The organism is Gordonia sp. NPDC003376 (assembly GCF_053589235.1).
Genome location: NZ_JBSFRM010000035.1, coordinates 1 through 48176 on the forward strand (window position 1 = coordinate 1; position 48176 = coordinate 48176).

Annotated in this window: 26 protein-coding genes; 6 read left to right on the forward strand and 20 right to left on the reverse strand. The window is 68.1% G+C overall.

Translation table 11 applies throughout. The annotated features are described in order from the left end of the window. Window positions 1–481 precede the first annotated feature (481 nt). The 3 genes from ACWDUA_RS23035 to aroQ form a co-directional block, all read right to left on the reverse strand. Complete coding sequence (locus ACWDUA_RS23035) at window positions 482–844, reverse strand: HNH endonuclease (RefSeq protein WP_449753343.1); 363 nt, start codon at window positions 842–844, stop codon at window positions 482–484. A 128-nt stretch (window positions 845–972) separates the two neighbouring features. Further along, window positions 973–1728 (reverse strand): DUF222 domain-containing protein, encoded by a 756-nt coding sequence (locus tag ACWDUA_RS23040; protein ID WP_449753344.1) that lies wholly within the window; start codon window positions 1726–1728, stop codon window positions 973–975. Window positions 1729–1987: 259 nt separating this feature from the next. After that, window positions 1988–2452, reverse strand: a complete 465-nt coding sequence (gene aroQ, locus ACWDUA_RS23045) for a type II 3-dehydroquinate dehydratase (protein WP_449753345.1) — start codon at window positions 2450–2452, stop codon at window positions 1988–1990. Between the two features lie 124 nt (window positions 2453–2576). Between aroQ and ACWDUA_RS23050 the strand changes: the two genes are divergently transcribed. Continuing rightward, complete coding sequence (locus tag ACWDUA_RS23050) at window positions 2577–5903, forward strand: arabinosyltransferase domain-containing protein (protein WP_449753346.1); 3327 nt, start codon at window positions 2577–2579, stop codon at window positions 5901–5903. 619 nt (window positions 5904–6522) lie between these two features. On the opposite strand, the gene ACWDUA_RS23055 is transcribed toward ACWDUA_RS23050, so the two are convergent. Together ACWDUA_RS23055 and ACWDUA_RS23060 are read right to left on the reverse strand one after the other, a co-directional pair. Beyond that, entirely contained in the window at window positions 6523–9840 is a 3318-nt protein-coding gene (locus tag ACWDUA_RS23055; RefSeq protein ID WP_449753347.1) for an arabinosyltransferase domain-containing protein, read from the reverse strand. Next, window positions 9837–13229, reverse strand: a complete 3393-nt coding sequence (locus ACWDUA_RS23060) for an arabinosyltransferase domain-containing protein (RefSeq protein ID WP_449753348.1) — start codon at window positions 13227–13229, stop codon at window positions 9837–9839. Before ACWDUA_RS23060 ends, ACWDUA_RS23055 begins: the two co-directional genes overlap by 4 nt. A 116-nt stretch (window positions 13230–13345) precedes the next feature. On the opposite strand from ACWDUA_RS23060, the gene ACWDUA_RS23065 reads away from it, so the two are divergent. From ACWDUA_RS23065 to ACWDUA_RS23075, 3 genes are all read left to right on the forward strand, one after another. Further along, on the forward strand, window positions 13346–16744 hold the full coding sequence (locus ACWDUA_RS23065; RefSeq protein WP_449753349.1) for an arabinosyltransferase domain-containing protein: 3399 nt from the start codon (window positions 13346–13348) through the stop codon (window positions 16742–16744). Between the two features lie 109 nt (window positions 16745–16853). Continuing rightward, window positions 16854–20141: an arabinosyltransferase domain-containing protein gene (locus ACWDUA_RS23070; protein ID WP_449753365.1), complete on the forward strand. Its 3288-nt coding sequence runs from the start codon at window positions 16854–16856 to the stop codon at window positions 20139–20141. A gap of 63 nt (window positions 20142–20204) precedes the next feature. Continuing rightward, a complete protein-coding gene (locus ACWDUA_RS23075) occupies window positions 20205–20954 on the forward strand; it encodes a VIT1/CCC1 transporter family protein (protein WP_449753350.1) in 750 nt (249 codons plus the stop codon). Window positions 20955–21329: 375 nt separating this feature from the next. On the opposite strand, the gene ACWDUA_RS23080 is transcribed toward ACWDUA_RS23075, so the two are convergent. From ACWDUA_RS23080 to ACWDUA_RS23145, 14 genes are all read right to left on the reverse strand, one after another. Continuing rightward, window positions 21330–22880 (reverse strand): acyl-CoA carboxylase subunit beta, encoded by a 1551-nt coding sequence (locus ACWDUA_RS23080; protein ID WP_449753351.1) that lies wholly within the window; start codon window positions 22878–22880, stop codon window positions 21330–21332. Window positions 22881–22915: 35 nt separating this feature from the next. Then, window positions 22916–28204, reverse strand: a complete 5289-nt coding sequence (gene pks13, locus ACWDUA_RS23085; RefSeq protein WP_449753352.1) for a polyketide synthase Pks13 — start codon at window positions 28202–28204, stop codon at window positions 22916–22918. A 94-nt stretch (window positions 28205–28298) separates the two neighbouring features. Further along, window positions 28299–30203 carry a long-chain-fatty-acid--AMP ligase FadD32 gene (gene fadD32, locus ACWDUA_RS23090; RefSeq protein WP_449753353.1) on the reverse strand — a complete coding sequence of 635 codons (1905 nt, stop codon included), beginning with the start codon at window positions 30201–30203 and terminating at the stop codon, window positions 28299–28301. Between the two features lie 319 nt (window positions 30204–30522). Beyond that, window positions 30523–31533 (reverse strand): LLM class F420-dependent oxidoreductase, encoded by a 1011-nt coding sequence (locus ACWDUA_RS23095; protein ID WP_449753354.1) that lies wholly within the window; start codon window positions 31531–31533, stop codon window positions 30523–30525. Window positions 31534–31716: 183 nt separating this feature from the next. Beyond that, complete coding sequence (locus ACWDUA_RS23100; protein WP_449753355.1) at window positions 31717–32715, reverse strand: cutinase family protein; 999 nt, start codon at window positions 32713–32715, stop codon at window positions 31717–31719. A gap of 16 nt (window positions 32716–32731) precedes the next feature. Next, on the reverse strand, window positions 32732–33295 hold the full coding sequence (locus ACWDUA_RS23105; RefSeq protein ID WP_449753356.1) for a DUF732 domain-containing protein: 564 nt from the start codon (window positions 33293–33295) through the stop codon (window positions 32732–32734). 188 nt (window positions 33296–33483) lie between these two features. Continuing rightward, complete coding sequence (locus ACWDUA_RS23110; RefSeq protein WP_449753357.1) at window positions 33484–34956, reverse strand: alpha/beta hydrolase-fold protein; 1473 nt, start codon at window positions 34954–34956, stop codon at window positions 33484–33486. 293 nt (window positions 34957–35249) lie between these two features. Further along, complete coding sequence (locus ACWDUA_RS23115) at window positions 35250–36281, reverse strand: alpha/beta hydrolase (protein WP_449753358.1); 1032 nt, start codon at window positions 36279–36281, stop codon at window positions 35250–35252. A 379-nt stretch (window positions 36282–36660) separates the two neighbouring features. Next, entirely contained in the window at window positions 36661–39213 is a 2553-nt protein-coding gene (locus ACWDUA_RS23120; protein WP_449753359.1) for a hypothetical protein, read from the reverse strand. 24 nt (window positions 39214–39237) lie between these two features. After that, window positions 39238–40167: a decaprenyl-phosphate phosphoribosyltransferase gene (locus tag ACWDUA_RS23125; protein WP_449753360.1), complete on the reverse strand. Its 930-nt coding sequence runs from the start codon at window positions 40165–40167 to the stop codon at window positions 39238–39240. Next, the gene (locus ACWDUA_RS23130; protein WP_449753361.1) at window positions 40167–40808 is read right to left on the reverse strand and encodes a phosphatase PAP2 family protein; all 642 of its coding nucleotides are present in this window, start codon (window positions 40806–40808) and stop codon (window positions 40167–40169) included. Before ACWDUA_RS23130 ends, ACWDUA_RS23125 begins: the two co-directional genes overlap by 1 nt. Continuing rightward, a complete protein-coding gene (locus ACWDUA_RS23135; protein WP_449753362.1) occupies window positions 40789–42750 on the reverse strand; it encodes a glycosyltransferase in 1962 nt (653 codons plus the stop codon). Before ACWDUA_RS23135 ends, ACWDUA_RS23130 begins: the two co-directional genes overlap by 20 nt. Continuing rightward, complete coding sequence (gene glf, locus ACWDUA_RS23140; protein WP_449753363.1) at window positions 42751–43953, reverse strand: UDP-galactopyranose mutase; 1203 nt, start codon at window positions 43951–43953, stop codon at window positions 42751–42753. It lies immediately after the preceding gene. Between the two features lie 122 nt (window positions 43954–44075). Beyond that, complete coding sequence (locus tag ACWDUA_RS23145) at window positions 44076–45560, reverse strand: SpoIID/LytB domain-containing protein (protein WP_449753366.1); 1485 nt, start codon at window positions 45558–45560, stop codon at window positions 44076–44078. 332 nt (window positions 45561–45892) lie between these two features. Here ACWDUA_RS23145 and ACWDUA_RS23150 point away from each other — a divergent pair, with 332 nt between their 5' ends. Continuing rightward, complete coding sequence (locus ACWDUA_RS23150) at window positions 45893–47365, forward strand: peptidoglycan recognition protein family protein (RefSeq protein ID WP_449753364.1); 1473 nt, start codon at window positions 45893–45895, stop codon at window positions 47363–47365. 397 nt (window positions 47366–47762) lie between these two features. Here ACWDUA_RS23150 and ACWDUA_RS23155 read toward each other — a convergent pair whose 3' ends face one another. Then, window positions 47763–48071, reverse strand: coding sequence for an HNH endonuclease (locus tag ACWDUA_RS23155; RefSeq protein ID WP_449753367.1), 309 nt, complete (start codon window positions 48069–48071; stop codon window positions 47763–47765). Here ACWDUA_RS23155 and ACWDUA_RS23160 point away from each other — a divergent pair. Continuing rightward, a partial coding sequence (locus ACWDUA_RS23160) for a hypothetical protein (RefSeq protein ID WP_449753368.1) occupies window positions 47970–48176 on the forward strand: 207 nt, incomplete at its 3' end. The two genes, ACWDUA_RS23155 and ACWDUA_RS23160, sit on opposite strands and share 102 nt — an antisense overlap.

Here is a 48176-nt window from a genome sequence, read left to right on the forward strand (position 1 = left end):
CGCCAACACACCCACCTCCGAGGTGGTCACGCTCCCACCGCCGGCTACAGAGATTTCGACACGGGTCCTCGCGATGCTCGGTCCCGGCTCAATCAACAAAGAACGCGTGACTCAATCATGGAAGACGGATCGGCTCAATCATCGTGTGGCCATTGCTGGTTGAGCCGACGAGGAGCGAAGCGACAAGTCGAGTCGAAACCTCCGCCGGCCGGCCTCGCCAACGTGACCCCCACCGAGGCGGCCACCACCCAACACAAGCTACGGAGATTTCGACACGGGTCCTCGCGATGCTCGGTCCCGGCTCAATCAGCAAAGAACGCGTGACTCAATCATGGAAGACGGATCGGCTCAATCAGCAACGGGCCGTCGACAAGACGTGTCGAAACCCCCGCCGGCCGACCCCGCCAACGCCACCAACGGAGGTCCCGACACACACCACTATCTCTCTGGAATTCTCAAAGAACACAAGCTCCATCGACAGTCAGGCAGCATTCGGCAGTTCATCAGCAAACCGCCGGTTGTAGGCGGGAATCGGACGGCGACGCGGATCGACCGTCTCGGGTGGGAGCAACCACGGATGAGAGTCGGGTCCCATATACACATCCCATCCGTTGTGATGCACATCGGCATGACACGAGGTGCACAACAGGCAACCGTTGGCCAGGTCGGTGGCACCACCATCCGACCAATGCTCGATGTGATGGGCCTGAGTCCGCGACGCCGGGGCACCACACTTGATGCAACACCGATCCCGCTCGAACAGGGCGCGCCGCTGACCGGCGGTGAACAACCGTTTCGACCGCGCCATATCCAACGGAACCCGTTCGCCATCGACGATCGTCATCACCACCACACCATCACAGCTGGTTTCCAACAGCGTGCTACGGGTGATCGACCCACCGAACGCCAACACCGACCCGTCAGGTGCATCCGCAGGAACCGACAGATTGATCAACACCGACGGTAGAGCAGTCACCGACCGATCCCCCACACACCCGCGGCCACATCAAGCACCATCTCCAACGCATCCGCGCGACGTCGAGGTGCCTCGCGCGGATCTTTCGAACCATCCGGTTGCGGAACCGGGGCCGACAGCTTCTCGATCGCCGTCGCCAACTTCTCCCCGACAACAACATCCAGCGAACCGGACACCGATACCCGTCCATCATCGGTCCGCCCGATATCCAGGGCGTTCAGGTTGCGGTCTTCTTTGGCCGGTCGTCCACCGTCGGTATCCGACGAGTGATGGTCACCGAGCTGATGTGCTCGTGCCATCACCTCGGCCGGTGTCGCGCCGGACAGGACTTGGGCGAGCAGGTCGCCTTCGAAGGTCGCCCAGGTGTCGGTGTCGGGTGGTTCCCCGGCACGCATCCCGATCTGGTTGAGTCCGCGCACGATGGCGTCGACGTGTTCACCGGAGATCGCCCCGTCGGCAGCATGGTTCACAGTGCGCTCCACCACCGCCGAGGTTCCGATCCGCTGCATCCGCGCAGCGACGGCGGGCGCGAACCCCATCTCGATCAACAAGGCGATCGGTTTGTGTCCATGCTTCTGCGCCACCCGGAGCCGATCCAAGTGCCCGGCCCCGGCAGCAGCCAGCGCATCGATCACATTCCTGATGGTGACCAGTGTCTGCATGTCCGCGAAGACGACCGGCCCGGTCGGATCGTCGTCGTCGAAACGACAATCGATGAGTGCGTCGAGAATGGTGTCCAGCTCCCCCTGCATGTGTTCCATTGTAGCGAATACATGTGCGAGACGCAGACGAATTGTCAAGTGGAACAGTACTTGTGGATAAGTTGTGAAAGCTGTTCACCCTGGGGGTTCGGGTTCACCTGTGGGGTTGTTGGGGGTGGTTGCGGCATAGTCGGCCCACGGGATCGGTGTGGACGGCCGCGTCGGCGCTCACGCTCCCCACTGCTCAACCAGCAACTGCCGAATGACTGTTGAGTGGGACGACCCATCGGTCGCCGGTGCCGCGCTCGCGTCAGTCCGCGATCAGTTCCACGAGGCGTCGGATGGCGAACTCGTAGCCGCGGACGCCGTAGCCGACGATGATCCCGGCGGCGATCGGCGACACATACGAGTGATGCCGGAACGTCTCCCGCTTGTGGACGTTGGAGATGTGCACCTCCATGACCGGGACCTCCGGGATGACCAGCGCATCAGCCAAGGCCACCGACGTGTGGGTCCAGCCTGCCGGGTTGATCACGATCCCTGACACCTGGCCGCGGGCCTCGTGAATCCAGTCGATCATCTCGCCCTCGTGATTGGTCTGCGCGGCGCGCAGCCCGTAACCCAGCTCGGACGCGGTGCGTTCGGCGAGATCGACGACGCCGGCGAGGGTGTCCGATCCGTAGATCTCCGGCTGCCGCAAACCCAGGGTGTTCAGGTTGGGGCCGTTGAGCAGAAGGATCGGCAGCGGGGTGGACTCGGCGGCGTCGGTCGACATGGGGTCAGCCTACAAGCCCTCCGCGGCCCCCGGCCGGGTCAAGTACGGCCGAGGTCACGCCCTGTGGGACCCGCCCGCCGCCACGGCGCGGCCCGCTCAGACGCACCCACTACGATCACTCTTTGTGCCAGCAACGTCGAGGGTGGGGAGAGCAAAGCTCCTCGCGATCATCACCGGACTGGCGGGTCTGATCCTCGCCCTCGCCACCCCGCTGATGCCGGTCAACCAGACCACCGCGGAGATCAGCTGGCCCCAGAACGGCCAGGTCAACTCGGTCTCGGCGCCGCTGACCGCCTACGTTCCGATCGACCTCGACATCGCCATCCCCTGTTCTGCTGTCGACGACCTGCGCGACGGTGAGTCGGTGCTGCTGTCCACACTGCCCAAGCAGGCGGACAAGAGTTCCGAACGCGGCCTGTTCATCCGCCGCACCGGTCAGACCGGGGACGCCCCCGACCGCCAGACCGTCGAGGTGGTCAACCGCAATCTGCCGCTGGTGTCGGCGACAGTCGCCCAGATGAAGTCACAGGACTGCCGCGAGATCGTCGTCCACGCCGACTCCTCCGAGGTCACCGCCGAGTTCGTCGGCATGCACAACGACTCCGGCGAAACACTCACCGGAGTCGACACCAACCAGTTCAGCTCCGACCAGCGACCACAGGTCACCGGCCTGTTCACCGACCTGTCCGGCGCCGCCGCCGACCTGCCGGGCCTGCGCGCCCACATCACCATCGACTCCCGCTACACCTCCACCCCCACCGTGCTGAAGTGGCTGGTCCTGGCGGTCGGGATCGTGTGCACCCTGATCTCCCTCGCCTCCCTGGCGGTACTCGACTCCACCGACGGCCGCGGTCATCGTCGGATCTTCCCGGCACGGTGGTGGCGACTCAACGCCCGCGACTATGTCGTCATCGGCGGCCTGCTGCTCTGGCATTTCATCGGCCCCAACACCTCCGACGACGGCTACCTGATGACCATGTCGCGGGTCGCCCAGAACAGCGAGTACACGGCCAACTACTTCCGCTGGTACGGCGCACCCGAGGCACCGTTCGGGTGGTACTACCAGGTCTTCGGCATGCTCAGCCACATCTCGGTGGCCAGCCCGTGGATGCGGCTGCCCGCCCTCCTGTGCGGGATCGCGTCGTGGCTGATCATCAGCCACGAAGTGCTGCCTCGCCTCGGCCGCGCCGCGCTCATCCGTCCGGCCGTCGGCTGGACGGCGGCCTTCGTGTTCCTGGCGTCGTGGTTCCCGTTCAACAACGGCCTGCGGCCAGAGCCGATCATCTGCCTCGGCGCGCTGCTGACCTGGTGCTCGGTGGAACGGTCGATCGCCACCGGTCGACTGCTGCCGGCCGCCGTCGCCTGCATCTTCGGGGCGTTCAGTTTGGCCGCCGGCCCCACCGGGCTGCTCGCCGTCGCCGCACTGATCGCCGGTGCACGGCCGATGATCCTCGCCCTGATCAAACGAGCCCGGGTGATCGGCGCCGGGTGGGCCTCGTATCTGGCATTGATCGCCCCGATCCTCGCCGCGGGGACTCTGGTGATCTTCGCCGTGTTCTCCAATCTGACGCTGCGGTCCTTCATGGAGGCGTCGAGCATGAAGTCGGCGCTCGGCCCGTCGCTTCACTGGTACAACGAGATCGACCGCTACTCTTCGCTGTTCGCGTTCTCCGCCGACGGGTCCATCGCCCGCCGCTTCGCCGTGCTCGCGATGATCCTCGGTCTGGTGGTGTCGGCGGCGGTCCTGATCCGCAAGTCCCGGATCCCCGGCACGGCGCTCGGCCCGTCGCGACGCATCGTCGGGATCACCTTCGCGTCGTTGGTGTTCCTGATGTTCACGCCCACCAAGTGGACCCACCACTTCGGTGTGTTCGCCGGACTCGCCGCGGCCCTGGCTGCCATCGCGGCGATCGCGGCGAGCCAGAGCGCGATGCACTCACGCCGCAACCGGACCCTGTACGCGGCGCTCGTCTTCTTCATCACCGGGCTCTCCTTCACCGCGCCCAACTCGTACTACTACTCGTCGGCGTGGGGGATGCCGTGGGGCGTCGGACAGGTCACCATCGTCTTCCGCGTGGGAACGGTCCTGCTGGCGATCGCCCTGCTGCTGTTGCTGCTCGCGCTGTGGTTCCACTTCCGGGAACCGTTCTCCGGCACCGACCCCGTCGCCGAGCCCGACGAACGATGGAAGCAGGAACACCACCGCTGGTATCGGCGACTCTGGCATTCGATGGCAGGGTCACCACTCGCCTGGATCGCCGCAGTCGTCGTCCTGTTCGAGCTGGTGACCGCAGCCTTTGCCGGTATCCACCAGAGCAATTCGTATTCGGTGCCACGTTCCAACCTCGAGGCCCTCGCCGGTAAACAGTGCGGCATGGCCGACAAGGTGTGGGTCGAGGAGAACCCCAGCAGCTTCGAGCTGAAGCCGGTCGACGGCACCCTCACCGACCCGCTCGCCGGACCGGCCACACAACCGGAATCGTCGCGGTCGGCCACCAGCGGTTTCTCCCCCGACGGGATCCCTGACGACATCGACACCAAGGCGCCCGCCGGATCGCTCGGCGTACTCGCCGGTGACGCCTTCGCCGACCCGGACGTCCTCATCGCCAACTCCGGTGGCACCGGCGGCGGCACCGACACCACCGCCGGGGTCAACGGCAGCCATGCCGCGCTGCCGTTCGGACTCGATCCGGCGACCACACCGGTGCTGGGCAGCTACTCGAAGAACGATCAGGTGCCTGCCCGGCTGACGTCGGGCTGGTATGCACTGCCCTCGGACTATCGGTCCCGGCCCGTGCTGAGCTTCTCGGTGGCAGGCCAGTTCGACAATCCGCGAGATCTGTTGCTGGAGTACACCGATGACCCGATCACGTCGTCGACCCGCGATGCCGACCTGAAAGCCACCGGCGACGTCGCGATGATCGATCCCGGCCCCCGGCCGTCGTGGCGCAATGTCCGTATCCCGACGACGGATCTGCCGGAGGGGCTCACCGCGGTACGGATCGCCGCCACCGACGAGAACCTCGCCACCGACCGCTACATCGTCGTCACCCCGCCGCGTGTGCCCGGGATGCGGACGCTGCAAGAGGTTGTCGGCAGCGACGATCCGGTGCACGTCGACTGGACGTCGGGGCTGGTGTTCCCCTGCCAGCGGCCGTTCACCCACCACGACGGCGTCGCCGAGATCCCGGAATGGCGGATCGAACCCGGCGCCGATCTGAAAGCCGCTGTCGCCGCATGGCAGGGTTCGTTCGGCGGTGGGCCGCTCGGCTGGGAGCAGGTGTTGCTGGACCCGACGGCGCTGGCCACATATCTCCAGGGCGACCTGGGCCGCGACTGGGGTTCACTGGAACGTCTTGTCCCCTACGGTGATACGACGGTCCCGGCGGTGATCACAACCGGCACCGAAACCCGCAGCGGGTTGTGGAGTCCCGCTCCGATCCGGTACTGACACCGCGCGTGACGGCGACGTCGGGTCTGGTTGCGGACATGTGTGTCCCACCGGATTCCGACGGCCGGTCGGCTCGCCGCGCGAGGACGTCCTGCTCAATCATCGACGGCTCGTTGCTGATCGAGCTGACGAGGAACGATGTGGTCACCACCCGACGTCGGCTGCGGAGATTTCGACACGGGTCCTCGCGATGCTCGGTCCCGGCTCAATCACCGAAGAAAGCCCCCGCCCGCTCCCAGCTCAATCACCAACCCAGCATCGATGGTTGAGCCGACGAGGAGCGATGTGGTCACCACCCAACGCCGACTACCGAGATTTCGACACGGGTCCTCGCGATGCTCGGTCCCGGCTCAATCACCGAAGACAGCCCCCGCCCGCTCCCGACTCAATCACCGAAGAAAGCCCCCGCCCGCTCCCGACTCAATCACCGAAGACAGCCTCGCCCGCTCCCAACTCAATCACCAACCAAGCATCGATGGTTGAGCCGACGAGGAGCGATGTGGTCGCCATCCAACGCCGACTACCGAGATTTCGACACGGGTCCTCGCGATGCTCGGTCCCGGCTCAATCACCGAACGAGGCCCTGGCTCGATCACCAAGGCCCCGCAGGCAGTTGATGCTAGTTCTTGATCGCGCGCATCGGACCGGGGGTCCAGAGTCCGGTGTGGACGTCCTGGGTGATCTCGATGTGTGCCGGAGCCTGATCCACCAGCGGCGTCAGGCGCTGCAGGCTGCCCCAGTCCTTGGCCCACGCATTGCGCAGGTAGGACGGGAGCACCGTGGGCCTCAGGTCGTTCTCCACGATGCCGAGCGGGCCACCGTAGTCGCCTGCCATCCAGCGGCGCGAGTTCACGCGCTCGCCGTCGGCGTCGGGGGTGACCCGCCACTGCGGGACCTCGAGGATGCCGTTGCGCACCGTCGCCGGACGCTGGCAGGGGAAGGCGAAGGCGACCTCCCAGTCGAGCAGCACCGGATCCTCGCTGCCGACAAGGTCGTTCAACGTCGTCAGGGTGGTCACACGCGGGGGTGTGAGGGCGAGCCACTGGGCCGGATCGGAACTGGTGTCGGCGGCCACCACCCGCACGACGGAGGCGCGCGGCGGCGCCTGGTCGAGCGGGAAGCGCAGATTGCGCCACTCCGGGGCGGTGTCGATCCCGAGTGGCACCATCGACGCCACCGTGGTGACGCTGCCGTCGGGCTCCACCCGGCCGAACTCGAGGCGCAGCTTCTGGCCGGTGTGGGTGACGGCGAGCTCGTCGACGTACTCCACGGCACCGGCCACCGACATCGTCACCAGCGGCGCACCGGCACTGCGCGCCGGCAGCTGGTACCAGTCGGAGGTCAACTGCGCGCGGCCGTTCGGCGCGCCGTAACTGCCCAGCACCGGAACCGTCGACTGATCCAGACCGAACGGCAGCTTGACCGACGACCCGTTGACACCCGTCCGGCCGGTGGTGCCACCACCGGTGTCTGCCGATCCCGACGATCCGGTCGGCTCCTCCTGCGCGGCATTCGGATCGGTCTGGGTGCGATCGACCTCGGACGGATCACCGTCGGCGATGGCCTCCAGGTCGGATCCCACACCGCCCGGGGTGAACCCGGTCATCCCCGCACCTGCGAGCGCGGCACCTGGCGACGGATTGCGTTGTCCGGCAACAGTCGCCGGAGCGAGCAGACCGGTGTTGGGGTCGGCTTCCACCAGCACCGCATCGGCCAGCGCACACGTCTGCCCGCGCAATGCGTTGACGTTGGAGCTGGCCCAGGTCCACGAGCCGCGCTGGGTCTGGACCGCCTTGGCGAACGAGATCATGTTGAACACCAGGACGATCGCCAGGATGATCGCCAGCGAATAGGTCGGCATCCCGCGGAACGCGGTCCGCACGCGACCGGCCGGCTTCGGCTCGAGCGACTGCCCCGCCTGTGCGAGACGATCGTCGCGGTAGTACTGCCAGGCACCGAGCAGGGTCAGCAGGACGGCGACCACCAGGATCGGGACGTACAGGTTGATCCCGGCGACGTTCGGGGTGTCGTCGGCCCACGGGATGCCGTAACTGCCGACGTACCACCACTGGTTGCGTCCCGCGAAGGTCACCGCCAGCACGTAGGCGGCCGCCGCGGCGACAAAGGTGCGGTTACTGCGCCGTCGCATCACCGCCGGTGAGATGAACACCGTCGCCGCGGCCACGAGCACACCGGCAAGGGTGGCGAACGCACCGAGCTGGTGGGTCGCCTTGGTAGGCGAGAAGGCCAGCACCGCAACCGCTCCGGCGAGAATCGCGACCAGACGCCACAGCGGGGCGGTGGCCACCCGCGGCACCCGGCGCCGGCTGAGCAGGGTGAGCACGATGATCAGCACCGCGAAGAACGTCACGAAGATGCCGATGCGGCGCGCGATCGAACCGTCGGTGGTGGGGTTCTGCAGGATGTAGTACCGCATGGCCTCGGTCCACCACTTGTTGGTGGGCCCGACGATGCCCTGCACCTTGACGCCCTCGAGGATCGACGCGAGCGGCTGATCGGCGAAGATCTCGTACACCACCAGCAGACCCGACGCCAGGATCGGCACCAGCACCGGCAGCCATCCGTCGCGGCGGATGCGGATCCGCAGCCGTTTGACGATCGGACGCAGCGCGGCCACCAACGCCAGCGCCGCGATCGCACCGGCCGGGTGCACCGTCAGGGTGAAGGCGGCGGCCACGATGCCCAGCGTCAGCGGGAACAACCGGCCGGTCGCGATGAACCGCTCCACCAGCAGCCAGGTGAGCAGAATGCCCACGGCCAGGAACGGTTCCACCCGGATGCCGTTGTTGAACGCCAACCACACCGCGAGGAAGGCGAAGGCACCCGCCCAGCGGGCCGCAGGTGAGGTACGCACCGCCGCACCGATCCGCCCGAATGCGGCACGCGACAGCATGAACCAGGCGGCCAGGGCGAACAGCAACGGCAACAGGCGAAGCCACGGGGTCGCGGTGGAGACCTGCATCCACAGCGCCAGGTATTGGTAGTGCCAGCCGAACGGGTCCTGGGGCACACCGAAATAGCGGTAGTAGTTGTCGAGATATCCGGCGTCCGGGGCGACCCGGCCGACCGTCACCTGATAGCCGTCGTCGGCGGTGTTGCCACCGACGAACAACCAGATCACCAGGACCACCACGACCACGGTGTCGAGCAGTGTCGGACGCCACCAGGGGCGTTGCGGTGCACCGGGTTCTCCGTGACGGGTCTTACCGGGCAACCAGCGGCGAGACCGGCGGCCGTCCTGGCGGTCGAGGACGGCGAGGGCGATCATCGACGCGATCGTCATCAGCACGCCGACGAGGGCGGCGACGAACTTCAGCGTGGTCGGGCTCGACACGAACCGGGTGTCGACGGTCGACGAGAACGAGAGCCCGTCGGCGTTCGCGGTCTTCGGCAGGTCGGTGTAGACACCGATGATCTGCGGCCGGGCGTTGGGGTCGTCGACGGCGAAACTCGGCGGCGCACCACCATCGGTGGACAGTCCGCGGATCTCACCGCGAATGCCGCTGGTGTCGGCGGAGATCGCCACCACGCATCCGGGCGCGCGTTGCGCATCGGCGCGGGGAACGCTGAGCAGCACCACATTCCGCTGCGTGACCAGCAGACGATCGGAGGTGGCGCGGACGAACAGTCCCACCTTGCCCGCGTCCACACCGCCTTCCGGCACGGTCGACAACAGCACGCCACCCCCGGCCGGCAGATCGGCGGCCAGGGCACACGGCACGGCGATGTCCATCGCGACCGGCGTGTAGGAGACGTTGGGCGCCACCACGTTCTGGACCTGCCCGGCCTGCGGCCAGGTGATGGTTGCCTTGGTGTAGCTGACCGGCAGCAACGGCATGGCGACGGCCAGCACGATGCCGATCAGACCGGTCACCACGGCGACGATCTTGGCGATGCGGAGGGTCCGGTCGGTCATTTCTGCGCCACCACTCTGATCGATCCGTCCCGGGTCCAACCCCACACGCGCTGCTCACCGACCCTCACCCCGGCCGGCGCCGCGTCGGGCACCAGCGGTGTGAGTCGTTGCAGCCCACCCCAGTTGCGGTACCAGTCGTTCTCCAGGTAGGTCGCCATCGTGGACGCCGAGGTGAGCGCGTCGACGGTGGTGAGGATGCCGCCGTTGACGCTCGCCTGCCAGGTCTTCGACTTGGAGTTGGTGGTCACCTGGTCGGGCACGATCCGCCACTGCGGGACCTCGGAGATCCCGTCGGACACCGACATCGGATGCTGACACGGGAACTGGCCGCCCACCGACAGATCGAGCAGCACCGGGTCGGTGGTGCCCACGGCGGACTGCAGCGTGGTGAGCTTCGGGGCGCGCGGCGGGGTGATGGCGAGCCACTGATCGTTGGCGAGATTGTCGTCGAGGGCGTGGATCCGCAGGGCGGTGGCCTCGGCCGGCACCGCCGACATCGGGATCCGCAGGTTGCGCCACGACCGGTTCGGGCGATCGGGGCCCGGATCGATCGGGGTGAACGGCTCGCCGACCTGCTCGAAGGCGCCGGTGCCGGACATCCGACCGAACTGCACCTGCAGCACCCGGCCCGGGGTGTACACACCGTCCTGGTCGATCGAGGCGACCGGCCCGGCGGCGGTGATCACGATCAGCGGAGAGGCATCCCGCGCGGGCAGCGCATACGGCAGCGTGGTGAGTTCGGCGGTGCCGTTGTCGTGGCCGTGGCTGCCCATCACCGGGGTGGTGGCCGGGTCGAGCCCGAACGGCAGCGCAGCGTGCGAACCGTTGACACCGGGGTCGGTGATCGCGCCCCCGGTGGTGCCGGGCGCACCGCCGGACACGACGAACGGCTGCGCGAGGTTTCCGGAGGTGTTGATGGTGCCCGCACCCAGCGACGTCGCATCCGGGGTGAGGTCGCCGGCCACCCCGTCGGGGGTGAAGCCACTGTTGTCACCGGTCAGGGCGCGGGAGATGTCGGTGGTGCCGATCGGTTGCAGCGCACCGACATTCGGGTCGTCCTCGACGAGTACCCGGTCGGCCATGCCGCAGCTGTTGCCGGTCAGGGCCCGCAGGTTGGACCCGAGGGTGGAGTAGGTGTCGGAGCGGGCGACGGCGGCCTTGGCGAACAGCACCAGCTCGATGAGCACCACCAGCGTCGCGATCACCAGCATCGGCGACGACGCGATCGCGGTCTGCGTCCTGGTCGGTGCGCCACCGACGTCACGGATGCGGTGATGCTCGGCGTCGACGTCGATACGCAGGTGGAACCACATCGCCACCGCGAGGGCCACGACGGTCAGGATCAGGAAGATCGTCGACAACGGATGCCCGCCGATCACCGGCGCCTTGTCGAACCAGGAGATACCGAAGTCATACGACCAGCCCCACGCGTTCTGCCCGGCCACCGACACCGCACAGGCGAACAGCAGCACCGCCACATACATCGCCACGTTGCGCGGGGACCGGCGCGCCGACTGGGCGACCGCGACGGTCGCGACGGCGGCCAGGGCCGCGGCGAGACCGGCGTAGACACCGAACTGGACGGTCCATTTGGTGGGGGTGAACGACAGCAGCAGCACGGTCAGCAGCACCGCACCGATCAGGCGCCACACCGGGGACGGGTCGACACCACGGATACGCTTGCGCCGCAACATCACCGCCAGCGTGACGAACAGTCCGGCGGCCAGCAGGGTGACCGGCACGCGACGCACCAGCGACCCGTCCTGGGTGCTCAGCGTCAGGTAGTAGTAGCGCAGGAACTCCTGGTTCCAGGCCAGGGTGGGGCCGACGGTGTAGCGGATCCGGATGGCCTCGAGGACGTTCATCAGGGTCTGATCGCGGAACACCACGATCACGACCACCGCGACGGCAGCACCGATCGGGGCCAGCAGCGCACCGAGTCCGGTGCCCGGCAGCGGGCGTCCGCGCCAGGTGATCCGCAGTTCGCGGTCGCGACGTCGGAGGTTGCGCAGCATCGGCCGGGACCCGGCGAGCAGCAAGGCCACCGCGATCACACCGTGCGGACCCAACGCCAGGGTCAGACATGCGGCCAGGGTGGCACCGGCGGCCGGCAGCATCCGCCGGGTGGCCACCGCCTGTTCCACACCCCACCAGGTGAGCAACGATCCGAGCACGATGATCGGCTCGGCGCGCAGACCGCTGCAGAACGGCATCCAGAACGCCACGAAGACCGCGGCGGCGGTGAACATCGCCCACTGCGAGCGGCGCACCGCCCCGCCCAGCCGCGGCAGCAGCACACGGCTGAGCACGAACCACGCGAGCAGACCGGCGATCAGCGCGGGCAGCCGCATCCAGATGCCTGCGGTCGACACCGACGACCAGTGCGCCAGGAACGAGTAGTACCAGTCGAACGGCGCCTCGGGGGCCCCGTAGAAGCGGTAGTAGTTGGCCAGGTAGCCGGCGTCGGAGCTGTTGCGGCCCATCTCCAGGATGTAGCCGTCGTCGGAGCTGCCCGCCCCCAGGAAATGCCAGATCACCAGGATCGCGGTGACCGCGATGTCGGCGGCGCGCGGCATCAGCAGCCGGCGCAGGTCCACCCGGCCGATCCGACGGTGATGTCCGCCGATCACGTCGAGGGCGGCGATCGCGATGAACGCGATGATCGCGGCGAGGATGCCGATGATCATCACGGTGAGTTTGAGTGCCGTGGGGCTGGTGTCGAAGCGGTTGTCGACGTCGATCTGCACGGCCATGCCATCGCCGGCGCGGACCTGCTCGGCGCCGAGTGCGGTGAACACCCCGGCGACCTGCGGCTGCGCAGCCGGGTCGGCGATCCCGGCGGCATCGGGTCCGGGGACGCCGTCGAAGCGGGCGCCCACCCCGGTCGACGACGACCAGACATGCAGCCGCGTGCACTGCCGCAGCTGGTCGGCGGTGGCGGTGACCAGGGGCTTGCCGCGGGTGGTGACGGTCACGCCCGACGGTCCCGACGTGACGATCAACGCATTGTCGCCGGCCTTCTGTGATGCACGGGGCATGGTCGAGAGCACCGTGACCGCGCTGGTGGCGCCGGCATCGGCAGGCCGCTCGGTGAGAACCCGACAATCGATGGTGGCGTCGAGGCCCGCCGCGGTCTGCGCGACCAGCGGTGCGGTCACCGACGGTGTCGCGGCACCGCCCGCCTGGGGCCAGGTGATGGTGGCGGTGTGGGCTGTGACCGGCAGAAACGGGGTCAGAACGGCAGCGAGGACGGCGATCGACCCGGCCACCGCGGAGACCACGGCCCAGGTCCGCGGCGACGACGGCAGGGTGCGGGAACCGAGGTGCAGCACACGCTGACCACCACGCCGATCGGGCGTGGGGGACGTCGGCGTCGAGGAGGCAGTCATCAGTCCGCAACACTAGTGGAATGAATCTGTGAGCTTTCTGGGGATCACGGGATGACCGCTCCTGTGACGCTCGTCCGCTTAGGACCTGGTGGGCAGGTCACATACGATCAGTCTTCGTGTCTGCGACAGCCCCGTCTCCTGCCCCCGGAGCCGCCCCGTCGGCCTCACCGGCGAGTGACGACGGACGATCGTCCCAGCTCGGTGCCCGATCCGGGCTGATCCGGTTGATCGCGATCGTCTCCGGTGCGCTGGGCGCCATCCTGTGTGCCGTGGTGCCGTTGTTGCCGGTGCAGTCCACCCAGGCGTCGTTCGACTGGCCGCAGGGCCAACCGCTGGTGAATTCGGCGAATGTGACCGCACCGCTGATCGCGCAGGTGCCGCGCTCCCTCGACATCTCCATCCCGTGCCGCACGCTGGCCGATCTGCCTGCGCAGGGCGGCCTGGTGCTGGCGACCATGCCGACGTCGGCGCCGGGCAGCAAGGGCAAGGCCCTGTACGTGTCGGCGGGCCGTGACACCGTCTCGGTGACCTTCCGCAACACCCTGGCCGCGAGCGCGCCCCGCGCCGATCTGGGCACGTGCTCGACGCTGCACATCTGGTCGTCGGGGACGTCGACCGGCGCCCGGTTCGTGGGCCTCGGCCCGGCGTCGGATCTCGACCCCGGCAAGCGCCCGCAGATCGACGGGGTGTTCACCTCACTGGGTGCCGGGCAGGTGCGCGCCGCCGACGGGCTGCGGGTGCACATCGAGATCGACAACCGCTACGCGTCGTCGCCGACCCTGCTCAAGCGGATCGTGATGATCCTGGCCGTGCTGTGCGTCGTCGTCGCGCTGATCACGCTGGCACTGCTCGACCGCATCCACGGCCATCATCGTCGGATCGGTCCGCGGCCGGGGCTGTGGGCGGCGTTGCGGCCGCGCGGTACCGACCTGGTGGTGACCGGGGTGCTGCTGGTGTGGCTGTTCCTGGGCGCCGGCTCCCCCGACGACGGCTACGTCCTCACCATGGGACGCACCGCCGACTCCTTCGGGTACCTGGCGAACTATTACCGCTTCTACGGCATCCCCGAGGCACCGTTCGACTGGTACTACGCCTTCCTGGCGCACTGGGCGAGTGTGTCGCCGTCGATCCTGTGGATGCACCTCCCGCCGATGATCGCCGGGCTGGCGTCGTGGTTCATCCTGGCGCGAGTGCTGCTGCCGCGGCTCGGTGCCGCGGTGCGCGGCGGGACGTCTCGGGTCGCCCGGCTGCTCGGCGGGGGCTGGCCGATGTGGGCGGCCGCGCTGACCTTCCTGGCGTTCTGGATGCCGTTCTGCAGCGGGCTGCGCAGCGAACCCATCATCGTGCTCGGTTCCCTCCTCACCTGGTGGGCGGCCGAACGGTCCATCGCCACCCGCCGGATGCTGCCCGCCGCGCTGGGCGCCGTCGCCGCCGGATTCACCCTGGCGCTCGCCCCACACGGCGTGATCGGGGTGGCGATCCTGATCGTCGCCGCCCGTCCGCTGCTGCGCATCCTGGTGGCCCGCCGCCGCGAGGCCGGACTCGCCGCGCTGCTCGCGCCGCTGGCCGCCGCCGGGCTGCTGGTGCTGGTGGTGGTGTTCCGCGATCAGACGCTGGCCACGGTGCTCGAGGCCATCAAGACCCGCTACGTCACCGGGCCGATCATCGGCTGGCATCAGGAGTACCTGCGCTACTACTTCCTGACGGTGTCCACCAAGGACGGCGCCCTGACCCGCCGCGTCCCGCTGTTGCTGTTGTTCGCGGGCCTGATGGTGGCCGTCGCGGTGATGTTGCGGCAGGGCCGGATTCGCGGTGTCGACGGCGGCCCCACCTGGCGGTTGATCGGTGCCACCGGTGTCACCCTGCTGTTGTTCGCCTTCACCCCCACCAAGTGGACCATCCAGTTCGGTGTGTTCACCGGTCTCGGTGCGGCGATCGCCGCGGTCGCCACCGTCGCGGTGGTGCAGTCGGCGGCACGGTCGGGACGCAATCTCACGGTGTTCGTCGCGGGCCTGCTGTTCGCCCTGGCCGCGGCGATGGCGGGCAAGAATGCGTGGCCGTTCGCCTACGAGTACGGCATCTCCTGGTTCGACCGGGCCCCGGTGCTGGCCGGTATCCCGATCTCGACGATCTTCCTGGCGTTGGCCGTGCTGGCCGTCGCGGTCGCGGTGTGGCAGCACCTACGTCTGGACTATGTGGCCAATCGCGGTCTGGCACACAGCAGTTCCGGGAAGGCCGACTCGGCCGCCGATCGTCGTCGACTGTTCCTGGCGTCGTCGCCGATCGCGGTGATCGCCGGCCTGATGGTGGCCTCGCAGCTGCTGGTGTTCGCCAAGGCCGCGGTGGTGCGGTATCCGGCGACGACGGTGCTCACCGAGAACCTGAACACGCTGCGCGGCAACACCTGTGGCATGGCCGACGCGGTGCTGGTGGAATCCGATCCGAATACCGGCCTGTTGACCCCGGCGAACGGACAATCGCAGACAGCCGCGTTGTCGGGGACCGGAAGCGGCACCACTGCAGTCGGTTTCACGCCCGACGGAGTGCCCGACGATCTGTCGCCGGAGCCGGGCAGCGCCCGGCCCGGCCAGATGAACGTGGCCAACCCGTTCTCCCGTCCGTTCGTGGTGTCGGGCGGGCTCGGCGCCGGCACCACCGGCGGCCGCGGCCCCACCACGGTGAACGGTTCGACCGTCGCACTGCCGTACGGACTCGATCCGGCCACCACCCCGGTGCTGGGCAGCTACGGTGCCACCGGTGAGGCGCGCCTGACCACCGGGTGGTATGACCTGCCCGACCGCACCGCCTCACCGCTGCTGGTGGTCGCGGCCGCCGGTGCCGTCGCCACCGTGGACGTCTTCGGCGTGCACGTCTTCGGGCAGAAGCTGACCGTGCAGTTCGGCAGACCCGGCGCCGACGGCTCATTCGAGCAGATCGGACCCGATGTGGCGCCGATCGACCCGGGACCGATCATCACCAATCGTCCGTGGCGCAATCTGCGGGTGCCGATGTCGGCGGTGCCGCCCGCGGCGACGGTGATGCGACTGTCGTTGCTGGACAACAACCTCGGTGAGAAGCAGTTCCTGGCGATCACGCCGCCGCGCGCGCCGCGCCTGCAGACCCTGCAGCAGGTCGTCGGCAGCACCGCACCCACGCTCGTCGACTTCATGGTGGCCGCACATTTCCCGTGCCAGCAGCCGCTGCAGGTGCACCACGGGGTCGCCGAGATCCCGCAATGGCGCATCCTGCCCGACTATGCGAGCGCCAACTCGCAGTCGAAGACCTGGCAGGACGCCGACGACGGTGGCCTGCTGGCGATCTCGGAGGCCACGACGTCGGCGCTCGCGGTGCCGACCTATCTGGAGGACGACTGGACTCAGGACTGGGGCGCGCTCGAACGGCTCACCCCGCTGGTCCCCGACGCCGCCCCGGCCCGGGTGGCGACATCACCGCAGACCCGCTGGGGATGGTCGCGGAACGGTTCGATCAGGGTGGAGACGTCCGATGACGAGTGACGCACGCAACCACGACACCCCCGGGGCCGGTGGTCCACCCGACGCGCCGGTACCCGAGGGTTCGGCATCCACGACCGCCCGACCGGCGAGGTGGCGGCCGAGCCCGCGGATGGTCAAGATCCTCGCCGCGGTCACCGGCCTGCTCGGCGCCCTGCTCGCCGTGGCCACCCCGCTGCTGCCGGTGAATCAGACGACCGCCGAGCTGAACTGGCCGCAGGATGACACGGTCGCCGCCGTCACCGCACCGCTGGTGTCGTTCGTGCCGATCGACATGGACCTGTCGGTGCCGTGCTCGCTGGCCACCCGTCTGCCGGCATCCGGCGGGGTGTTGTTGTCGACGCTGCCCGCCGCCGGTCAGGAAGCCAGTGCCCGGGCGTTGTTCATCCGGGCCACCGCCGACACCCTGACCGTCACCGACCGTGACGTCGTCATCCTCACCACGCCCCGCGCGGCCGCACAGCAGAACCCGAACTGCCGCATCCTGTTCCACGCCGACGGCACCGGCGTCTCGGCCCGCTTCGCCGACGGCCCCGGTGACGCGGCCACCGCGCCGGCCCTGAGCGGTGACGGGCTGCACACGTTCTCCGTCTCCGATCACCAGATGCGCCCGCAGATCGTGGGGATCTACACCGATCTTCCGGAATCGGCTCCGCGCGAGGGCTTGTCGCTGCACGCCACGATCGACACCCGCTACGTCAGCTCGCCGTCGCCCCTGAAGGTGACCGCGATCGTCGTCGGCATCCTGATGACCATCGTGTCGCTGGTCATGCTGGGCATCCTGGACCACCGGGACGGGCGTGGGCGCAAGCGTTTCCTGCCGTCGGGCTGGTGGACCATCCGCGGCTCGGACGTCGCGGTGTTCGCGATCCTGGCGTTCTGGTGGATCGCCGGCGCCAACACCTCCGACGACGGCTACAACTTCACCGTCGGCCGGATCACCGGAGATGCCGGCTACGCCGACAACTACTTCCGCTATTTCGGGGTGCCACAGGACCCGTTCGGCTGGCACTTCCAGGTCATCTCGTGGATGACGCAGGTCAGCGTCGCCACGCCGTGGATGCGGCTGCCCGCCTTCCTGCTCGGGCTGCTCGGCTGGTGGCTGATCTCGCGTGAGGTGATCCCGCGCCTGGGCCGGGCGGTGCGCAACAGCACCCCCGCGGTGTGGTCGGCGGCCTTCGTGTTCCTCGCGATCTGGTTGCCGTACAACAACGGTCTGCGCCCGGAACCGGCCGAGGCCGTCGGTGCGCTGCTGACCTGGTGCTGCGTCGAGCGGGCCATCGCCACCCGGCGACTGCTCCCGTATGCGATCGCGGTGGTCACCGCGGCGTTCACCCTCGCCCTCGCACCCGGTGGCCTGATGGCCGTCGCCGCGCTGCTGGCCGGCATCCGGCCGGTCGTGCGGGCGCTGGTGACGCGGCGGACGCGGGACGGCCTGCTGCCGATGCTGGCACCGATCCTGGCGGCGGGCACCGCGGTGCTGTTCCAGATCTTCGCCGACCAGCCCCTGGCACCGCTGCTCGAGGGCAACAAGGTCGCCACCGACGTAGGGCCCACCCTGGAGTGGTGGGAGGAGCCGGTCCGGTACTACTACCTGATCCTCCCGACCGCCGACGGCACACTCGCCCGTCGCTACGGCATCCTGATGATGATCCTGTGCCTGATCGTGGTGCTGCTGCGACTGCTCCGGCGCGAACATCCCAACGGGATTGCGCGCGCACCGATCTGGCGGCTGATCGCGGTGACCCTGGGCACCATGTTCTTCATCTCCTTCACGCCCACCAAATGGACGCACCACTTCGGTGTGTACGCGGGCATCGCCGCCGGTCTGGCGGCGGCCGCGGGCGCGATGATGGCACCGGCGATCCTCCGATCCCGGCGCAACCGCACGTTCTTCGCCGCCGCCGTCCTGGCCGTCACCGGCATCTCGTTCACCGGAACCAACGGCTGGTGGTACATCGGCAGTTACGGCATTCCGTGGTGGGATCGGCCACCGGCCGTCGCCGGGATCAGGTTGGGCTGGTTGTTCCTCGCCCTGGCGGTGATCACCGCACTGGTCGGCCTGTGGTTCCACTTCCGGGACGACTACGTCGACGATGCGACACGCACCGGCCATGGGCCGCACTGGTATTCACGCCTGAGGTTCTCACCGCTGCCGGTGATCTCGGCGTTCGTGGTGATCTTCATGGTGGCATCGTTCGCCAAGGCCGCCTATGTGCAACGCGACTCGTGGTCGTGGCTGAACTCCAATCTGCGTGCGCTGAGCGGTAATTCGTGTGGCCTGGCCAACGACGTGCTGGTGGAGGCCGACCCCACCGCAGGGTTGCTGCGGCCGGCCGCTGTCGGCGGAGCACCCGCGCCGAGTGTCTCCGCGGCACTCGCCGGCACCGCCGATGGTGCGCCCCCGGCCGGCTTCTCCCCCAACGGTGTCCCGAACAAGCTGTCGGTGGATTCGACGGTCGACGAGAGCGCCGCCAGCTCGGCCACCAACAGCGCCCAGTCCGGCGCGGGCGCCGAGGACGCCACCGCCGACACGTCGTCGGCGGCCGGGGGTACCGAGGGTGGCCAGGGCGCCACCGGCGTCAACGGGTCGACGGTGAAGCTGCCGTTCGGCCTCGATCCGCTCGCCACACCGGTCCTCGGGTCGTACGGTTCGCCCACCGGCACCGGCGATCTCACCACGTCGTGGTACTCCCTGCCGGAACGGTCCGACGACGCACCACTGCTGACCGTCGCGGTGGCCGGATCGGTGGAGGCCGTGGACGGGATCGGAGTGGTGCACTCCGGCCAGAAGCTGGTGGCCCGGTTCGGCCGTACCGGCGTGGACGGAAAGGTCACCCCCGTGGGCGTGCTCGGCCCGATCGACATCGGCGAGGCGCCCAGCTGGCGCAACCTGAGGTTCCCGCTCGCCGATGCCCCGGCCCGCGCGAACGTGGTGCGGATCGAGGTGTCCGACACCGCAGGCGCCCCCAACGAGTGGGTTGCGCTCACCCCGCCGCGGGTGAGCACACTCGGCACGCTCAACGACGTCGTCGGCACCACCGATCCGGTGTTCATCGACTGGATGCCCGGACTGGTGTTCCCGTGCCAGCAGCCGATGAAGGTCCGCAACGGCGTACTCGAGGTGCCGCAGTGGCGGATCATGCCCGACGCCGACGCCACCCGGAAGAACAGTCAGACATGGATGGCCGGAACCGCCGGTGGGCCGCTCGGCATCACCGAGGCCATGCTCACCCCCACCCTGCTGCCGACCTACCTGCGCAACAACTGGGGACGCGACTGGGGTGGGCTGCAACGCTTCACGCAGATCGATCCGGCGCCGCCCGCACATCTCGACGTGGGTACCGCAACGCGATCGGGACTCTACGACCCGGCGCCGATGCGGTCGAGCGGCTACTGATCGGACGACCAGGGTCGGCTCACCTTGCTTGCGGGTGAGCCGATCTCGCGGTTGGCTGGTCCCATGAGCGATGAGAGTGTCGACACCCGTGCGGACGGTGCGCCCCATCAGCACGCAGGCGAGCCACATTCCGGTGGCACACTCGCCAACCGCCTGAACTGGCTGCGGGCGGGGGTCCTCGGCGCCAACGACGGGATCGTGTCGACGGCGGGCATCGTCGTGGGTGTGGCCGCCGCCACCGCCGAGCGCGGCCCGGTGTTCACCGCCGGTGTCGCCGCCCTGGCCGCGGGTGCGGTGTCGATGGCGCTCGGCGAGTACGTATCGGTGAGCGCGCAACGCGACACCGAGAGGGCCCTGCTCCACAAAGAGAGCCGTGAACTCGCCGAACAACCAGAGGCCGAATTCGATGAACTCGTCGGCCTCTACGAGGCCAAAGGCCTCTCCCACGACACCGCCTGCCAGGTCGCCCGGGAGCTGACCGCCCACGATGCGTTCTCCGCGCACGTCGACGTGGAACTCGGGATCGACCCGGACGAACTGACCAATCCGTGGTTGGCCGCGTTCTCGTCGGCGGTCGCCTTCACCGTCGGCGCACTGTTGCCGTTGATCGCCATCCTGGTCCCACCGGCAGGCGTACGGATTCCGATCGCCTTTGTCGCCGTCATCCTCGCGCTGGCACTGACCGGCGCGATCGGCGCCGTCCTGGGCGGCTCCAAGCCGTGGCGTCCGATGGCCCGGGTGGTGATCGGCGGCGCAATCGCGATGGCCGTCACCTATGCGATCGGCAGCCTCGTCGGGCATGCGGTGGGCTGAGGTCACCCCCTCCGATCGAGCGGGGACCAAACGCCGGATGAACTCACCAACACCTCACCAGGCTTCGACACGGGTCCTCGCCCCACAGGGCTCGGTCCCGCAGCGAACCCTACGATGATTGAGCCCGAACCGACCGCAGCGAACCCTACGATGATTGAGCCCGAACCGACCGCAGCGAACCCTACGATGATTGAGCCGGGACCGAGCGCAGCGAGGACCCGAGTCGAAATCCCCGCCGGACAAACCCACCAAGCGACCGCCCCCGGTCACCGACACCGCCAGCCCACCAGGTTTCGACACGGGTCCTCGCCCCACAGGGCTCGGTCCCGGCTCAACCACCAGGCGGTCAGTGGTGCAATCGCTCACGAAGGCCGGTCAGATGGGCATCAGGTAGTGCTTGCGCGGTGTGCGCAGCACGTTCTTGTCCTGCAGCTGGGCCAACGCCTTTCGGAGCTGCAGGCGGGTGTCGGCGGGTTCGATCACGGCGTCGATGTAACCCCGCTCGGCGGCCAGGTACGGCGTCGCCATCATGACGTTGTAGAAGTCGATGAAGTCGCGACGGACCTTGTCGGCGTCGGCGGCCGACATGCCCTCGGTCTGACGTCGTGTCAGCACCGCTGCGGCCGACTCGGCACCCATCACCGCGATCTTGGCCGTCGGCCACGCGAAGTTGATGTCGGCGCCGAGCTGCTTACAGCCCATCACCGCGTACGCACCGCCGTAGGCCTTGCGCAACACCACGGTCACCTTGGGGACGTCGGCCTCGACATAGGCGAACAGGAACTTGCCCGACCGCCGGATGGTGCCCTTCTGCTCCTCGGCCAGACCCGGCAGGATTCCGGGGGTGTCGACCAGGAAGACCAGCGGGATGTTGAAGGCGTTGCAGATGCGGACGAATCGCGTCGCCTTCTCCGACGAATCGGTGTCGAGCACACCCGACATCACGTTCGGCTGATTCGCCACCACGCCCACCGGCTTGCCGTCGACGCGCGCATAACCGGTGATCAGGTTGGGCGCGAACAGCTCTCCCACCTCGAGGAAGTTGCCGTCGTCGAACACCTTGACGAGGATGTCGTGCATGTCGTAGCCGGCGTTGTCGTTGTCCGGCATGAAGTCGTTGAGCGACAGGTCGCTCTCGGTGACCTCTGGCTCCATACCCGGGTTGATCACCGGCGGCTTCTCGTAGCAGCTCGACGGCATGTACTGCAGGTACTCACGCACCCACTCGAATGCTGACGCCTCGTCGTCGGCCACGTGATGGATGTTGCCCCAGCGTGCCTGGTTGTGTGCGGAGCCGAGGTCCTCGGCCGAGATGTCCTCGCCGTTGACCTGCTTCAGCACGTCCGGGCCGGTGACGAACATGTACGACTGGTCCTTCACGCCGACGAGGATGTCGGTGTTCGCCGGGGTGTACACCGCACCACCGGCGCACTTGCCGAGGATCACCGAGATCTGGGGCGCCAGACCCGACAACAGGTCGTTGCGGCGGCCCATCTCGGCATACCAGGCCAGCGAGGTCACCGCGTCCTGGATGCGGGCACCGGCCGAGTCGTTGATGCCGACCATCGGGCAGCCGAGCTTGCCCGCCCACTCCATCAGCGCAGACACCTTGCGGCCGAACATCTCTCCGACGCTGCCACCGAGCACGGTCTGATCGTGCGAGAACGCCGCGACCGGACGGCCGTGGACCAGTCCGTGACCGGTCACCACGCCGTCGCCGTAACCCGTCTCCGCGGCACCCGGCATCTTGGCCAGCGCACCGGTCTCGATGAAGGTGCCCGGGTCGAACAGCATCGCCAATCGCTCACGCGGGGAACAGATCCCCTTTGCGGCTCGCTTGGCAATTGCCTTCTCCCCGCCGGGTTCCCTGGCCAGTTCGAGCTTCTGGCGCAGGTCGGCGAGCTTGGCAGCAGTCGTATCGGTCACGGTCGGTCTCTTTCGGTTCGGAAACAGGTGCGCGGTCAGCGGGCGTCCGGCCGGATGCGACCGACACGCTCGGTGAGATCGGCACCGATCTTCGCGATGTAGGGCTCGTCGACGATCGACAGGTGATCGCCACCGATGTGGATGATCTCCAGGTCGTCGACCACCTCACCCCATCGCCCGTCCTCGTCGATCTCGGCCCACTGGGGTTCGAGTTCGATCGCGCCGGCATGCATCTTGTCGGCACGGTAGAGCACCACCTTGCCGTCATACGGCGAAGGCGAGATGTTGCTCAGCACACGGTTTTCGATGAACGAGGTGCGCTGGTGCTCGATGATGCCGCCGGGGATCTTGGTCCCCGACATCGACATCATCTCCATGATGATCGCGAACTGCCCCTCGTCGTCGGCGTCGACGAGACGATCCATCGGGATCGGGATGTCGGCGTCGAGATCGTAGTTGCGGATCGCGAAGTCCTTCCAGCGTTCGAGGCGGGCACGTTTGGTGTCCGGCGTCTCGGTCATGTCCTCACGCGGACGGACCACATCGATCAGACCGACGAAGGCGACGCTCTCGCCCTGCTCACGCAGGACCTGCGCGACGCCGTAGGCCAGGGCACCGCCGAACGACCATCCCACCAGCACGTACGGCCCGTTCGGCTGCACCTCGCGCAGACGCGGGAGGTACTCGCGCACACGCTCTTCGATCGACCCCTCGACGCCGCGGTCGAAGCCGATCACCGGCTGGTCGGCAGGCAGCCGCTTCAGCAGTGCCTCGTAGGCGGCGGTGTTGCCGCCGGCCGGGTGGAACAGCAGGACCGGCACCGGGTCACCGGCAGCGGGGTCGTAGGACTTCTTGCCCTCCGGCGACAACCGCAGGTACCGCAGGAAGCCGTCGGTGTCGGCGGACGCGTCGAGGTAGTCGCGAACGTAGTTCGACATCTCCTCGACGGTCTCGGCGTCCAGGATGTCCTCGACGTCGATGTCCCCACCGGTGCGCTCGTTGAGCTTGTCGGTGAGCGCCTGCGCCACATCCTCTTCGAGCACGGGGAGCTTGTTGAAGATGCCGCCCGGCGAGCGCTTGGTGACCACCGCGTACACGCCGAACGTCAGACGCTCGGCCGCGTCGCGCGGCGGGACGTCCGATCCGGCCGCCTCGGCGACGGCCCGCTGATCGGTGATGTCGGTGGCCGGCGCAGCCGCAACCGGCTCCACGGCCGGGGCCGGTTCTGCCACAGCCGGTTCGGGCTCTGCGGCAGCGGGTGCCGGTTCGGGTACCGGTTCGATGGCAATGGTCGCGTCGTTCGTACCGGTCTCCGCACCGGCGGCCCGCCTGGCGTTCTGCTCGTCGATGTAGGCGTTGAGTGCCGCGGTGTCGAGTTCGCCACCGCCGGCGGCGTTCTCGGTCAGCGAGTCCAGCTCGTCACGGTGGGTGACGGCGTACTCGACGAACTTGGTGACGTCGTCGAGGTCGGCCTGCCGCATCGCCTGCAGTTGCAGTTGCGGGATGTCGAACTCGAACTCGACTCGGTTCTTGATCCGTACGGCCATCAGCGAATCCAGGCCCAGCTCGATCAGCGCGATCTCGCGCGGCAGATCCTGGGGGTCGTAACCCATCGCCTCACCGACGATGATCGCGAGCCGATCACCCACCGTCTCACCGGATTCGGGGTCCCATTTGGCGCCGATGTCGTCGACGATCTCGTCCTCGACGACCACCTTGTCGTCGGCGAACACCGCAGCACCCGACGGTGCCGCGGCCGTGGCGGACTCGACGGCAGCAGGTGCCGCCGTGGCCGCGACATCCGGATCACCGGTGACGACGGCCTCGAACAACAGCCGGAAGTTCTTGTCCTGCTTGACGTGCACCGTCACCGACGCACCGCCCGGATGCGGGCTGAGCGTGGTGGTGAGGGTGCCCTCGGCGGGGAACTCGCCGTGGGCGACGGCCGCACCGACCGCGGCACCGGAGAGTACCTGCGCCGCAGCCGAACGGACGAGCTCACGCGGGTCGGCGACCGCAGCCGCGGCCACCTCCCAGGCGTGCCGGCCGTCGGGCAGGGCGACGTGCGTACCCGGCACCGATCCGGCACCTCCGCCGGAGCTGATGCGGGCCTTGAGCCAGTACGGCTTCCGGTCGAAACGGGTCCGCGGGATCGCGGCGAACCCGCCGGCGCCGAACAGCGATGCGACGTCCACCGGATGTCCGTGCACGTACAGCTTCATCAGCGCGTTGACGAGGCCGTGGCTCTCGTCCTCCTTGCGCTTGAGTGTCTCGACGAGTTCCGCATCGTGCAGGCCCGCGGTGAAGGTGACCGCGGCCACCGAGATCAGTACCGCCGGATTCGGCGAGAGCTCGATGAAGGTGCGGTGTCCGTTCTCGACCGTCTTGGCGACGGCCTGGGAGAACCACACGCTGTGCCGCAGGCCCTTCAGGAAGTACTCCACGGTGTGCACCGGTGCGGCGTGCGGACGGTAGTAGGCCTCGCGGTCGACCGAGCTGTAGATGCCGTAATCCAGTGGCAGCGGCTCGATCCCGGTGAGCTCGTAGGCGAGTTCACCGAGGATCGGTTCCACCTGCGAGGTATGGCTGGCACCCTTGGTCTGCAGTTTGCGACCGAGCTTGCCCTCTGCCTCGGCGCGCGCGACGATCGCGTCGACCTGCGGCTCCGGACCACCGATCACGGTGTGCGTGGGAGCGGCGTAGACACAGATCTCGAGATCGGGGTAGTCGGCGAGCACATCGGTGATGTCGGTGGCGCTGTACTCGACCAGGGCCATCAGCCGGATGTCGTCACCGCTCAGGGTGGCCTCACCCTCGGCCATCAGCCGGGACCGCTGGCAGATCACACGGGTCGCGTCCTCCAGCGACAGACCGCCGGAGATGTAGGCGGCCGACGCCTCACCCATCGAATGGGGAACCAGCACACCGGGTTGCGCGCCGAAGTGCCGCAGCGTGTCGGCAAGGGCCACCTGGATGGTGTAGATGCCCACCTGGCTGGTCTCGATGCCGTAGGTCTGCTCGTCGTCGACGAACATCGCGGCGATCGAGTAGCCGAGCTCGTTCTCCACCAGCGCATCGACGCGGTCGACGTACTTCGCGAACACCGGGTTCTCGGTGTAGAGCTGCTTGGCCATCTTGCGGTGCTGGGAACCGAAGCCCGACAGCAGCCACACCGCCGACGCGGCATCCGGCGAATCGCATGAGTACACGGCCGGATTGGCCTTGCCCTCGGCGACGGCCCGGACACCGGCGATCGCGTCGTCGTGGGTGCGTGCCATCACCACGGCGCGCGAGCGACCGTGGTTGCGGTGCGACAGTGCCCGGCCGATGTCGGCGAGCGGGGTGGCCCGGCCCTCCGCGGATTCCAGCCACTCGGCCAGGTCTTCGGCGGTCTTCCGCCGGCGCGACGGCAGGAACCCGGAGATCACCAGCGGCACCACCGATCCCTCGACGGCGGCGGGGGCGAACCCGGCGGTGGGATCGGTCTCGGCGACGGTGGCCTGCGCGTCCGGCCGGGTGGCCTGCGCGACGAGGATCGCGCGCTCGGCCTCGGTGAGGAAGTCCTCGTCGTCGGGGTCGTCGACGACCGCCGCGGACTCGGCGATGGCCCGGACGTCCTCGGCCGCGCCCGGGTCGGCGAGATCCGACGGCAGCACCTCGCGCACGACGACGTGCGCGTTGGTGCCGCCGAAGCCGAACCCGGAGACACCGGCGACGGCATGCCCGGAGTACCGCGGCCATTCGGTGGCCTCGGCGGTCACCTTGAGTCCGGTGGCGTCGAACTGGATGTAGGGGTTGGGTCCGGAGTAGTTCAGCGACGCCGGGATGGTGTCGTGCTGCAGCGAGAGCAGCACCTTGGCCAGCGCACCGGCGCCGGCCGCGGACTCCATGTGGCCGAAGTTCGTCTTGGCCGAACCCAACAGGGCCGGGGCGCCCACGACGCGGCCGCGACCGACCACCCGGCCGAGCGCGTCGGCCTCGATCGGGTCACCCAGGATGGTGCCGGTACCGTGCGCCTCGACATAGTCCACCTGGCGGGGATCGAGTGCGGCGTCGGCGTAGGCTGCGCGCAACACCTCGACCTGGGCCTCCGGGTTGGGCGCGAAGATCCCGTTGGAGCGACCGTCGGAGTTGACCGCCGACCCGGCGACCACCGCGAGGACGGTGTCGCCGTCGCGGCGGGCATCCGAGAGACGCTTGAGGACGAACATGCCGCCGCCCTCCGAGCGCACCATGCCGTCGGCATCGGCGGAGAACGCCTTGATGTGCCCGTCCTTGGCGACCGCTCCGATGGTGTCGAAGCCCACCGTTGCAGCCGGGGTGAGGATCAGGTTGACGCCACCGGCGAGGGCGACCTCGGACTCCCCCGACCGCAGGCTGCGCACCGCCTGGTGCACGGCGACCAGCGACGACGAGCAGGCGGTGTCGATCGCGACCGACGGGCCGTGGAAGTCGAAGAAGTACGAGACACGGTTGGCGATGATCGAGGTCGCGGTACCGGTCAGGGCGTATGCGGCGGTCTCGTCCGATCCCTCGCCGAGGCCGAGCGCGGCCATCAGCTGGTAGTCGTTGGTAGAGGTGCCGACGAAGACCCCGACCTGGCCGCCCTTGAGGTCGCTGGCCGGGATGCGGGCGTGCTCGAGCGCCTCCCAGGTCAGTTCCATCGCCAGGCGCTGCTGCGGGTCGACCATCTCGACCTCGCGCGGGCTCATCTGGAAGAAGTCGGCGTCGAATCCCTTGACGTCGTCGAGGTATCCGCCGCGCAGGTTGCGCTGCGCGAGCACCTCGGCCATCTGCGGGTCGGACCGGAACTCGGCCCACCGGTCGTCGGGCAGCTCCGAGATGCCGTCACGACCTTCCAGCAGCGCCTCCCACGTCGACTCCGGGGTGTGCCCGGCCTTCGGGAAGCGGGTGGAGAAGCCGACGATCGCGATGTCGTCGGCGGCGGCGCGCTCGCGCTCCCAGAAGCGGTCGGCGTCGGCGTCGAGACCCTCGTCGGGATCTCCCTCGACGATCCGCTTCGCCAGCATGGCGATGGTCGGATGGTTGTAGGCGACCGTCGCGGTGAGGATGACACCGGTCTTGTCCTCGACGTCGGCGGCCAGGGCCACCGCGTCGCGGGAGGACAGACCGAGCTCTTCCATCGGGCGGTCGTCGGAGATCTGATCGGCGGGCACACCGGTGGCCGCGGACACCCAGTCGCGCAGCCAGTCCTGCAATTCGGGAACGGTCAGACCGCCGGCGGTCTCCCCGTCGGCTGCGTGGTTCGCAATGCTGGCGCCCGGATCGACACCCTCTGGCTGTTCGCTATTCAGTTCAGACATCGCTTCCAGACTAATTGGCGCAGGGCCCACGATGTCGCGGGCCCTGCGGATGGGTGAAGCTCTCGTCCGTAGATCGAGCGCACGGACCGGTGCGTTACTCGCCGCTGTCGGGGAACGCGGTCTGCTTGTAGCCGCCCCGCAGGCTGCCGTCGATGTAGGCGGCCTTGGTGGCACGGCGGGCGATCTTGCCGCTGGAGGTGCGCGGGATGGACCCGGCCGGGACCAGCAGGATGTCGCGGGCCATCACGCCGTGGCGCTGGGCGATCGACGCACGGACGGTGTCGGCGATCTCCTGCGGGTCGGTCTTCTTGCCCGGACCGCGCTCGGCCACGATCACCAGCTGCTCGGATGCGTCGTCGGCGTCGAAGGTCAGGCCGCTGGTGGACTGCTCGAAGACCTCGGGCGGCAGCTGGTTGGTCGGCACCGCGAAGGCGGCGACGAAGCCCGGACGCAGGGCGGTGCTCGCCTCCTGCGCGCTGAACTCGATGTCCTGCGGGTAGTGGTTGCGACCGTCGACGATCACCAGGTCCTTGACGCGGCCGGTGATGTAGAGCTCCCCGTCGAACCACACGCCGTAGTCGCCGGTGCGCATCCACTGGGCGTCGGCCGGGGCACCGGCGGTGTGGCTGCCCGCGGGCAGGACCTTGCTGATGGTGTTCTGGAAGGTGTCCTTGGTCTCTTCCGGCTTGTTCCAGTAGCCGGCGCCGATGTTGAGCCCGTGCAGCCAGATCTCGCCGACATGGCCGTCGGGGCGTTCCTCGCCGGTCTCGGCGTCGACGATCGCGGCCCACTGGCTCAGCGCGACCTGACCACACGCCACCTGGGCGACGGCATTGGCCGCGTCGGCGTCGACGACCACCATGCGCCCGGCGTTGAGCTCCTCGCGGTCGACGTAGACGATCTTGGCCTCGTTGTCGCGCTGGGTCGCCGAGACGAACAGCGTCGCCTCGGCCATGCCGTAGCACGGCTTGATGGCGGTCTTCGGCAGGCCGTACGGCTCGAAGGCCTCGTTGAACTTCTTCATCGAGCTGACGGTGACCGGCTCGGACCCGTTGATCAGGCCGATCACGTTCGACAGGTCGAGGCTCTCGCCCGGCTTCGGCAGGCCGCGCGCGGCGGCGTGCTCGTAGGCGAAGTTCGGCGCGGCGGCGTAGGTGGGGGCGTTGTCGTCGTCGGCGGCGAGCTCACGGATCCACCGGCCCGGGCGACGCACGAACGCCTGCGGACTCATGATGGTGATGTACTTGCCGCCGAGGGCGGGCAGGATCACCGTCAGCAGACCCATGTCGTGGAACATCGGCAGCCAGGTGACGCCGCGCGCGTTGCGGTCGATCTCGATGCAGTCGTAGATCTGCAGGCAGTTCGCGGCGACCGCCTGATAGGTGATCTCCACACCGGCCGGGACGCGGGTCGACCCGGAGGTGTACTGCAGGTAGGCGACGGTGTCGCGGTTGTGGTCCTTGCCGGCGACCGGCGCCACCCAGCTCGACCCCACCGAATCCGGCACGGCGTCGACGGCGATGACGCGCGGACGCTGCTTGGCCGGACGGTCGGAGAAGAAGTCGCGCACGGCCTCGGCGGACTTCGTGGAGGTGAGGATTGCGGTGGGTTCGCAGTCGGCGAGGACCGCGGTGAGCCGGTCGGTGTGGCCGGGCTCGTCGGGGCTGAACAGCGGCACCGCGACATTGCTCGCGTAGAGGGCGGCGAAGAAGCCGATCACGTACTCGAGCGACTGCGGGGCGAGGATCGCCACCCGGTCGCCCGGCTTGGTGACCTGCTGCAGCCGGGCCGCGACGGCGCGTAGGCGCTTGCCGAACTGCGCCCAGGTCAGGTCCTGACGTTCGCCGTCGCGTTCGCGGCTGTAGTCGATGAACCGATAGGCGAGCGTGTCGGCCTGCTCACGCACGTTGCGTTCGACGTAGTCGACCAGCGTCGCATCCTCGTTGAAGTGGAGCTGGCCGTTCTCGTCGAGGAACTGCTCAAATTCAGTGTTCAGCATTCATAACTCCTGTGCCCCCGGCATGGACCACCGGACCGGGGCGCGTTGTCCGCGCCACGCGGTGCTCCCCGTTGCACCACGTCGACCGACCCTGCTCAGCCGGTCTCGGCCGGCGGGCGGGTGGTCGGCTCGGCACCCACTCCGGGCTACCGCGTGACACGGTAGCGCAGTCCTGTTTACCCATTCGAATCGGACGTGATCGTTGTCTCTTACTCGCTTGTCTCGTGATCGGCGGGCTGCGGAACGATCACTGTCCGCAGCCGCCTACGCCTACTCGGTCAGCGTCTCTTCGCAGTTCGCCCCAGACCAAACCGACATCCTACTCCCCCTTGAGCAGCGGGATGATCGGCGCGAACGCGTCCATCTGTGTGGGGAACACACCGACGTAGGACATCGACGTGCGGCGCCGCACCTCCCGGATCTGGTCGGCGATCTGCTCGAACGACCCGATCGCGATGTACGGCGAATCGAGCACGTCGTCGACGGTGAACTCGGTGTCGCGCTCGATGTTCGGCGGGTAGCCCTGGTCGAGGGCCTTCAGCGCCATCTCGGCCGTCGCGGTGCGGTCATCGGTGATGACGATGACGGCGATGGTCCAGTTGAGTTCGATCTCACCGAACCGATCCCCGGCCGCCTCACGGATCCGGTCGACGCGTGCCGCGGTCTTCTCGATGGTCATGTCCGACAGCTTCATCTTGCCGTCGGGGGTGGTGCCGGGGGCCACCGAGATGATGTCGGCGTGCTTGGCGGCGAGTGCCAGCATCTTGGGTCCGCCACCACCGACGGCGATCGGCGGGCGCGGGCCCTGCCGGGGGCGCGGGCTGCCCTCGAGGCCGGAGATCTGGTAGAACTCGCCGTCGAAGTCGACGGTCTCCCCGCGCATCAGCCGGTCGAGGATGGTGAGCGACTCGTCGAGGCGACGGATTCGGGTACCGGGCGACTCGAACTCGATGCCCGCCTTGTCGAACTCTTCCTTCATCCACCCGGCGCCGATACCCAGCTCCAGACGCCCCTTGGACAGCACGTCGATGGTGTTGGCCTCTTTGGCCAGGATCGCGGGGTGACGGAAGCCGTTGGCGAGCACCGAGGTACCCAGGCGGATTGTGCTGGTGGCCTGGGACAGTGCGCCGAGCGCGGCGAGCGGACCGACCTGGTTGCCGAGGTGGTCGGGCACCGCGAAGGTGTCGTAGCCGTACTCCTCGGCGGCCTGGGCGAGCTTGACGAACTTGCGGGCACCACCCTCGTCCTTGTTGCCCTCACCGCCGGCGCCGAACCGGAACTTACGCAGCCCGGTCGGCTCGTCCGGCCGTTCGGCCTCGACCTGCGTCATCGATGTCTCCTCGTTCGGTGTGCCCGCTGCCGTCGTGGCGTTGGTGTCGTGGTCTCCGCGGGTTACCCCGAAGGGACGACATCCGCGAACCAGCAGCCCACGTTAGTGCAGCATGCGGGCCTGACCAAACGGTTCGTGACGGTGATCAGCGAGTTCCCACCGACCTGCCAGGCGCGGCGGGGCTCAGTTGTGGGCCGGGCGGGGTGCCTCGTCGATCACGCCGGTGGCCCATCCGTACATCCACTGGGTCGCCGAGGAGCCGCCCAGGGACCAGTACTTCTTGGTCGCGTACATCGCATGGACCGGATTGTTGATCGCACCCATCAACTGGTTCAGGGCACCGAGAGGATTGGTGACCGTCGGGGCGTCGCAGATGAGATCGCCTGGCGCACAGATGGTCACGACCTGATCCTGCAAGCTGCCGAAGCCGCCGGTGCGGGGGCCGGTCATGGTGATCCCCGGGACCAGGCTGCCCATCCCACCCAACGAGACCTCGGCGCCGACCCCCGGCGGGTTCGGTCCGATGTGGCGGCCCTCGGCAGGTACACGGCGGCCGTCGGCGATCAGTCCGACACCGCGCACGAGATCCGCCTCACCCTCCGGGAGAACGCCGCGCCCGTTTCCGATCGCACTCGCGAGGTCACCGGCGATCACCGCCCCCTGGGAGAAACCGAGGATCAGGTAGGTGGTCAGCGGACACTTCTCGTGGGTGGCGATGATCTTGCCGGCGGCCCGCTTGTACCCCTGGGTGCGGGAGTCGTTGTAGTCGGTCTGGTGGTCGCTCAGGTTGGTCGGATTCCGGAACTCCGCGACATAGGGGACCGTGTACACCTCGGTGCGCGACGACGGGTACTCGTTCTGCAGCGCCTTGGAGACACGCAGCAGCAACGACGCCGGTTTGGACGTCGGATTCAGCGGATCGTCGCCGGTGGTGGACTCCCAGGTGCCCGGCACGACCAGGGTCACCATGTCCGGGCACGACGCCGGTTGCGCCTCCGGGCGCGTGGTGGGGGTGGAGCTGCCCGGCGGGCGTCCGCCCGGTTGTTCGGGCGGCGCGGTGAACAGGCCCTTCACCCAGATCAGGATCAGGACCAGTGCGATCACCGCGATCAGGGCGATGAACGAGATGAACAGGGCCAGGCCGCGCCGCCGTCGGCGCGGCGCTGTGCGTCGGGAGTTCACAGGTCGAATCCGCGCCTCAGCAGTAGTTCTGCTCGGCGGCCTTGATCACCTTGTCGGCCTTGGCATTCGCCTCCTGGGCACTGTTGGTGCCGGGCGACACCAGAGCGGTGACATAGCCCTTCACGGTGACCGGATCGGTGTTCTTCTGCTCGGCGGTGCAGACGTAGTTCGCGAGGGTCAGCGCGACGCCGTTGTCGGTGTCGCCGAGCATCGACACCTTCTGATCACGCAACGCCTGGAGGTACTTGCGATCCTTGTCGGTCAGCGTATGTCCCTGCGGTGCGGCGAAATCTCCGTCGGCAGCGGTGGTGGTGGTCGCACCGGACGGTGCCGTCGCCGGCAGGCTCGAACCGGCCCGCGGGGCCGACGAGGCGGATCGCGACGCACTTCCCGAACCTGCGGGCGCCGCCGAACTCGCGGCGACCGACGTACTCGGCGACGACGAGTAGACCGACGTGGTGGTCACCGGGGCGCTGGTGATCGGCGCGCTCGCCGTCGAGTCGTCGGCACATGCCGCGACCGAGCCGAGCGCACACACCGCACCGGCCATCAGCAGCCCCAGCCGCAGGTACTTCGTCATCATCACTTCCTCGCTCAACCGCCCGGCGACCTTCGAATCGCCCGACGCCGGGGTCTCCCCGACCGCCAGCGCTAGGCTACCCGCCGTCGCCGACCGTCTCGGCCACCCAGAGCAGCCCACCTGCGAAAACCCTGCCAACTCTCACAGTGATCTCAGGGGAGCCACACCTGACGCCCACACTTGCCGCCTCAGCGGGTGATCTGCGCCCCACCGCGCGGGGTCCAGTTGATCCGCCCGTGCTCGAAGGTCTGGAACGCTCCCTTGTCCCGCCAGGGCTGCTCGTCACTGGTCGGCAGGCCGAGCTTGCCACCGGGGCCACCCTGCCCGGCGTAGGCACCCCCGATCGCACCGGTGACCACCTTGGGGCCCTTCGGCCCGGTGATGATGCGACCGTTGACGAAGTCCTGGGCCTTGCCGCCGGTGACGCCGTACTCGGGGGTGAGACAGACGCCGAGTTTGGCACGGTCGGCGACCTTCTTGAACGCTGCACCGACCCGGCAGGCCACCTTGTCACCGGACAGCCCGAGTGCGGCCGCGGCCTGCGGCCACGCCTGCTGCATCTCGAACTCCCAGTACGGCCACGTGTGGGTACCCGACGGCCGGTAGACGGCCTGGCCGGGGACGCCGAGCTCGTTGAGCTTGATCGCGAACTGCTGGGAGGTGACGCGGCTGAGCAGTTCGAGTCCCACACCGGAGTAGTTGGTGGCCAGCATCGGGATGTCGGACGGGCTGTCGTGCGGGCCGACCATCCCGTTGCCGGAGGAGATGTAGAGACTCGTGCCACGCAGCTTGTCGGCCAGCAGATACGGGTCGTGTTCCTTCCAGGCCGGATCGCTGGGCGGGCCGAACATCTTCATCGCGTCGTAGCCGCCACCGTCACGCAGTGCGAACTGGATGGCCTGCGGCATGCCGTAGGAGGTCATCTGCAGAATGCCCGAGAACGACGCCGCGAACTTGTAGAAGCCGGGGTTGCGGGCGGCGAGCATCATCGCCGCCGAACCGCCCATGGACAGTCCCTCGATACCGCGGACGTCGGTGGACCGCCAGTCACCCTGGATGATCGGCGGCAGTTCGCGGATCAGGAAGGTCTCCCACTGGTAGTTCTTGCCGCGGTCGGGTTCCTTCCAGTCGGTGTAGAAGCTCGACTCCCCGCCGATCGGCAGGATCACGTTGACGTTCTTGTCCTTGTAGAAGTCGACGACGTCGGTGTTGATCACCCAGCCACTCTGGTCGTCCTGCGCGCGCAGGCCGTCGAGCATCGTCAATTGCGGGAATCTCGCCTGTGGGTTGGCCCACCAGTCCCGGGCCAGCAACAGCTGCACCTGGATCTCGGTGTTCATCGACGGCGAGAACACCCACAGCGCCACACGTCGGTCGGTGTACCAGAACACCTTGGTGACCCGGGCCGGTTGCGCCGGGGCGGCGGCCGGGGTCGCGGGGGTGGCCGCGGGGCTCGCCGGGGCCGCCGGACCCGGAGCGGGTGCGGCGGACGTCGCGGGCGCGGCCGGGGCGGGGGCGGCCGGCGCGGGGGCTGGGTCGGCGGCCGCGGGACGCTGCCCGAGCAACGCCACCACGGCCACGAGCACCGCGATCACGCTGATCGTGATCGCCCCACGGATGGGCCTGCGGCGTCCGTCTCTCCCCACACTGACGTGTTGCATACCCTCGAGCTCCTTCACACCCCATGACGGTCGGCGCGTCTGCACCTTTCGAAGCATGACACCAGCAGCCTCCCAAGTCACTTTGATCCCACTGGTGTCATTTCGCCTCAGGTGTTTCTTACACGGCCGAGGAGTGGTTGGGGAAGTGCCACGCTGTGACTGATGAGATTTTTGTGATTTCTGTGACCTGGAGTGGACGTCCGGGCCGTCCGGTGCACCACGACCTGACGAGACGACCCCGCCCGGGACCGTGATGGTCCCGGGCGGGGTCGTCTGATGTGTCGGTCAGCAGGTCAGCGGAAGAAGCCTCGTGCGTAGGCGTTCCAGACCATGTCCTGCCAGTAGCCCCAGGCATGGGTGCCGTTGGCGTAGTAGGTCATGACCGGCAGGCCGTTCAGGGCGGCGAGTCCCTCGAAGGCCTTGGCCTGGGTGAACGCGAGGATCTCCAGCGTCGAACCCTTGAACAGGTCGTCGAACACGTTCGGCAGGGCGTTGTACTGCCCGAACAGGCCGTTACCCGAACCGATGAAGATCTTCATGCCGTGCATCTGGTTGATCCGCAGCGACGGGTCGTTGTCGTACCAGCGGCCGTCCCACGGCGGACCCCACATGGCATCGACGTTCCACGGCTTGGGATCGACGTCGAGCATGGCCAGCCGCAGCATGGTGTGCATGCCGGGGGCGCTCAGGAAGTTGTAGCCGGACAGCGATCCGGCGGCGTAGTACAGGTCGCGACGCTTGGTGGCCAGGGTCAGTGCGGCGTTACCGCCCGACGACAGACCCATGATGGCGAACTTGCCGCCCTTGGTGCCGAAGTTGCCGAATCGGCCCGACTTCAGTGCTGCGGGAAGCGTGTTGTTGATGACACATTCCCACATGTAGCGGCGCTGCTGGCCGTTGAAGTTACTCGGCGCGTTCCAGTTGGTGTAGAAGCTGGCCGGGCCACCGATCGGCTCGACGACGTTGACGCCGCGCTTGACCAGTTCCTGGATGTTGGTGTTGATCTCCCAGCCCGAGAAGTCGTACTGGGCGCGCATGCCGTCGAGCATGATGACGGTGCGGGTGTTGCCCGGCCGCTGCCAGGCACGGACCTTGACCTTGCCCGGGGCCATCGACTTGTTGCCGAAGGCGCCGTTGGTCGGCATTCCGCAGGCATCGATCCAGAATTCCTTGACGCCGGCGGTGCCGTTGACCCGCGCATCCGCCTGGCCGACTCCCGCGACCGTGCCGACGAGTCCCGCGACGGTCAGCGCCGTGACGATCACCGCCACCACGCGACTACGGAGTCGTAGCCTGCCCTTCGGTTTCATTCCACCTGCACCCATCGACTGAAAATCTCCCTTTGTCACCGGCGATCAGCGTCACACCACGACACCGATACCGGATTGTCACTCCGATGTCCGGATTCCCCCACCCGACCCGGCCCGGTGTCTCGACGGGCACCTGGGACGACTGGGGAGCCTATTTCAATTACCAACCCTCGACAAACTCTGTGACTCCTATCACACAATTCTCAGGTTGGTGAACGCGATGCCTCCCGGACATGTTGTTCACGGTCGTTCTATCGATATCGCCGCGGCGCACGTTACCGATCCGAGACAAACCCCCGCAAGTCGTAGGGCGGTACACACCAATCGTCCGAGTTCGTTCGGGCATCCGGCCTCGCGGATGCGACACAACGGTGACCGGCACGTATCCCGGTTCCTATCGCGGGTTGATCCGCTGCGGCATGGTCAATCCACACCGCTGGATCTCGTACTCGGGGTTGCGCTCGATCCGGTAGTTGTTGAAGCCGAAGGACTGCTTCAGGTTGCTCTTGAACCGTTGCCAGGTCCACATGCCCTCGAACGAGGCGAACCGGTCACGGGTGTCCGGACAGGTCAGGGCCACCTGTGCCTGGCGGACGGTGTCCTCGTCGAGGAATCCGGGCAGCACCGGGCGGCGTGGGACGGCTCCCGACTCGGCGACGACCCACTCGGTGGGCAGCACCTTGTCATGGCCGATCCGGCCGTCCTCGAGTCGCTCGGTGTGCGCGGCGAGCGGATAGGCCAGTCCCATCTGGTCCACCACGCGCACGTCCAGTGGGGCGTTCATACTGGTCATGCCGAGATTGAGGAAGTACACGGTCAGGGTGCGCTTGTCCGGCGGCGTCGATTGCGGCAGCGGGATGTAGTACCACTCGTCGTAGTTGAACGACGCCACCAACACCCCACCCTCCTTCTCGTGCTCGGCGATGTTGTCGACCATCGCCTGCATCCGCGGGTAGTCGAGGTAGTCGGCGGCGGTGACCGGGTTCTCGTTGCCCATGTTGGTCACATAGAAGCGGCGCTCGTCGACGATGCCGCTACGCCCGATGTCGATGCCGGCATTGGGCAGGACGGTCTCATGGACCATCGCCGCCCAGACGACGGTGGTGACCCACAACCCGGCCATGATCACCGAACCGGCCAGCTGCAGCCGAGTACGACGGTTGCGGGTCGCGGGGTCGGGAATCGCGGGGTCGGGAATCAGGCCGTTCGGCTCCGCGTCGTCGGGAGCATGGTCGCCGGTCGCGTCGCCGGTGGTCGCGTGATCGCCGGTCGCGTCGTCGGTGGTCGCGTGATCGGCGGTCGCGTCGTCGGCGGTCGCGTGATCGCCGGTCGCGTCGTCGGCGGTCGCGTCGCCGGCGGTCGTACTGTTCGTGGTCGGTTCGTCGCCGGTCGCACCGGCGGCGGTGTCCGTCGGGGACGTGCGTTCGGCGGGCGTGCGGCGGAAGGCCGCGACGACGCCGTGCACCGGGATGGTGACCGGGATGACCATCAACGGCAGCAGCAGGACGAACAGCGGCGTCAGCAGCACCCGGCCGTGCATGAAGTCACCGCCTTGGCGCAGCCAGTAGACGAAGACGATCGCCCCGGCCGCCAGGATGGCGACGGTGACCGCGGTCGGGGTCTGCAGTGCGCGGGACCAGCCGACCAGGCGATCCCGACGAGACGCCGGCGCGGCGTCGGAGATCGTGGTCGAGTCGGAGATCGTGGTCGAGCCGGCGGTCGTGCTCGAGTCGGCGGTCGTGCTCGAGTCGGCGGTCGTGCTCGAGTCAGGCGAGAGGCGACGCAACCGCACGCCGATCACCATCAGCACACCGGCCACCACGGCGAGGATCACCGGCAGCAGCAAGGAGTACGGGCCGAACAGATTGGCCAGATAGGTGAAGCCCTGCCCCCACTTGGAGCCCGAGGCGTCCTTGGCGACAGCCGGGTTGGGCACCAGCAGTGCGTAGTAGCCCATCCGGAAGATCTGGTAGCCCACCGGCAGGACCGCGGCGACGACGACCACGCCGACGCGCATCTTCCAGGACAGCGGGGCCAGGAACACCAGCACCAGCGCGATACCGCCGACGACGGTCAGCTCGGGGCGCACCAGCGGGGCCAGACCCGCCCAGAACGCGAGGAACAGCGTGGCGGCCGATCCACTGCGCGTGGCGTCGGGCCCGTTCGCGCGACGGCTCCACGCCACCAGCAGGCACCACAGCACGGCGGCCCAGAAGATGCAGAGGCCGTTCTCCAGACCGCTGGTGGCGAAGTCCCGCGCCGGCGGCAAGGCGATGTAGACGATCGCCCCCAGCGGCAGCAGCACGGTGTACCCGTCGCCGGTGACCCCGCCGATACGGGTACGTAGCAGGCGTGCGGTGCCGTACATGGCGATCGGGATCGCGGCCACCGACAGCACCAACGCGACCCACAGTGCCACGTATTCGAGCTGTCCGTCGGTCACCCAGGCCCAGAACCACAGCAGATAGGTCCAGGCGGTGGAGGTGTTGGCCTCGACCCGCTCCCCGGCGTTGAACACCGGGCCGTTGCCGGCGAACAGGTTGCGCAGCGTGCGCAGGACGATCAGGCCGTCGTCGGCGATCCACCGACGCTGCCAGGCACCGATCGCGAAGAAGGTGGCGACGGTGACCGCACCGACGACGAAGCTGCCGATCGCGATCCACTCACGCGGACCCCGGCCACGCCACGCTGCGACCGCGGAACGCCTGCCGCGGTCCGGGCGCGTGGCGGCGTCGGCCGGGGGCTTGGTCTCGTCCGCCGCACGCTCGCCGGCGTCCACCCGGCCCTGGTCGGCCGCACCGGCAGTGTGTTCGTCGGCGGGGCGCTCGTCGGCGGGGTCGTCGAGGTTCAGCCGCAGCCAGCGGGTCGGTGCGTCATCCCCGGGATGGTCACCGGTATCAGGGCCGGACCGATCGGAACCACCCAGCCGGGTGGCATCGTCGGTCATGGGCCCACCGGTGCCGGGGACTCATCACGACACTGCATAGACGGCGACACCCACGCATACTATCCAGGCCACCGCGAGGAACTGCAGCACCCGGTCACCGAGTGCGATCTCCTCCGGCTCACCGGCCGCGCCGCCGTCGACGTCGACCGCGTACCGCAGGATGGCGACGGTGAACGGGACGATCGAGATGGCATAGAACACGTTGTCGCTGTGAATGGTGTCGTCGAGCGCCCACAGTCCGTAGCAGAGCACCACCGACGTCGCCGCGAGCGTCCACACGAACCGCAGGTAGGTGGTGGTGTAGTACTCCAGCGACTTGCGGATCTTGGCACCGGTGCGCTCGGCGAGTTGCAGTTCGGCGTAGCGCTTGCCCGCCGCCATGAACAACGAGCCGAACGCCATCACCAGCAGGAACCAGCGGGACAGGCCGTTGGGCAGTTCGGCGGCCACGCCACCGGCGATCGCGCGCAGCAGGAAGCCCGACGACACGATGCAGATGTCGACGACGGCCTGGTGCTTGAGCCCGAAGCAGTAGCCGAGCTGGATCACCAGATAGACGGCGATGGTGACGGCGGTCTGCCAGTTCGCGAGGAACGCGACGCCGATCGATGCGGCGGCGAAGATCACCGAGAGCACATACGCCAGGTTCACCGGCACCACGCCGGCGGCGATCGGACGGAACCGCTTGGTGGGGTGGTTGCGGTCGGCCTCGACGTCGAGTGCGTCGTTGACCAGGTAGATCGACGATGCGACCAGGCAGAACGACACGAATGCGATCGCCACCCGGATCATCATGTCGCCGTTGGTGAGGACCTCGGTGCCCGCGGCGAGTGGGGCGGCCAGAACCAGGACGTTCTTGACCCACTGCCGCGGACGCACGGCCTTGATCAGCCCGGCGGCCAGGCTCTTCGGCGGACCCTGCACCTTTCCGTGCTCGATCGGCTCCTCGCTCATCACTTCTCCCTGTTCCTGCCGACGCAGGTGGTCATGGCACGGTCGATGTACCGGTCAGCGTCATACCGGTCAGCGTCATACCGGTCAGCGGCGATCACCGCACCCGCACTGAGGGCGCCGATCGCCGCACCGGCCGCGACGTCGCTCGGGTAGTGCACACCCAGAACCAGTCGCGAGGTGAGCATAGGCGGCACCAGCAGCGCCGGGAGCAGGGAGGGCGGCAAACCGGCGGCGCGGCCGATCAGGATCGCCGCGGCGGTGGTCGACGTGGCGTGCGACGACGGGAAGCTCAGCTTGCTCGGGGTGGACACCCCCACCTCGATCCGCGGGTCGTGCGGACGCTTGCGCCGCACGATGCGCTTGATCACCACCGACGCCGCATGCGCACCGAACGCACCCACGCCCGCCTCGATCCAACGGCGCTGCGCGGCGGCGTCGTCGCGCCGGGTCGCCAGCGCCCACCCGGCGGCGCTGATCGCCAGCCACCCCAGGGAGTGCTCCCCGAAGTGTGACAGCCCACGGGCTGCCGCGGTGATCGGCGGCGTGGCGATCGCCGATTGGATGTCCACCAGGACCTTGACCTCGCCGGTGGGCTCGTCCACCGGTGCGGTCATGGTCGGTTCAGTCGATTCCGAAGACACCCGCCCAGCTCTCCTTACTGGTCAGCTCCTGATGCTTGGCCCGGTAGGCCGCCTGCAGCTCAGGGAATTTCTCGTTGAGTTCACGAACCAGGGCCGCCGATTCGCGGGCCAGCGCGATCATCTTGTCCCGGTCGCGCTGGCGATACACCACACCACGGCCGTCGGCGGTGGTCACGGTGACCCCGTCGACGCGGCCGAGAGAGAACCAGCGGGCCTCGATCGGCGGGTAATTGGCCTGCGGCACTTCGTGATGCCGCGGATCGGCGGGGCGCAGGTTGTTGACCACCGCACCGGCCAGCGCCTTGAGCTTGCTGACCGGATTTGCCGGGATCGCGGTACCGAGATGCGTTGCCTCGCCGCTGGTCCGGGGAAGTTCGGTCGCCGACGGCAGCACCACGGCGTCGGGGAACTCCTTGCGCATCGCGGCGATCTTGGGCAGCGCGGTGGGCAGCAGGCTCCGGATGTGATCCGGGCCGGCCAGGAAGTCGCGGATCGCCTCGTTCTGGATGGCGACCGTCGAGTACTCAAGGCAGAGAAGATGTTTCGCGGTGGCTTTGACCATCGACTGCAGGATGCCCTTGATCGGGCCGTCGTGGTGGATGGATGCGACGACGAGCCGGTTGCGCAGGTGGAAGTAGGCCTGCCAGTCGATCGCGTCGTCCTTGTCGCTCCAGGCCATGTGCCAGATCGCGATTCCCGGGACGGTCGCGGTCGGGTATCCGGCCTTGGCGGCGCGCAGCGCGAATTCCCAGTCGTCCCACTTGATGAACAGCGGCATGGGCAGGCCGATCCGCTCCGCGCACTCGCGCGGGATCATGCACATCCACCAGCCGTTGCCCTCGACGTCGATGCGTCGGTGCAGGTTCTTGGAGTTCTCGCGGTCACGCAGCGGGTGCATCGCGAAGTTGTGGTCGTACTCGACGAACGGTGCCGCGGTCCACATGAAGGTGTGGTGATTGATCACCTCGCCCATGCAGTGCAGGTGGCTGCGGTCCTGCAGATTGAGCATCTGACCGCCGACCAGCATGGGGGACTTGGCGAATCGCGACATCGCCAGCGCCCGCAGGATGGAGTCGGGCTCGATCGCGATGTCGTCGTCCATGTACAGCACGTACGGGCTGTCGGTGAGGCGCAACGCCTCGTACATGATCCGGGCGTATCCGCCGGACCCACCGAGGTTGCCCTGGTCGAAGATGCGCAGGCGCTCGCCGAGCGCGGCGGCGGCGTCGTCGTAGCCGGGCTCGTCGACCACCTTGCGGGTGCCCTGGTCGGGCATCAGCACGGCGTCGATCACGCCGTCCACCAACGGATCCGAGGTGAGCGCGGCGAGTGCGGCGACGGCGTCGGTGGGCCGGTTGAAGGTGGGGATGCCCACGGTGATCCGCTTGGTCTCCGAGCCGGTGGGGCTGGCGACCGCGGAATACCAACCGGCCGAGACGATCTGGGTCTCGGTGTCGGTGGTGACGTCGAACCAGATCCAGCCGCCGTCCTCGAACGGACCGAGGTCGAGCTCGAATTCGATGACCCCCCGGCCGTTCTCGTCGGTCGGGATGAGGTCGCCGCCGATCCCGATGCGGGAACCGTCGACCTTGGACCGGTACAGATCCACGCGGCAATTGCCGATCACCTCGACCCGCAGCACCACCGACTCCAGGATGCTCCACCGGCGCCAGTAGGCGGCGGCGAAGGCGTTGAAGTAGGTCTCGAAGCTCACCTCGGAATCGGTGCCGAGCACCACCGAGGTCCGGCTCGGCGAGTGGGCGCGCTGGTTGTTGCCCCAGGACTCGACGAGGTAGAGCGAGCGGACGTCGACCGGCTCGCCGGGACGCGGGAAGATCACGCGCTGCAGCAGCTCGACGGCCTTGGACGACGACGCGGTACCCGCGGTGTCGTCGGCCCGGTTCTCGGTGTTCTGTTCTGTGGTGACTCCGGTGACGCTCATCTACTCCGCCTCGGCCAGCGGCGATCCGTCGCGCAGATGCGGCGCCAGCGTGTTGTCGAACATGGTGAGCGCACTCGCGATCGCCATGTGCATGTCCAGGTACTGGTAGGTGCCCAGCCGGCCACCGAAGAGCACCTTGCGCTCGACGGTCTCGGCCTTGGCCAGATCCCGGTACGCCGCGAGCATCTCACGGTCCTCCGGGGTGTTGATCGGGTAGTACGGCTCGTCGTCGTCGGAGGCGAACCGGCTGTACTCCCGCATGATCACCGTTTTGTCGGTCGGGTAGGTGTCCCGCTCGGGATGAAAGTGCCGGAACTCGTGGATCCGGGTGTACGGCACGTCGGCGTCGTTGTAGTTCATCACCGGGGTGCCCTGGAAGTCGCCGGTCGGCAGCACCTCGGTCTCGAAGTCCAGGGTGCGCCAGCCCAGGCGGCCGGCGGAGTAGTCGAAGTAGCGGTCCAGCGGGCCGGTGTAGACGATCGGCGCATCGGGGTTGGCGGCGGTGATCTGCTCGCGCACCTCGAACCAGTCGGTGTTCAGGCGCACCTCGATCCGCTCGTTGGCGGCCATGTTCTCCAGCCACGCCGTGTATCCCTCGACCGGCAGTCCCTCGTGGGTGTCGTTGAAGTAGCGGTTGTCGAAGGTGTAGCGGACAGGCAGGCGGGTGATGTTGCCTGCCGGCAGGTTGGTGGGATCGGTCTGCCACTGCTTGGCGGTGTAGGCCTTGACGAACGCCTCGTAGAGGGGGCGACCGATCAGGCTGATCGCCTTCTCCTCCAGGTTGGTCGCGTCCTTGGTGTCGATCTCGGCGGCCTGCTCGGCGATCAGGGCCCGCGCCTCGTCGGGGCTGAAGTACCGGCCGAAGAACTGCGAGACCAGGCCCAGGCCCATCGGGAACTGGTAGGCCTGCCCCTTGTGCATCGCGAAGACACGGTGCTGGTAGCCGGTGAAGTCGGTGAAGCGGTTGACGTACTCCCACACGCGCTCGTTGGAGGTGTGGAACAGGTGCGCGCCGTACTTGTGGATCTCGATGCCCGTGCTCGGCTCGGGCTCGGAATAGGCGTTGCCACCGAGGTGATGGCGGCGCTCGACGACGAGGACTCGTTTGCCCAACTCGGCGGCGGCCCGTTCGGCGATGGTGAGGCCGAAGAATCCCGAACCCACCACGATCAGGTCAAAACCGGCGTTGGTATTGGATGCCACGGGAGTTCAGGGTAACGGACCGAACCTGAGGATTCTCCGTGCCACGGCGGCGTCGGGGCCATCACCTGCGATGACCCGTCCAGAGTGCCTGAATCCTCACACCCCGGCGGACACTCGACGCCTCAGCGCAGCACGTTCCGCTTGGGGAAGCCGAGCACCGGGATGCCGCCGCGAGCCTGATAGTCCTTCAATCCCTGTCCGGCCAGGGCGTGCGCCCCGGTCTGCTTGCTGAAGAACAGCATCCCCTTCTCGAACACCTGGGTGACCCCGGCCGCATCGGGGGTCAGCGTGGGCAGGCCGACCGCCGCGCCGAGCGCGCCGGTGTTGCCGCCGAGTGCGCCGAGCAGGCCCTCGAAGGCCGAGGTGGCCGTGCCGAGCAGGTCACCGGCGCCGGGCAGCAGCTGGTCGGCGATCCCGTTCAGCGAGCCGAGGTCCACCGACCCGGTCGAACCGGGGCCGGTCGGCGGGGTGACGATGCGCGGCGGGGTGCGCTGCCCCTGCACCGAGAACCACGACGACTTGAGCCCCAGTTTGGTGCGGGCCTCCTCGCCGGTGGCCTCCACGCTGCGGCCGCCGCCGGTGGCGCGCACCTTGAGGGCGCGGCCCTGTTCGGCGCCGAGACCGTTGGCCTCGATCACCTCGAAGCTGTCGAGGGACGGCAGCCCGAAGGCCGACGCGATACTGCCCGGGCTGACGGTGGCGGTCCAGTTGTGGTTCGGCGAGGCGGAGTCGCCCTCGTCGGCGACGGCGGGGAAGCGACCGCCGGCCGTGTAGCCGCCGGTGGACGCGGAGAACTCGGTGAACGCCGGCGCCCCGTTCTGCAGACGGATCTGTCCGGCGGTGGCGTCGGCGGCGGTGTTGGTGCGCGGGTCCTCACCGGCGACACCGCCGTAGACCTGCGAGTTCTGCGTGTCGTCGATCTTCTTGCCACCCGCGATCGCCGACAACGCGTACGTGCGTGCGGCGACGGCCTGCGCCTTGAGTGCCTCAAGTCCACCGGAATCGGCCCAGCCCGGGACGCTCTCGCGGGCGATGACGCCCTTGACGTAGTCGTCGACGTGCAGTTTGTTGACCACGTTCCCGCCGTCGAGGCCCAGCGACCCACGGAACGCCTCGTTGGAGCCGCAGAAACGCAGGAACTCGTTGGCCGGGCGGTTCGGCGCGGTGTTGACCGGGTCGACGAACGGTTGCGCGAGGGGCACCGTTCGGACCGCGCCGCCTCCGCATCCGCTGGTGATGGTGGCACTGTTGCCACTGAGGCTGACCGCCTGGCCGGCCTCGACACGCTGACCACCGACCATCATCGGGGCGTCGGAGCGGACATTGACGGCGCTCTTGCCGCTCAGGGTCACCTGCACCTCGGGCGTGGGGGCGCGACCGGGGGTGGTGTTGCCGTAGTAATGCTGCAGGATCTGGCTCGCCGACCAGCCACGCTTGGCGTATCCGTAGGCGCCCCACTGCCCCATACCGCGGCCATGTCCGAGGCCATGCCCGGTCAGGGTGACCTCCGAGCCTGCGGTCAGGCCGATGTCGTGGGCGCGGTCGGAGGCGGTCACGCCGAAGATCAGGCCGCCGGCCAGCAGCGCCGACATGGTGCCGCCGACCATCACCGATGTGGTGCGCCGGCGCGCAAGGCGCGGTCGGGTCCGCGAGGCCAATAGGCCGGTCAGACGAGCGTTCACGAGTGCATCTCCCCCACGGTCGATCAGCCCTTCCGGCCGGTTGGTAGCACACAGCATCTGTTACAAATGTGACTACTGGGACTCAAGTGACCATAATCAAGTCTCTTAAGAATCACCAACCACAGGAGATAACAACCGCATCACGAGTTATACGTCCCCGGCGTGGACTGCCCGTGATGACGACGACTCCCCGACACGATCGGTGGCGTCGCCGGTGCACACGCATCGGCCGCGTATCCCGTTAGGAGCAGAGATCGGTGCGATACCCACGACGTACGCCCTCGGTGCTGGTCGCGGCGGTGGCCCTCGCGCTCGGCGCGGGGATGCTGATCGATCTCGGCCCCGACCGCTCGGCGCGAGACGTGCGCCCGGTGGACAACCATCGTCCGATCGACCACACCGCCATCGAGGAGGTCGCCCTGCGTGAACTGCCGTCGGTGGCACTGGACCTCGCGTCGTCGGGGCTCGAGGCCGCCGGGATCACACTGCCCGAACTCGACATCACCACACTGCCGCCCTCCGGTCGCACCCCCGTCTCCGACGACGGGGAGGTCGCGCAGCCTGCGGTCGGCGCGTCGGTCAAGCATCTCGTCCGGGACACTCCGTTCAAGATGGTCGGATTCACGTGGAACAAGCCGGTCTGGGGTGATCCCGACGACGCCACCCTGCTGTTGCGCGCGAAGGAGGCGGGTGGTCGCTGGGGTGAGTGGGTAGAACTCGAGCCGATCCAGACCGCGGCCGCCCCGTCGGCGAAGCAACCAGGTGGTACCGAGCCGGTGTGGGTGGGCGATGCCACCGAGATCCAGGTGGCCGTCGCCGAGGAGGGGCTCGCCATCCCCGCACTGCGGTCCACCCGGGCCGCGGGTACTCCCGCCGAGGGCGCCGGCACCGATCTGCTCACCCAGGTGCTCGGGGCGGGAGCGGAGATCCTCAAGAATCTGGCCGGGACGGTGATGCCGGAGTTGTCGGCGACGCTGCTCAGTCCGGACAGCCTGCTCTCGTTCGGGTCGTCGATGTTGACGACGTTGTCGGGGGGCCCGCAGGTGATCTCGCGGGCGGCGTGGGGTGCCGACGAGTCGATCCGCTGTTCGCAACCGAGCATCTCGCCGACGCTCAACGGCGCGATCGTCCACCACACCGCCGGATCCAATGACTACACACCACAGCAGTCGGTGGAGATCGTGCGCGGCATCTACGCCTATCACGCCCGCACCCTGAACTGGTGCGACATCGGCTACAACGTGCTGGTCGACAAGTACGGCCAGATCTTCGAGGGCGCCTTCGGTGGGCTCGACCGCAACGTCGAGGGCACCCACACCGGCGGGTTCAACCGCAACACCGTCGGGGTGTCGATGATCGGTAACCTCGAGGAGGTCACCCCGAGCGGCGCGATGCTCGCCTCGGTGGGCCGCTTCCTCAAGTGGCGGCTGAGCAAGGCGGGCCTGAACCCGGCCGGTACCGCACACCTCACGTCGGAGTACTTTTCCGACAGCAAGTTCCCGGCCGGCACACAGACGCAGTTGCCGGTGATCGCCGGGCATCGCGACTACAACAACACCAGTTGCCCTGGAGCATACGGATATCCGGCACTCACCCAGATCCGCAGCCTCGCCGGGGCGATCACCCCACCCGTGACGACGGCCCCGAGCCCGGAACCGGGTGCACCGACCGAGTCGACGCCTGCGGTTCCCCCGACCACCACCGCTCCGCCAGTACAGATGGCGCAGTAGATAGACGCGAACATCGTTCCTGCTCATCGCCATCCGATATCACCTGCGGAGAATTCGACACGGGTCCTCGCGATGCTCGGTCCCGGCTCAATCAGCAAGAGACTGTTGGCGGTTGCGCCGACGAGGAGCACTGAAGGCTCAATCAGTCACCCGCCGTTGATGGTTGAGCCGACGAGGAGCACCGAAGGCTCAATCAGTCACCCGCCGTTGATGGTTGAGCCGACGAGGAGCGCAGCGACAAGTCGTGTCGAAACCTCCGCCGGCTGAGCTCGCCGGCGCAACAGGCGGAGGTCCCGACACTCGTCATCTCTATGGAATTCTCAAGGTACCGACGCGGTCCCGACACCGTCGGGTGCAAGTCTCAGACACGGATGAGGGTCAGGTCACAACAGACAGTTCAAGCGGCGTTCGGTAGTTCATCAGCGAACCGCCGGTTATACGCAGGGATCGGGCGTCGCCGTGGATCGACCGTCTCCGGTGGGATCAGCCACGGATGGGAGTCGGGTCCCATATAGACATCCCACCCATTGTGATGCACATCGGCATGACACGAGGTGCACAACAGGCAACCGTTCGCGAGGTCGGTGGCACCACCATCCGACCAATGCGCGATGTGATGGGCCTGAGTCCGCGACGCCGGAGCACCACACTTGATGCAACACCGATCCCGCTCGAACAACGCCCGCCGCTGACCGGCGGTGAACAACCGTTTCGACCGCGCCATATCCAACGGAACCCGTTCGCCATCGACGATGGTCATCACCACCACACCGTCACACGTCGTTTCGAGCAGAGTGTTGCGGGTGATCGA

Bases quoted from the DNA above. Each gene is read 5' to 3' on its own strand.
- ACWDUA_RS23125 (WP_449753360.1), bottom strand. From the start codon at position 40,167: ATGAGCGAGGAGCCGATCGAGCACGGAAAGGTGCAGGGTCCGCCGAAG.
- ACWDUA_RS23145 (WP_449753366.1), bottom strand. From the start codon at position 45,560: ATGGTCGGCGGCACCATGTCGGCGCTGCTGGCCGGCGGCCTGATCTTC.
- ACWDUA_RS23040 (WP_449753344.1), bottom strand. From the start codon at position 1,728: ATGCAGGGGGAGCTGGACACCATTCTCGACGCACTCATCGATTGTCGT.
- ACWDUA_RS23095 (WP_449753354.1), bottom strand. From the start codon at position 31,533: ATGACGCAGGTCGAGGCCGAACGGCCGGACGAGCCGACCGGGCTGCGT.
- ACWDUA_RS23035 (WP_449753343.1), bottom strand. From the start codon at position 844: ATGACGATCGTCGATGGCGAACGGGTTCCGTTGGATATGGCGCGGTCG.
- ACWDUA_RS23105 (WP_449753356.1), bottom strand. From the start codon at position 33,295: ATGACGAAGTACCTGCGGCTGGGGCTGCTGATGGCCGGTGCGGTGTGT.
- ACWDUA_RS23055 (WP_449753347.1), bottom strand. From the start codon at position 9,840: ATGACCGACCGGACCCTCCGCATCGCCAAGATCGTCGCCGTGGTGACC.
- ACWDUA_RS23115 (WP_449753358.1), bottom strand. From the start codon at position 36,281: ATGGGTGCAGGTGGAATGAAACCGAAGGGCAGGCTACGACTCCGTAGT.
- ACWDUA_RS23120 (WP_449753359.1), bottom strand. From the start codon at position 39,213: ATGACCGACGATGCCACCCGGCTGGGTGGTTCCGATCGGTCCGGCCCT.
- aroQ (WP_449753345.1), bottom strand. From the start codon at position 2,452: ATGTCGACCGACGCCGCCGAGTCCACCCCGCTGCCGATCCTTCTGCTC.
- ACWDUA_RS23070 (WP_449753365.1), top strand. From the start codon at position 16,854: ATGGTCAAGATCCTCGCCGCGGTCACCGGCCTGCTCGGCGCCCTGCTC.
- ACWDUA_RS23110 (WP_449753357.1), bottom strand. From the start codon at position 34,956: ATGCAACACGTCAGTGTGGGGAGAGACGGACGCCGCAGGCCCATCCGT.
- pks13 (WP_449753352.1), bottom strand. From the start codon at position 28,204: ATGTCTGAACTGAATAGCGAACAGCCAGAGGGTGTCGATCCGGGCGCC.
- fadD32 (WP_449753353.1), bottom strand. From the start codon at position 30,203: ATGCTGAACACTGAATTTGAGCAGTTCCTCGACGAGAACGGCCAGCTC.
- ACWDUA_RS23075 (WP_449753350.1), top strand. From the start codon at position 20,205: ATGAGCGATGAGAGTGTCGACACCCGTGCGGACGGTGCGCCCCATCAG.
- ACWDUA_RS23060 (WP_449753348.1), bottom strand. From the start codon at position 13,229: ATGACTGCCTCCTCGACGCCGACGTCCCCCACGCCCGATCGGCGTGGT.
- ACWDUA_RS23135 (WP_449753362.1), bottom strand. From the start codon at position 42,750: ATGAGCGTCACCGGAGTCACCACAGAACAGAACACCGAGAACCGGGCC.